Below are 50,566 nucleotides of genomic sequence, written 5' to 3'. Positions count from 1 at the left end.
GGGGGGGGGGGGGGGGGGCGGGTTTTTTACACCCCGTGTGTGGGGCGGGGGGGTGGGGGGGGGGGCCCCGCCCCCCCCCGCGGGGGGGTGTGGGGGGGGGGGGGGGGCCGTACCGGGCGCTGCGCTGCTTGGCTGCCCCTCACCCTGGCCCTCTCCCCGGAGGGGAGAGGGAACGGCACCCTCCTCGGGCCAGCCGAGCGTGGCGAAGGGCCAGAGCGCTGAGGAGAACCAGGTGTCGAGCACGTCTGAATCCTGCCAAATGATCGGACGCACAGGGCGGCCTTCACTCGGAGCCATCAAGACTTCATCGAACGCCTCTTCCGAAGATCGTCCGATTATCGCTTCGCAGCCATAATACTCTGATGCGGCCTTCAACGCTGCCGATTCTGACTCCTCAACGAAGATCGAGTACTCTGTTTGAAAATTGACGGCAGACTGACCGGGAATCTCGACGGAGATCTGCCCATTATCAGCCAATCTTGGCCCGAACCACGCCGGTATCCGATGCCCCCACCACAGCTGCCGGCTTACGCACCAGGGCTGGATGTTGTCCATCCAGTTGAAGAACGTCTTCTCCCAGGTCTTCGGAACGATATTGATCGCCCCCACACGCACGGCCTCGATCGCCGGCTGCGCGAGCGTCTTCGCGTCGACATACCATTGGTCGGTCAGCCACGGCTCGATCACCACGCCCGAACGATCGCCGTACGGCGTCTGGATCGTACGTGGCTCGGCGTCGTGCTCGACGCCGTCCTTGTCGACATGCGCGATCAGGAAGCCCTCGTCCTTGAGCCGCGCGACGACGGCCTTCCGCGCCTCCGCAGTCGTCAGCCCGAGCAGGTCGTCGGGGATCAGCCCGTCGGACACCTGCACCACGCGCGCCTTCGCATCGAGCATGTTAAGCATCGACCCGGCGGCCATCCCGGCCCGCTTGCCTACCTCGAAATCGTTGAAGTCGTGTCCCGGCGTGATTTTGACAGCGCCAGATCCCAACTCCGGGTCGGCATGGTCATCGGCGATGATCGGGATCAGTCGGCCGGTGATCGGCAGCTTTACCTGCTTACCGATCAACGCCGTGTAGCGCTCATCCGCGCCGTTCACCGCCACCGCCATGTCGGCGAGCATCGTCTCGGGCCGCGTGGTCGCGACCTCGATGAAGCCCGATCCGTCTTCGAGCGGATAGCGCAGGTGCCAGAAGCTGCCCTTGATCTCGCGCGTCTCGACCTCGAGGTCGCTGATCGCGGTGCCGAGGCCCGGGTCCCAGTTCACCAGCCGCTTGTCGCGGTACAGCAGACCCTGCTTGTGGAGGTCTACGAACACCTTCAGGACGGCCTTCGAAAAGCCCGGGTCCATCGTGAAGCGCTCGTTCGCCCAATCCATCGAGCAACCGAGGCGGCGGAGCTGCTGCGTGATCTCGCCGCCGCTCTCTTCCTTCCACGCCCAGACCTTCGCGACGAACTCCTCGCGCGTCAGGTCGGTGCGCTTCTGCGGCGGGGTCAGCGCCCCCATCTGCCGCTCGACCACCATCTGCGTGGCGATGCCGGCATGATCGGTGCCGACCACCCACAACGCATCCTTGCCCTTCAGGCGGGCGTGGCGGGTCAGGATGTCCTGCAGCGTGTTGTCGAGCGCGTGGCCGATGTGCAGTGAGCCCGTCACGTTGGGCGGCGGATTAACGATCGTCCATGGCTCGGCGTTCGGCCGGTCGGGGCGGAACTGGCCGCTTGCCTCCCAATGCGCGTACCAGCGCGATTCGATGGATGCCGGGTCGAAGGTTTTGGGAAGCTCGCTCATGGCCGATGCCTTAGCGGGCGTGTTCGGGCTAGGCCAGCGTCAGGTACGCGCGCGCGGCTTGTCGAGCACCTGGCGGATCCGTGCGTTCAACTCGTTGCGTCGATACGGTTTGCGGATCAGCTCGAACGACCGGCTGCCCTCGTCGATCGCCTGGTCGGCAAAGCCGGTGGTCAGCAGCACCGCGGTACGCGGATAATCCCGGCGCACCGACTGCGCCAGCGTGACGCCGTTCATGCCGCCGGGCATGAGGATGTCGGTGAACAGCAGTTGAAAATCGGAGTCCGACGACAGCGTATCGAGCGCCTTGCGGGCGCTGTTCACCCGCACGACCTCGTAGCCGAGATCTTCGAGGATCGTCTGGCCGAGCGCACCGACCTCTTGCTGATCCTCCACCATCAATATGCGTTCGGCGCCGCCCGAGCGCAGCGGCAGGGGTGCGGCGGGCTTGCGTTCGACGGCACCGCTCGCACGCGGGAAATACAGCGAGAACTCCGCGCCGCCATCGCCGCCGTTGTAGACGGTGGCGAGTCCGCCGGACTGGCGCATGAACCCGTAGACCATCGCCAGGCCCAGCCCTGCCCCCTTGCCCATTTCCTTGGTCGTGTAGAACGGTTCGAACAGCTTGTCCGCGGTCGCGGGATCGACGCCGGGACCGTCGTCGCAGATGCTGACGACGACATACTCGCCGGGTTCGAGCCGCGCGGCACTCGCATCCTCAGGCAATACCGCGTTGCGCGTGGCGATGGTGACCGTGCCCACGCCGCCGGTCGCATCGCGCGCATTGGCCACGATGTTCAGCAGCGCCATTTCCGCCTGGACCGGATCGACGCGACAATTCCACAGGTCGGCCGTCAGATTGCGTCGCAGCGTCATGCCGCTGCCGGCGGTCCGCTCCAGGATCGGGCGAAAATCGCCGATCAACTGGTTGAGGTTCATCAACCGGTCGCGCAATTCCTGTTTCCGCGCGAAGGCGAGCAATTGCTGCGTCAACGTCGCGGCGCGCGTCGCCGAGGTCGAGATCGCATCAACGGCGCGGCGAGCCGACCGATCGTTCGGATCGATCCGCGCATCCAGGATGTCGGCGTACCCCTGGATGACCTGCAGCAGATTGTTGAAATCATGCGCGATCCCGCCGGTCAGCTTGCCGACCGCTTCCATCCGCTGCGCCTCGTGAAGTGCATCTTCGGCCTCGCGGCGTCGCGAAATGTCGAGTTGGCTTGCGAAGAAATAGCGCACGGCACCGTCCTCGCCGAACACCGGCGACACGAACAGCGCGTTCCAGAAGGTCGAGCCGTTCTTGCGATAGTTGAGGAGCTCGACCGCGATCCCTTCGCGCTTTTGGATCGCCGTGCGGATCTCGGCCACCGCGGCACGATCGGTTTCCGGGCCCTGGAGGAACCGACAATTCTTGCCGAGAATCTCGTCTCGCGAATACCCGCTCATGAACGAGAACGCCTCGTTGCAGAAGATGATCGGATTGTCTTCGCGGTGCGGATCGGTGACGACCATCGGCATCCGCGTCGTCTTCACCGCCGCGAAGAATATGTCGCGGGTCGCGTCCGCCGGCACGATGTGGTTGCGTCCGGCATGCTCCGGCCCGACAGCGGCGATCGACGGGTTAGGGACGGACTGGTCGGACATCGAACTCCAACCCCGCCCGGGTCAGGTCAGTTCCGCCAGTAATTAACGGGTATTACCCGGTCGTGCCATAGCTACACAGTTTCTATCGGCCAGGGCTACCGGCAGTTCAGGGCTGCTGGTTCATGATCTTGGCGATCTCGCGCGCGACCATGTCTTCGACCAGGCCGGGGAGGTTCGCGTCCATCCACTCGCGCAGCATCGGCCGCAACATCTCGCGTACCAGCCCTTCGAGCGTGCCGTCGCTGTTTGCATCGGGTTTCACCATCATCCGCGTCAACGCATCGAGCGGCGCGCGCGTTGCAGCGGCGGTCTCACGTGACACGATCGGACGCTCGGTCGACGGTCCGGCCACCGAAGGACCGGTCGACGGCGCAGCGACGGGTTGCGCGACCGACTGCGCCTTGGATGCAGGCTGGCGCGGTTCGGCCGGCGAATCGACGGAGGACAGCACCGGGGATTTCGGCGTGCGGGGCGTACGGTCGACCATCGGCATGGGATCGCTCAGTTCGAGGATTTCGTCGTCGTCCGTTTCGCTGTCCAGATAGGCATCGCGATCGACGGTCGACGGAGTCGGACGCGACGAACGGCGATTGCGACCGGGCATCGTATCGCCCTCTTCGGCGATGATCCGTTTGATCGACGAGAGGATTTCCTCCATCGACGGCTCTGCGCTGATATCCCCCATCCGGACCATCCCAAACCCCGAAGCCGCGCGCACCCCTATCGGCGGCTCGGCGCTGCCATACCTGTCGTCAATGCCGGGTTCCTGTCAACCGGCGTTGCGAGCAACGGATCGCTTTGCGGCTGGACATGGGCATCCTGTGCAGGCGATTGCGCGGTGCTGGTCGCGACCGCAGCCGGTTCGCCGTCGCCGCCAAAGTCCCAAATCTTGTTGCGCACCCGGTTGTAGTTGGCGACCGGATCGTACAGCACGCCGCCGTCGAGACCCAGATCTCGCGCTTCCGCCTGGCCCATCGCCGCCAGCAGCGCGAAGCCTGCGACATACGCGTCACGCCGCGCCGTCACCAGCGTGACCTGGCTGTTGAGCAGTTCCTGTTCCGCGTTGAGGATATCGAGAATCGTGCGCGTTCCCACGCTGTTCTCGGCCCGGACGCCTTCCAGGCTCAGCTTGTTTGCGTTGACCGCGGTCTCCGACGACTGGATCACCTGTTCCGACGAGCGCCAGACCGCATATGCCGAGCGCGCCTGCGAGATGATGTTGCGTTCGGTCGCGGTCACGTTCTCGATCGCGCGCGATCGCAGCGCCTCGGCCTGACGCACCTGCGCCGCGGGGCGCCCACCCTGAAACAGCGGCAAGGTCAGCGACAATCCGCCCTGCACCGTCTTGTTCGCATTGGGAAACGCGGCGACGCCGTTGGTCTTACCGATAGACCCCAGATAATTGGTGTAGCCCGCGCCGCCGGTCGCGCTGATCTGCGGCAGTCGGCTCGCACGCGCGACACCGATGTCGTAGCGAGTCGCATCGCGCTCCTTGGCGGCGGCGATCAGGGTCGGATTATTCTCGATCGCGACCGTCACCGCCGACGCCGGACTGTCGGGCAGATGCGGCAACGTCGGTGGCGGATCGAGCGTGCCGGGGGGCGTACCCACCAACTGGATATAGCTTTCCCGGCTGGAGATCAGCGTCGCCTCTGCGGACTGAAGCTGCGCGCGGGCCAGTGCCAGACGTGCTTCGGACTGGGCGACATCGGTGCGGGTCAGGTCGCCGACCTGGAAGCGATCGCGGCTCGCCTGCAGGTTGACGTCGAGCACGCGGACGTTCTGCGTGTTCAGCCCGACGATCGATTCGTCGCGGATCACGTTCATGTACGCGCTGACGACGTTGGTGAAGAGATCCGCCTCGGTACCGCGCAGGGTCGCGCGACCGCCTTCGACCCGCGTCCTGGCCGCAGCGACCGAATTGCGGACCTGACCGCCAAGGTACAGCGGGATCGAGACGTTGGCCCGTGCCACCGCCTGGCGCGGCGGCGCGATGAAGCTGTTCTGCGCGGTGACGACGAACTCGGTATAGTCGCCGGTCGCGTTCACCGAAGGCAACCCGGAGGCGCGAGCGATCGGCACGTTCTCGTCATTGGCGCGCAGTTCGGCGCGCTGCGCGGTGATGGTCGGGTTGGTGTTGTACGCCTTGACCAGCGCGTCCCGCAGGGTTTCGGCGCCAGCCGGTGCAGCGCCGTAAACCAGCGCAACACTCAGAAACAAACGACGACATTGAGCGGTGCGCGGCATGGTCTGCCTCAGAACTTGAAGGGTTTGGGCGTATCGAAGCCGGGCAGTACGACGCATTCGACATCGACGAAGGCCGCCAACGCGAACCCGCCCTCGGTCTTTCGTCCCGCCGCCAACCGGGTGAGGCCACGCTCCGAGATCCCGGCGACGACACGACCGCCCGGACGGACCTGCGCGATCAGCGCGTCGGGCAGCGATTCGACCGCACCGTCGACGACCAGCACGTCGTAAAGCGGGCCGGCAGCGCTGCCGTCCTGCATCGCACCCTCGACCAGTTCGACGTTACCGACCCCGGCCAGCGCCGCGCGCGCGGTCGCGATCAACGCCGGATCGCTCTCGACCGCGACCACCGACGCGACGATTTCGGACAACACCGCCGCGGTATAGCCGGTCGCCGCACCGATCAGCAGCACGCGGTCGTTCGCGGTCAGATACGCTTCCGTCAGCAGACGGCCCGTCGCCATCGGCAGGTTCGCGTAGCGCCCGCCGCCGAGCGGGATCGCGGTATCGCGATAGGCGATCGAGCGCACCGCCTGCGGCATGAACGTCTCGCGCGGCACACGCGCCATCGCCGCGACGACGCGCTGATCGTTGACCGCGTTGGTGCGAAGCTGGCTGGCGACCATCGCGTGGCGCATGCCGTCAAAGACCGATGCGGTGGGACCGGTGTCCGTGCCGCCCATCGGGTGGGTTGCGGGCTGGCTTGCGAGGGGGGCGGTGTCGATGCTCATCGTCGTCATGGCTTATCCTGTCGCACAGCTGTTTTACTTGTGCAATACACTAGTTGTCCTGACGACCTGATATCGCGCGCCCCGCCCCGCGCCAAGCGCGCGTTTGGTCCAAATCAGTCGGACGCCCCCGCAGGACGCGACGAAGTGCCGAACCGGACCGATGGAGGAGTGTGCCTGAGCAGGGTGACGCCCCGCCCGCCCGTGTGACACCGAGATGCCGCGGGCGGGACGTCGAGGGCGCATGCGGAAGTCCACGGCAACACCTCTGCTTCCTTATTAACAGGCAAACCGTCCGTCGTCGCGCGAAAATCGCCCGACCTGCGATGGATGGCCTCGGGAGCCGTGCGGGGCGAGTTTCCGAGATCCACGACAAAGGCTTGCCGCGCGACCCGTCCACGGCGCCATCGCCACATCGATCGCGATAATTCGGCGCCATCCTCAAACTGCCGGTTGACCCGCCGCCCAAAACCAAGCATTTGCGCCGCCTTCACGCATCGGGGCCCGATGGCGGAGTGGTGACGTAGAGGACTGCAAATCCTCGCACCCGGGTTCGATTCCCGGTCGGGCCTCCAATTTCGATAATTTATCGACGTTTGCAAAGCGCTAGATAGAGAGCTGCGCAATCGGTCGTCGCTTATCCCTAGATTGATTGCGTTCGCGGTCTTTCCGGCAGTAAGATTTGCTGAATTGCGCGACGCGGTACTCCGGGGATTAGTGAGCAATCGTCATACATACTAAGCAGCGCAACTAATCTGCATAATGTCATGATAATTCGCGGCCTTCGTAGCTTACATTCGACGAATGAACTCAAGCCGCGATCACTTCCTCGTCGTTGTACGAAAGACGTCATCGGCCCACTCTTCCGAAATGGATGACAGTGCGTTAACCGCTGTTGTCGAACGGAGTGGAACAATCGTCATGAATGATATCCCGCGAGATATACCGGAACCGATCAAGCGCGTCGTAAGGCAGGAATGCGCTTTCGGGTGTGTCTTGTGCGGAACACCCGTATTTGATTATGACCACGTCATAGATTTCTCATTAGTAAATGAACATTCTGCGGATAATATCGCTCTTCTTTGTAAACCTCATCATGCCGACAAGACCGCCGGACGTATCAGTCGAGATGAAGTTGCCCGCGGTCGTAAATACCCATTCAACCTGAACTCGGATAAGACCGGATCTTATCAAATATATACTGGCAACGAAATCGACGTTTGGCTTGGATCAAATCGATTTTACGGCGCCAACCAAAACTTTGACATGCAGGCAATTTGGATCAACGGAACCTCATATCTGACTGTTCATCGTGAGGGGGCAAGATTCACTTTCTCAACCACCATCTGTGACGCTTCCGGCAATACAATTTTGGCGGTCAATCGAGGTGAACTCACGATTGCAACAGGCGTATGGGATTATAGATTTGAGGGCACGCTGCTTTCTATAAGAAGCGGTTCAGGAAACATAGAACTTGAGTTAGATATTACTAGCCAGTCAATTAAGGTATTAAGGGGTCATTTTCACGGCAATTACGAGACGTCCATCGTGATCAGGGCCGGCGGGGACTTAAATATGTTAGTAAGTGGTCTCGAAATCGCTAATATGCGTGACTGCAGCGGCGAAGGCCATTTCGTTGGCGTCGCTCTAGCACGAGGTAGTTGTATATCGGAATCTGCATTGCCTTCCAGCGGCGGATTTCTACAATTCTGGAATGCTGAATACGAATTGATGGCGGAAAAACTGCGCCTCGACAAACTTGCTGGGCGACCGATTCCGCCGAACGCTATAGGGATCGAAAATTTTCGACCCTACCCTCGTTAATAAATAAAACGGATATCAAGCAGCGATACCCGCCGGTGGTATTAGATCCCAATGTCTGTTTGATGGGCGAACTGGCCAACGCAAATACGCAGCGCAATGTGAGAAAGCTAGGACAGCGTTTTTAGAACATCCGCAAGGTCCGCTGCCACCATTTGATAGCCGGCCCAGTTCAGATGGACGCCGTCGGTGGTGTATTTCTGTTCGAGAACGCCGCTTGGCGCCAAGACCTTGTTCATGTCGTGGTACGTGCATGCACCCTTGGCGCAGACGGTCTTCTCGAATTCGATGATCTTTGCGAGCTTGGCGTTGGTCGAGGGTATTGCCGTGAGCAGCGTCGACATCAGGATCACGCGGCGCCCCTGCAAGGTTTTGACGATGCCTTGGATGTTGTCGATCGTCGCCTGCTGCGACAGCTCCATCTTCAGGTCGTTCACGCCGAGCATGACGATCGCGGTATTGCCGACGACTTCGTTCCGGCGAAGCCGCAACAACAGGCCCTGCGTCGTGTCGCCGGGTATGCCGTGATTGTCGACGCCGTCGTTCTTGAGCAGGACGTCCCACTTCCCGAACGCCACGATCGAATCCCCCAGGAACGTGACCTCGCGGGTATAGGGCTGCGTGATGTAGAGCTTCGACAGTGTTCGATAGACGAAGTCGTTGTCGGGATTGAACGACGACACCCGGTTGATCACCCTGACGGCGTAGAAATACGGCTTGAGCTTGAACTGGAAGGATATGGCGGCGATCCAGAACCCTGCGCTTGCCGCGAGGCCCGCCAATATAGCCAGCATCACCCATTTTTTTATCGATTGCGGTCGCGTATCGGAAGCTGTCATAATAGCGTTTTTTCCGTCTTAAACGTGGCGCTCTGACCAGCAGTTCGAACATTCGGTTTCACTTGCGGATGTTTCCTGGCCGCAAGAATGGCACATGCCCCCATTCGGGAAATACGCTTTCGCATGGACGACAAGCGGCGGTAGGCGCACCGCGTCGCGCAACGCCTCGATCGCTCTTCGCACGAGCCTGATTATTGTATTCATTCGCCACCCCCTGGCGAACAACCGTTTCGCGTCTACGCGATCACGGCCCCCGCCTTTATGCGGTCGCTGTAGATGAATTCAGCATGACAGATGTGTCACTTCGTTATGATTAACGCTATTTTAATCGAAAGTGGATCTGTTGTTGTTTTTCGGTTCGATCGCTCGGTCGAATGCTGGGCGTAGGTCGATGATTGCGTAGAACGGCAAGACTTCAGGCGTCAGGCTGCCGACATTCGTCCGGGTCGCGGTGGCGAGGCCGCGGCACGAGCGTGCGACGGGTCTTCAGATCAAGGCGTCGAGCAGGCCGATCAGCGGGCGGTCCGCGGGGGGCATCGCCAGCGCGTGCATCTCGACCGGCCTGACCCAGCGTAGCGCGGTCGCCTCCAACGCGCGCGGGACGCCGCTCCACTTGCGGGTCACGTACAGCAGCAGCAGCAGGTGACGATCGCCCAGCGGCGCGCTGGCGAACGTCGCAGGCGCCAGGCAGGCGTGCGGGACGGCGATCCCCAACTCCTCTTCGAGTTCGCGGATCAACGCCGCCTCGGGCGTCTCCCCCGGTTCGACCTTGCCGCCGGGAAACTCCCAGAGTCCGGCAAGCGACTTTCCTTCGGGGCGTTGCTGGAGGAGCACGCGCCCTTCGAGATCGACGAGTGCGGCGGCCACGACGGGCAGCAGCAGCGCAGGTGCATCGTCGGGGCGGTCGTTGGTCATTCTTTAATCTCCTGCGCCTAGATCGAGATCATGCGATTTATAGCGTTCAGACTGAACCGGGTGGTCAATATACTTGCCGGTATCGTGCGCGACTCGCGCGGCGCAACCGCAATCGAATATGGCCTCATCCTCGCGCTCATCGTGATCGGGATGGTCGTCGGACTGTCCGCGCTGGCGAATTCGACGATCGGCATGTGGAACAAGGTCGACACCAAGGTTTCCCAGGCGCGCTGAGCCGTGAGGCTCGGCCAAGCACCGGTATGCATCGGGGCCGCGAAAACTATCCGTATCGGCCTTAAACCTTTCTCAACCAACCACTTGTATCTGTTGCTGCGCTGATCCGGTCCATCCGGCCAGCCGGGTGACACTGAAGCAATCCAACAATGGAGACCGGAATGAAGACGATCCGCAAGTTTTTCAAGAATTCCAAGGGCGCAACGGCCATCGAATACGGCCTGATCGCCGCGCTGATCGCCGTCGCCGCTATCGCTGCGATGCAGGGCCTGGGCAACAGCCTGAACAAGACGTTCAACAACGTCTCGACCAAGCTGAACGGTTCGACCACGTAATATTGGTAGTCGTGCAGTACGAAAAAGGGCGGCGAAACTTCGGTTTCGTCGCCCTTTTTCTTGTGTTCGAGATCCGAGATCGACGGCGCAAGCGGACCGCGTCAGAGGCGGCCCATCTTCAGGAATTTCGCCTGGCGATCCTTGCGCAGTTCGGCGGGGGCGCGTGGTGCCAGGTCGTCGAGCGCGGACGATATCGCATCCGCAAGCGATTCGATCGCAAGCGACGCGTCGCGGTGGGCGCCTCCGAGCGGTTCTGACACGATATCGTCGATCACCCCGAACGCCTTCAGGTCCTGCGCGGTTATCCGCATCGCCTCCGCCGCCTCGGGCGCCTTGTCCGCGGTGCGCCACAGGATCGACGCGCAGCCTTCCGGGCTGATCACCGAATACACCGCGTGCTCGAACATCAGCACGCGGTTGCCCGCCGCCAGTGCGACCGCACCGCCAGAGCCGCCCTCGCCGACGATGACCGCGACGATCGGTACGCCTGCGTTGAGGCACGCCTCGGTCGAGCGTGCGATCGCTTCGGCCTGGCCGCGCTCTTCGGCCTGGATTCCGGGGAACGCGCCGGACGTGTCGACCAGCGTGACGATCGGCAGGCCGAATCGATCGGCGAGTTCGACGAGGCGGATCGCCTTGCGGTAGCCCTCGGGCTTGCCCATGCCGAAATTGTGACGGAGGCGGCTGGCGGTGTCGTCGCCCTTCTCATGGCCGAGCACCATGATCTTGCGGCCGCGAAACGTCGCGAAGCCGCCGATGATCGCCTGATCGTCGCCAAACGCGCGGTCGCCGGCGAGCGGTACAAACTCGTCGAACAGCGCCGCGACGTAATCCTTGAAGTGCGGACGTTCCGGATGACGCGCGACCTGCGTCTTCTGCCACGGCGTCAGACGGGCGAACGTATCCTTCAGCAGCTTGTCGGACTTGGCCTGAAGACGGGCGATATCGACCGACAGGTCGACGCTGCCTTCTGCGGCGGTATCGCGGAGTTCGTCGATCCGGCCCTGAAGCTCGGCGATCGGTTTCTCGAAGTCGAGGAAGCTTGGCATGTGCGGCGGTTACGGCTCGCGCGGGGCGACGTCAACGTGGACCGGCTCAGGCGGTCGTTCCGCCGGGAGGTCGGCCAGCGGGTGCCGCGTGTTGACGAGTTCGACCAGGCGGCTCGAATCGACGTGCGTATAGATCTCCGTCGTCGCGATATCGGCATGACCCAGCATCGATTGCAGCGCGCGCAGATCGGCACCACCGGCGAGCAGATGCGTCGCGAAGGCATGGCGCAATACGTGGGGACTGACGCGGTCGGGAGGAATACCCGCTTCGGCCGCGAGCGCCTTGACGATCTGATACAGGCGGATGCGCGACAGATGGCGCTTGCCCGAGGGGAACAGCCAAAGCCCATCGGCCGGCACATAGCTGCGCCACAATGCCACTGCGGCGCGCGCGCGGTCGGAGATCGGGACGAGCCGCTCGCGACCGCCCTTGCCGCGCAGGATCAAGAACGGGCGATCGGGATGGACCGCGTTGCGCGGCAGGCTGACCAGCTCGGTGGCGCGCAGTCCGGAGCCGTAGAGCAGCTCGAACAGCGCGGACAGGCGCAGGTCGGCGGGGTCGAGCGGATCGCGCGCGGTACGCTCGGCGATGGCGGCAAACAAGCGATCAACGTCGGCGTGGCTCAATATCCTGGGCAGGGCACGCGCGATGCCCGGACGCGGGAGGGCCTTGCCGGGATCGTCGGCACGGTGCCCCTCGTCGGCGAGAAACGCGAAGAACCGGCGGAGCGACGCCGATTTTCGACCGACCGTCGCGTTGGAGAGCGCCGACCATGCGCCAGCAAGCGTCGCCAGCGCGTCGGCATCGGCGTCGACTAGGCCGCCATCGAGCATCTGCGACGCCTGGGACAGGTCGCTGCGGTAGGCCGATACGGTGTTCGCCGCCGCCCCCGCCTCCGCCGTCATCATTTCCAGGAAGCGGTCGATCAGCGCACGGTCCCCACCGTGAGTTACAGCGGGAGTCACGCCCGCGCGATCGCCTCGGCCGCGATCATCCGCGCTTCACCGTCGAGCCCCACGGCTCGCAGCGCGCCGACGATCCGGTACAGAGCCTCGGGCGAGATGCTTTTCCAGTTCGGTGCCTGCATGCCGATCGCCGCGAGGACGACGACGGTCCCCGACTCACCGTCCCGCGCGGCCCGATCCAGCGCCCGCGTCCAGGCGTTGGCGGCGCCGATCCTGACACCCAGCGTCTGCGCCGCGCGCTCGATATCGCCCTGCGCGAGCCGCCCCATGCCGGCGAGGCCCGCAAACAGCATCCGCTGCTTCAACGCCGAATCGCCGTCGCCGCCCGAATAGGAGGCAAGGTCGGCATAGCTCAGCCGACGATAGGCATCGGGATCGCTCAACACGATCATCGCCCAGGCGTCGCCGCCGCTCGGCACGGTGCCGAGCCAGCGCGCCGCGGTCCGATCGAGCCCGGCGGTCAGCATCGATGCGACCAGACGATCCGCGTCGGCCTTGCCCGCGGTCGGGTTCATCCGCGCCGCCGCGCGTGCGGTCAGTACCAGTCGCGCATAAGAAGGCCGCGCGTCGGTCGATTGCGCCGCCGCACCGCCCCATAATTGGCGTAGCGCGGTCATCCGCGCGTCGGCGTTGCGATCGGTGTAGGCGGTCTGGAGATCGTTCGCGGTCGCGCTCGCCGTGCTCTGCGCCTCGTCGTCGTCCGCGGTCGCTGCATACAGGTCGACCAGCGCCGCGCTGGACAGCACGCCCTGCCCCGCCGCCGCTTCGGCAGGCGCGAGCCGGTCGCCCAGCGCTACCGACGGGGACAACGCCTGCCAGTATCGCACCTGCGGCCCGGCGCTGGCATAGAGCTCGTCCGGCACGGTGACGCCCGTCGCCATGGCCAGGCCGAAGCGCCATGCGGTCAACTGGTCGACGCCGTCCCATTCGATCGTGACCGCCTGACGACCCTGCGCACCGGCCCCGACGACCTTCTGCGCCAGCAGCATGTCGACACCGCTGGCGACGTTGCGGCGTTTCGCGGTCGCGATCAGCGGGGTCGCCTGGGCAGGATTGCCCGACAGACCGGCGCACATCGCCTGCGCCATCGTCCAGCCTCGCGCCGGGGCATAGCCCATCGCGCCGGGAACCAGCGGGCACAGACCGGCGGGATCGCCCGTCGCCAGCGCGGCGTTCATCGCGACCTGATAGAGCTTCGGCGTATAATTATAGGTGTCGACGGCCTGCGTGACCGCACGCGCGGCGGTCGATTCGCCCATCCGCAGCAACAGCCACGCCCGCTCGGCCGCGAAGTCCGCGCCGTTGGTATTGCGCGGCGTGTCAACGCGCGACACCAGCGCGCGCCGCAGCAGGATCGACATCCACCGCGACGGCAGCGGCGCGGTCAGGCGACGCATCAACGTCTCGACATATTGGCCGTCGGCATCGCCGAACGCATCCGTCTCGAGCCCACCCTCGCGCGCCGTCACCGGGCCGACCGTCCCAAGCGAGCGACGGGCGGACTCGGGCATCTCGTAGCGCGCGAGCACGGTCGGATCGACCGCCGTCGGGACTACCGGAGGCGGCACGACCGGCGCAGCACCGTTCGGCGTCGGCGCCGGCAACGGCTGGATCATCGCGGTCGAGGGTTGCGACGGCGTGGTCGGACGCGCCGGCTGCTCCCCTGCCGCGGGCGGGGTGGGCCGAGGCGCGGGCGCGGGCGTCGGGGTCGTATCGCCGAAGCCCGGCGGCAGGATCGATTCCGGGCGATCCTGGCCGATCGCCGGTGCGAGCGCCGAGAGAGCCCCGACCGCGACGGCCGCCGCGAGCGTCGCCTTAAGAGAGGTTCGCAAGCGTCACGGCCTTTTCGACGCGGCTCTGCGGGCGCTCGGTCGCGCGACCGGCGAGCAGGAACAGGCCGCCGATCACCACGACAAGAACGACGACGACCGAGACGATGAAGCGGGACATGGCGGCGTAACCTTGCAATTGAAAACAGCGGCAGTGACAGTACGAACCGTCGCCAAGAGCTTTTGCCCTCGCGCGGTGCCGCTGTATAGCGCCCCTCACGATGTTGCAAAGCCACAACCCTTCAGGCGGGCCTGCCGGCACCCCCCGCCCTGCCCCGATCGATCGCCCGATCGTGCTCGTCGGGCTGATGGGCGTCGGCAAGACGACGGTCGGCCGCAGGCTCGCGTTGCGCATGAACCTGCCGTTCGTCGACGCCGATCACGAGATCGAGGCAGCGTCGGGCATGACCGTGGCCGAGATCTTTGCCAAATACGGCGAGGACTATTTCCGGGACGGAGAACGTCGCGTGATCGCCCGCCTGATCGACGGCACGCCGAAGGTCATCGCGACCGGCGGCGGGGCGTTCATCAACGACGACACGCGGGCGCTGATCCTGCGCGATACGATCTCGGTATGGCTGAGCGCGCATCCCGACATTCTGGTCGAGCGCGTCGGGCGGCGCGACAGCCGACCGCTGTTGCGCAATCGCGACGCGGGCAAGGTGCTCACCGAACTCGCGCGCGTGCGCAACCCGATCTACGCGCAGGCGCACATCCATATTGTCAGCAACAAGACGCCGCACGAAGCGACCGTCGCCGCTATTTTGAGAGCGCTTGGCCGATGAAGACCGTTACCGTCGAACTGGGTGCGCGGACCTATCCGATCCATATCGAAGCCGGGATCCTGACGCGGGCAGGCGAATTCATCGCGCCGCTCGCCAAGGGGCGCCGCGTGGCGATCGTCACCGACGACAATCTGGCGGTGCACCTGGCGACGTTGCAGACATCGCTGACCACGGCGGGCGTTGCATCGGAGGCTATCGTCCTCGCACCGGGCGAAGGCAGCAAGAGCTGGGCGACGCTGGAGATGCTGTGCGACCGTCTGCTCGACCTCGGTGTCGAGCGCGGCGATCACGTCGTCGCGCTGGGCGGCGGCGTGATCGGCGATCTGGTCGGGTTCGCCTGCTCGATCCTGAAGCGCGGCTGCCAGTTCGTGCAGATCCCGACGAGTTTGCTCGCGCAGGTCGACAGCTCGGTCGGCGGCAAGACCGCGATCAACACGCGCGCCGGCAAGAACCTGATCGGCGCGTTCCACCAGCCGGTGATGGTATTGATCGATCCGCAGGTGCTCGACACGCTGCCGATCCGGGAGGTGCGCGCGGGCTATGCCGAAGTCGTAAAATACGGCCTGATCGACGATTTCGCATTCTTCGAATGGTGTGAGGCGAACGGCGCGGCGTTGCTGGCCGGCGACCTGGCCTTGCGCGAATATGCGATCGCGCACAGCGTTTCCGCCAAGGCGCGGATAGTCGCAGCGGACGAGCACGAGACCAACGGCACGCGCGCACTGCTCAACCTCGGGCATACGTTCGGGCATGCGCTTGAGGCGGAGACAGGGTTCTCGCAGGCGCTGATCCACGGTGAGGGCGTTGCGGCGGGCTGCGCGCTGGCGTTCGGGTTCTCCGCCGCGCAGGGGATCTGTCCGGAACAGGATGCGGCGCGGGTTGCGGCGCACTGGCGCGACGTCGGCTTGCCGGACGGGCTCGCGGCCGCGAAGATCAATGCGACGGGTGCGCGGCTCGTCGATCATATGCGGCACGACAAGAAGATGGCGGCGGGGACACTGCCGTTCCTGCTCGCGCGCGGGATCGGCCGGACGTATCTCGACAAGTCGGTCGATCTCGCGGACGTCGAGAGCTTCCTGGATGGGCAGCCCCGCTGATGCCCAACGGCGTCGCGAAACAGAATCTGCCGACCAAAATGTGTCCGGCGTGCGAGCGGCCGTTTACGTGGCGCAAGAAATGGGCACGCGATTGGGACAGCGTGATATACTGCTCCGACGCATGCCGGAAGAAGCGGTAAGACCTGAAGATCGGCAAGGAGATTGTTCACCCGCGAAGGCGGGTGCCCAGACTGGGCACCCGCCTTCGCGGGTGAACACGGAGGTCAGGTACGCGCCGCGCTCCAAGCCAGCCAAAGCCAGCCGCCAATCAACAATGCCCCACCGATCGGCGTGATCGCGCCGAACCAGCGCGGTGCGCCGAGTGCCATCGCGTACAGCGTCAGGGCGAACACGGCCGCGCCGATCACGAACAGCCACGCCGGACCCCGCGCATCCATCCGCAACGCGACCAACGCCGCGACGACGTGGACGAGCTGATACTGCGCGCCGGTCTTCAGCCATTCCGCCGCCGGGCCACTCGCGCCATGGGCACCGAACGCCCCCGCCGCGACTGCGATCGCACCCGACAGGGCTGCGAGAATGGCGATGATCATGTCGCGTCGTTCCCCCATGGAAAGCGTTCGGCGGTTTCGGCGCGGGCAGCACGCATATCGCCCGAATCGACCTGCAGTTGCAGCCGTTCCTTGTCGCGGGCGCGGTACATGTCTTCGGCACGGTCGATATCCGCGCTGGCGACGCCCAGCCCGTTCATCGCCAGCCGCGCCATCTTCACCGCGGATTCGAGCACTTCGCGAACGACATATTCGGCCGGCGTGTTCGTCAACTTGACCAAGGCACGGCGATCGAATGCGCGGACATAGATCGCCGCATTCGGGAACGCCTCGTGCACGCCCTCGATCGTGTCGGGCTCGAGTTGATCGCCGTCCATGCAGAAGCAGATCAGCTCGGCTTCGGACGCACCGGCCTGCCGGAGCAGGTCGAGCCGCGTGCCGTCTCCGTAATAGACCTTCGCGCCGAACTCGCCGGCGATGTCGATCATCTCGATATCGGTATCGATCAGCGTCACCGGGATGTCCTGCGTCAGGAGCATCTGACCGACCGTCTGCCCGAACCGGCCATAGCCGACGATGATCGCGTTCGATCCGTCTGTCTTCGGGCCATCACGCTCCTGATCCTTGGCGAGCGGCTCGGTCCGGAAGCGCTTGGTGATGCCCATCAGGAACGGCGTCGTCGCCATCGACAGCGTGATGATCGCGCCGAACAGGCTGGCCGCCTGTGGTTCGATCAGCAGCCCGGCCTGCGCCTGCGCGAACAGCACGAAGCCGAACTCGCCGCCCTGGCTCAACAGCAGGCCGAGCGCGAACGCCTGGCGCCACGTCATCTTGAACGCCAGACCGATCAGCATGATCACGCTGGTCTTGGTAAGGATCAGCGCGGCGGCCATCGCGATGACGAAGACCGGCCGCTCCGCGATCGCGTTGAGATCGAGCACCATGCCGACCGCGAGGAAGAACAGCCCGAGCAGGATCGAGCGGAACGGCTCGACATCGGCTTCGAGTTCATGCCGGTACGGGCTGTCCGCCAGCATGACGCCGGCGATGAACGCGCCCAGCGCGGTCGACAGCCCGAGCCATTCCATGATCGCGGCGCTGGCGATGACGGTGAAGAGCCCCGCGAACACGAACATCTCGCGCTCGCCGAGATTGCCGATCAGCCGGAAGAACGGCCGTAACAAGAAGCGTCCCGCAACGACCAGCCCGACGACCGCAAGCACCGTATAGATCGCGAGCAGCCAGCCCGGTGGCGCGTTGGCGTCGGCCGGGTTGCGGCTCATCGCCGCGACGATGGTGATGAGCGGGACGATAGATAGGTCCTGGAACAGCAGGATCGAGAAGGCCCGTTCACCGAACGGAGTCCGCATGCGTCCCGACGAGCGCAGCATCGGCAGCACCTGCGCGGTCGACGACAGGGCGAGCGGCAGGCCGAGCGCGAGTGCGGCGGGAAGCGAGAACTTGGCGCCGACCCAGACGATCGCCGTAATCGCGAGCCCGCAGATCACCACCTGCAGCAACCCTAGTCCGAAGATCTCGTGCTTCATCCGCCACAACCGCGTCGGATTGAGCTCGAGTCCGACGATGAACAGCAGCAGCGTGATGCCGAGCTCGGCGAAACCGAGCTTCGACTCCGCATCGCCAACGAGCCCCAGCACATGCGGCCCGACTACTGCGCCCGCGACAAGATACCCCAGCGTCGCACCGAGCCCGAGCCGCCGGAACAGCAGCACGAACATCAGACCGAACCCGAGCAATACGACGCCGTCGCGGAGCAGCGACGGTGCCGTGCCCTCCGCCATCAGACCTTCGCCTTTGCAGCGGTGTCGGCAGCCTCGGCGGCCGCTTCGAACGCCAGCCGGATCGAGGGGTGACGGGCGGTATAGTCGAGCGCGGGAGTGAAGATGTCCATGCCGGGCCAATCGGGTGCATCGCCCTCGCGCGCAAGCCATGCCGTCAGCGCATCGCGCGCCGCGGCGAGTTCGGCGGGGGTGCGGCCCAGGATGTTCGACGCCAGCAGCGACGACGATGCCTGGCCGAGCGCGCAGGCGCGGACCAGCAGGCCGACCTCGCTAACTTTGCCCTCGTCGTTGACCGCGACGTCGACCGTCACGCGGCTACCGCAGATCGGCGAGCGCCTTTCCGCGGTCGCCATCGGCTCGGGCAGGCGTTCGTGGTGCGGGATCGTTGCGGCGAGGCGCAGGATCTCGGCGTTGTAGAGGGGCGCGCTCATGGCTTAGGCTCGCTTGCACTGTCGGATTGGGAAGGGTCTGATTTCGAGAGCGGGGTGGTCGCGCCGAACACGGGCTTGCCGCGTCGACGGCGATCGACGAAATCGGCGATGCTGGCGCTGGTCGCGTTAAGTAGCGGGTAGGTGCGCGAGCTTGTCATCCAGCCGGGCCGGCGCGAGGGGCCGCCGCCCATCGTATCGATGACGAGCGTCGCGAGCAGAAACACGAGGCTCGCGAGGATCAGCCCCTTCAGCGCGCCGAAGCCGAAGCCGAGCGCGCGGTCGACGGGGCCGAGGATCGACGTCCTGGTCCGCGCGCCGATCGCGTTGGCGACCAGTCGCCCGCCGATATAGGTGACGCCGGTGATGATCGCGAAGGCGAGCACGGCCGCCCCACCGATGGTGCCGATCATCGGCGACAGCGCGGCGGCGAGCGGGATGTGGAACAGCTTCAGCATCGCCACCATCGCCACCCACGCAAACATCGACAGCACTTCGGTGACGAACCCGCGGATCAGCCCGAGCACCGCCGACCCGGCGACGGCAATCAAAACGACGATGTCTAACGCGGTAAGGCTCATGCCCTCTGGAATAGGGACGCGCGGGCCGAACCGCTAGTGCGCGCTTGGGATGACGGGACACTCTCACTCGTCCCGCCGGGTATGCCGCGCGGAAGGCGACAGCAGGGTGAGCGCTAATATGGTGCCAGCTTTAAAGACGTCAGGCGGCCAGACCGGGCCCAACCAGTTCGGTCAATCAGCTTGAAATTGGCTGGGGCGGCAGGGTTCGAACCTGCGCATGGCGGCATCAAAAGCCGCTGCCTTACCACTTGGCGACGCCCCAACAGAGGCGGCCTTATAGCGGTGCCGCGCCGCGTGAAAAGCCCTTGTGGACGTCAATCGGCGAGATGGTGCAGCCAGCCATTGGCGTCGGGAGCGGTGCCGCGCTGGATCGACACCAGCGCGTCGCGCATCCGCATCGTGAGTGCGCCGGGACCGCCGCTGCCGATCGTGAAGCGCCCCTCGGGGCTCGCTACCGTACCGATCGGCGTCACGACCGCCGCCGTGCCGCACGCGAACGCCTCGACCAGTCGGCCGCTCGCCGCGTCCGCGCGCCACTGATCGATGGTATAGCCCTCCTCGCGGACGTCGATGCCGTTCGCGCGCGCCAGCGTCAGGATCGAATCACGGGTGATGCCGGGCAGGATCGTGCCGGTCAGTGCCGGCGTCGCCATGCTGCCATCGTCGAACACGAAGAAGATGTTCATGCCGCCGAGTTCCTCGACCCAGCGACGTTCCGCCGCATCGAGGAAGACCACCTGGTCGCAGCCGTTGCGGATCGCCTCCGATTGCGCGAGCAGGCTGGCCGCATAGTTGCCGCCGCACTTGGCCGCGCCCGTCCCACCCTGAGCGGCACGCGTGTATTGCTGGCTCACCCAGATCGACACGGTCGGCGCACCGCCCTTGAAATACGCGCCGACCGACGATGCCAGCACCATGTAGAGATATTCGGCGGACGGCTTCACGCCGAGGAACACTTCCGACGCGAACATGAACGGGCGCAGGTACAGCGCGCCGCCATCGCTCTCCGGGATCCAGTTCGCATCCGTCTTGACGAGGCGCTCGACCGATTCGAGGAACAGTTCGGTCGGCAGTTCGGGCATCGCGAGGCGCCGCGCCGAATCCTGGAAACGGCGCGCATTCGCTTCCGGGCGGAACAGCGCGGTGCCGCCATCGGCGAGACGATACGCCTTCATCCCCTCGAAGATCTCTTGCGCGTAATGCAGCACCGACGACGCCGGATCGATCGTCAGCGGAGCCCGCGCGGTGATACGTGCGTCGTGCCAGCCTTCCGTATCGCTATAGCGGATCATCGCCATGTGATCGGTGAAGACGCGCCCGAAACCGGGATCGATCAGCCGCTTCGCCCGCTCGTTCGCTTCGACCGGCGTCGCGTTCGGTTCATGCCGAAAGGCGGAAGGCGAGGTAAAAGCTGGAGCGGACATCGAAAATTCTCTCTCGTGGCGGGTTGCCGACGACTACGGGCGATGTCTAAACCGGTCAACATGCCTGCCACAGCGTCTTCTGCTTCGCCCCTGTTCCTCCGAGAACCCGAACTCCGCCGCGGCATGGAGCTTCTGTACTTCGGCTATAGCCACCTTACACGGTCGATCGACGAGGGTCTGGCAGAACAGGGACTGGGACGCGCCCATCACCGCGCGCTGTATTTCATCGCGCGCAAACCCGATCTCACGGTCAGCGAATTGCTGTCGTTGCTGGCGATCACCAAGCAATCGCTCGGCCGGGTCCTGAACGAACTCGCCGAGCGCAAGCTGGTCGAGACGCGGCCCGGCGAGCGCGATCGCCGGCAGCGGTTGCTCAAGCTGACCCCGGAAGGTGCGGTGATGGAACGCGACCTGTTCGAATCGGCGCGGATACGCATGGCCGAAGCCTATGCCAGCGCCGGGCAGAGCGCGGTCTCGGGGTTCTGGGCGGTGCTGGAGGGCCTGGTCCCCGAAGCCGATCGCTCGCAGGTGTTCGGCCTTCGCGGCTGACCGATCGTCTCAGCGCGCGGCGGCGGCCATCTCGGCATTGCGCCGCGCCGACGCTGCCAGGGTCTCGATGAGCAAGGCCACCAGCGCATCGTCGTGGTCGAGCACATTCAGACCCTCCCGGGTCGACCCACCTGGACTCGCCACGCGATCGGCGAGCATGGCCGGTGATACGTCGCTATCCGCCGCCATGACCGCGGCCCCTTCGAGCGTGGCGATGGCGAGGCGTGCGGCCTGGTCCGCCGGCAGACCGAGCGCGGTACCGGCCCTGGCAAGCGCATCGGCGAATCGGAACACGAAGCCCGGGCCGCATCCTGCCAGCGCGGTCACCGCGTCGAACTGCGCTTCCTCGGCGATCCATTCGTAATGACCGAGTGGAGCGGCGAAGGCTTCGGCGGCTGCGATCGCCTCTTCCGGTGCGTCCGAAGTGTAGAGCGACGTCACGCCCTTGCCGATCGCCACGGGGAGGTTAGGCATCGCGCGGACGATCGCGTCCGCCGCGAACCGATCGATGAGCGTCGCGTGATCGACGCCAGCCAGGATCGATAGCAGCAGCTTCGGAGCCCCTCGCATCGGCGCCAGCAACGCCTGCGCCGCGTCGATCTGCTGCGGCTTGAGCGCCAGCATCAGCGTGGCGGGTGCCTCCTCGTCGGGTAGAGCGGTCAGCGCGCGGACGCCGTCAGGGGCACCCTTGCCGCTCCGCGTGATCACCGTCACGGTCTTGGGATCGAGCCCGGCGGCGATCCAGCGCCGCAACATCGCCCCGCCCATGTTGCCGCAGCCGATCAGCCACAGCGGACCGTCTGGAAACGTCGAACTCATGCCTCGCCGTGCGTCTCGATCAACGCCGCGGCGAGTGCGTCCTTTGGGCTCTTGCCGCCCCACAGCACGAACTGGAATACGGGGTAGAAGCGCTCGCATTCCTCGATCGCCGATTCGACCAGCAGTTCCGCCGCGTCGAGCGACATCGTCCCGTCATCGCCGCCATCGACCATCGCCGCATGCCGGAACAGCAATATGCCGCTCGACGACCAGAGTTCGAAATGGCCGATCCACAGCTGTTCGTTGACCAGCCCGATCGTCTCGTAGACCGCCTGGCGACGTTCGTCCGGCACCTTGATGTCGGGAAAGGCGAGGAATTGCAGGACGCTATCGTCCTCGCGCCACAGCGCGCGCAGTTCGTAGGTCGCCCAGCTTCCCTTGACGGTCGCGACGATCTCGTCGTCGTGACGTTCATGCTCCCACCCATGCGCGGCATAGTAGCTTTCGAGCATGTCGATCGGGGCGGCGTCTTCGTGGTCGTGGTCGGCGTGTTCAAGCATCATAGGGTCCTGGCGGTCCTTATCGCACGACTAAGGGTGCCGAGGCAAAAACGCCCCGACAACCCCATCGGCCCCAATTCTGCGGAAAACTGTGGAAAAGTCAGTCGACCGACACCCCGACCGGCACATTTGCCGTCGATTTTGCTTCGAGCGCGTCGAGCCGCGCCTTCAACACGTCGTTCTCGTCACGTGCGGCGGCGGCCATCGCCTTCACCGCATCGAACTCTTCGCGGCTGACGAAGTCGAGACCGCCGAGCCATTCGCGTGCACGCTCGCGCGCCCCGGAGCCTGCTTCGCGACCAACGCCCGCAAGCGTACCGGCCGCGCCGTTCAAGACCTTGACGATATCGTCGAACACGCGGTTTTCGGACTGCATTGCTTCAAAACCCCAGAGACTGTTGCAGAAACTCGTGCAGAGACTGCTGCGTCACAGCATTTGGGACGTATGGCCGGCAGGTGCAAGTGTTTCGGCGTCGGGGTTCAGTTGCCCGATGCTGAACGCGAGCACCCCGGCAAAGCTGATCCAGACCATGTACGGCACCATCAGCCACGCCGCGGCAGGCCGGATCCGCGCGAAAACGAAGGTCGCGGCGATCGACAGCGCCAGCATCGCGACGATCACCAATACCGATGCGCCGATCCGGTGCGCGCCGAAGAACATCGGCGTCCAGGCGAGGTTGAAGGCGAACTGGCCGACGAACAGCGCGACGGCGAGCCCGCGAAGCCGTGCACCGCGGGCGTTCAGGATCATCGCGAGCGCGAGGCCGATCAGGATATAGAGCGTCGTCCACACGACCGGGAATACCCAGCCCGGCGGGTTCAGCGCAGGCTTGGCGAGCGCCATGTACCACGCATTTTCGCTACCGACGCTGACCGAACGGCCGGAGACGAAACCCAGCAGCAGGATCAGGGGGACGGTCACGACCGCCCAGCGGAGGAACGACATCCTCAACTGGCCCTTCGAAGCGATACCGCCCACACACGTCCTTCCGTCTCTACGCGGGCTCGTCCTGGCGCGCATTTTGCGATCGGTAAACCGTGATCGGAGGCGAATCGTTCCGCTAGTGGTTCATTCCGGCACGCTACCCCCCCGTCTCCGTCATCCTGACGAAAGTCAGGACCCAGGATACCAAGCGCGCGCTGTGTGGCTCTGGGTCCTGACTTTCGTCAGGATGACGGAGGCGTTTGAGGATCAGAAGGCCCGCCCGATGCTGGCATATTTAAAGCCGGACGCTCGCCATGCAGAGCGGCAATCAAGAACTCCACATTGCCTTCGGGGCCGGTGATCGGGCTCTCGACCACCCCTGCGACGTGCCAGCCCTGCCCCGTCAGCCACGCCGCGACCGAGTCGCATACCCGCTGGTGGATGGCGGGATCGCGCACGACGCCGCCCTTCCCGACTTCCTCGCGCCCCGCCTCGAACTGCGGCTTCACCAGCGCCATCAGCCTGGCGTCGGGTTTGGCGAAGCTCATCGGTCGCTCCAGCACCTTGGCCAGTCCGATAAAGCTCGCATCGCAGACGATCAGGTCGACCGGTTCGGGAATGTGCGCTGCCGTGAGGATACGTGCGCTGGTCTGTTCGTGGACGATGACGCGATCGTCCTGGCGCAGCGACCAGGCGAGCTGATTGGTACCGCTGTCGACCGCGTACACCTTCGTCGCACCGTTCTTCAGCAGCACGTCGGTGAAACCGCCGGTCGAGGAGCCGACGTCGATCGCGACCGCGCCGCCCACGTCCCAGCCGAACTGCGTCAGGCCATGCGCGAGCTTGATTCCGCCCCGCGAGACCCAGGGGTGATCGCGCCCGCGTACGTCGAGCAGTACGTCGTCGGGGAGCGTCTGGCCCGGCTTGTCGACCTTCTTCGTGCCGGCGAACACGAGCCCGGCCATGATCAGCGCCTGCGCGCGCGTCCTCGACTCGACCAACCCTCTGTCGACCAGCATCTGGTCTGCCCTTAATTTCGCCATGAGTGCGCGTATCGCCGCCCCGCCCGACTACCGCAAGCTGCCTTCCTTTCGCCGCAATGTCATTGCCCACCCAACCGGTAGGATTACCTTTGTCGTCGGAGAGTGTGGCCGCACTGCGTCCCCTAGAGCGTCGTTCGGCCACGCTCCCCACCCCGAAGAACGGGGTCCGGAGAAGGAGAAGCGCTGTGGGTAGTTTCGCACCGTATGATTCCGTTCAGCCGACCATCCTGACCGTGCCGGGTCTCGGTGGTTCCGGCCCTTCGCATTGGCAGACTTTGTGGGAGGAGGCGCGGCCCGACACGGTCCGCGTCGAACTCGGCATGTGGCATACGCCGCATCGTAATGCCTGGGTGACGCGGCTCGACGAGGCGATCCGCCGGGCGAACGCGCCGGTGATCCTCGCCGCGCACAGCCTCGGTTGCCTGGCGGTGGCGTGGTGGGCCGAACTCAGCCCGCAACCTTACGGCTGGCCGGTCGCCGGCGCGTTGCTGGTCGCGCCTGCAGACGTCGATCGTGGCGGTGCGCAGGCCGAACTGAAGGGCTTCTCGCCGACGCCGCATACGCCACTGCCCTTCCCGTCGATCGTCGTGGCGAGCAGCGACGACCCCTGGGTCACGCCGGACCGGGCGCACAGCATGGCGGCGGACTGGGGCAGCCACTTCGTCGATGCCGGGCCGCAGGGTCACCTGAATGCGGCGAGCGGCATCGGCTGGTGGCGCGAGGGGCAGGATCTGCTCGAGCGCGTCATCGCGGCGAGTGGCAATGGCCGGGGGCAGGCCCTGCCGCCGAGCACGGCGCGCTCGATCCTCGCGGTGAGCGCGACGGATGCCGCGCAGACGCATTATCTGGGTGGGTGACCGCCTACCTAACGATACACCACCCCGGCGAAGGCCGGGGCCCAATTGGTAAGGTCGCAGTAACGAGGGACCGCGCTCCGTTACCAACGTTTCCCAATTGGGCCCCGGCCTTCGCCGGGGTGGCGCCTAAGAAATCCGCGAACCGCCCTCATCGAAGCGTTCGGGGTGAGCCGTCTGCTCGGCCTTGGCCGCCGCCAAGCCGCCCCGCATACGCCGCCACATCGCGATGTTGAGCGACACCATCACGATCACCGCGAGCGCGATGATCACGATGCCCTTGGTCGGCCCGGTCATGCGCGCGCTTCGGCGACCCCGCCCGAATTGTGCCGGAGCGCCTTCAGCACGGTGTCGACCAAGGCGGTCGCATCGAGGCCTGCCTCGGCATACTGGACTTCCGGCTTGTCCTGGTCCTGGTAGACGTCGGGCAGGCGCAGCGTACGGAGCTTGAGCCCGCCGTCGATCAGGCCTTCGTCCGACGCCATCGTCAGCACGTGCGCGCCGAAGCCGCCGACCGAATTCTCCTCGATCGTCACCGCGACCTCGTGCGTGGTCAGCAGCTTGCGGATCAGGTCGACGTCGAGCGGCTTGGCAAAGCGGAGATCGGCGACCGTAGTCGACAAGCCCTTAGCTTCGAGCACCTCGGCAGCCTTGAGCGCTTCCTCGAGGCGCGTGCCGAGCGACAGGATCGCGACCGTCTTGCCGTCGCGCACGATGCGGCCCTTGCCGATTTCGAGCAGCTGCGGGATCTCGGGCAACGCAACGCCGGTGCCGTTGCCGCGCGGATAGCGGACCGCGATCGGGCCGGTGTCGTACTGCGCCGCGGTGTGCGTCATGTGAACCAACTCGGCCTCGTCCGCCGCCGCCATCACGACGAAGTTCGGGAGCGTCGCCAGATACGTGACGTCGAACGATCCGGCATGCGTCGCACCATCCGCGCCGACCAGGCCCGCGCGGTCGATCGCGAAGCGGACCGGCAGGTTCTGGATCGCGACGTCGTGCACGACCTGATCGTACGCGCGCTGGAGGAACGTCGAGTAGATCGCGCAGAACGGGCGCATCCCCTGCGCGGCGAGGCCGGCGGCGAAGGTAACGCCGTGCTGTTCGGCGATACCGACGTCGAAGAACCGGTCGGGATACGCCTTGGCGAACGCGTCGAGCCCGGTGCCCGACGGCATCGCCGCAGTGATCGCGCAGATTCGCGGGTCCTTGGCGGCCTCGGCGACGAGCTGCGCGCCGAACACGTTCTGATATTGCGGCGGCCCGGGCGGCGCCTTGGTCTGCACGCCCGAGATCACGTCGAACTTCTGCACGCCGTGATATTTGTCCGCCGCGGCCTCGGCAGGCGCGTAGCCCTTGCCCTTCTTGGTGACGACATGGACGAGGATCGGGCCCTCTTCCGCGTCGCGGACATTCTCGAGCACCGGGATCAGGTGTTCGAGGTTATGGCCGTCAATCGGGCCGACATAATAGAAGCCGAGCTCCTCGAACAGCGTGCCGCCCATCGTCATGCCGCGGGCGAATTCATCGGTTTTCCGTGCGGCGTTGTGGAACGGACGCGGCAGGCGCCGCGCAAGCTTCTTGGCGAGCTCGCGCATGCCTAGGAACTCGCGACTCGATACCATCCGCGACAGATAGGCCGACAGTCCGCCGACCGGTGGCGCGATCGACATGTCGTTGTCGTTGAGGATCACGACCAGACGGTTGCCCGCCTGCTCGGCGTTGTTCATCGCCTCGTACGCCATGCCTGCCGACATCGCGCCGTCGCCGATGACCGCAATGCCCTTGCCGGGCGTCCCGGCGATCTTGTTGGCGACTGCGAAACCCAGTGCCGCGGAGATCGAGGTCGAGGAATGCGCCGCGCCGAACGGGTCGTATTCGCTCTCGCTGCGCTTGGTGAAGCCGCTGAGCCCGCCGCCCTGCCGCAGCGTCCGGATCCGATCGCGGCGACCGGTCAGGATCTTGTGCGGATAACATTGGTGGCCGACGTCCCACACCAGCCGGTCGCGCGGGGTGTCGAACACATAGTGGATCGCCGTCGTCAGTTCGACCACGCCTAGGCCGGAGCCGAGATGCCCGCCGGTGGTGCCGACCGCGGAAATCGTCTCGGTACGCAGTTCGTCGGCAAGTTGGCGGAGCTGATCCGGGCGCAGCTTGCGGAGGTCGTCGGGCGTCGAAACGGTGTCGAGCAGCGGTGTCGAGGGAAGGTCGGCCATCGCACCGGCTTAATGCAGCACGCGTATCGTGTCGATTGTTACCGTGTCTTGACGTAGCATTCGCGCTGAAATCACTCGGGAAGTGCACGATTATGGACTTTACGCACCGTATTGCCGTGGCAGCGGATATTCCGGCGATATCGACGCTGATGGCACGCGCGATCGGCGCATTGCAGGGGGACTTCCTTACCCCGGCACAGGTCGAGGCGAGCCGCGCGGTCATGGGGCTCGATACGCAGTTGATCGCGGACGGGACGTATCTGCTGGTCGAGGCCGAAGGTCGGCTGGCGGGGTGTGGCGGCTGGAGTCGGCGCGCCACGCTGTATGGCGGCGATCACAGCACGGCGTTGCGCGATGCGGCGCTACTGGATCCGGCGCGCGACGCGGCGCGGATACGCGCGATGTATACCCATCCGGATTTCACGCGGCGGGGTGTCGGGCGGCTAGTGTTGTCGGTTTGCGAAGCGGCGGCGCGGGAGGCGGGTTTCATGCGCGCGGAGATGATGGCGACGCTGGCGGGGGAACCGCTGTACCGGGCGAGCGGATATCTGCCGATCGAGCGGATCCAGACGCCGGGTGCGGTCCCGGTGCCGATGATCCGGATGGGGAAGGATCTGGGGTAAAACCGCGCCAGGAATACAACGGTCTCCCTTCCCTGGAAGAGAGGGGCTGGGGGTGGGTCGGTTTCCGTATCAGGCGGTGCTAGCCAAAACCAACCGACCCACCCCTACCCCTCCCTTCCAGGGAGGGACGGCTCATCGCGAAGTTGAGCGTGCGAGACTAAACCCTACTTCGCCTCGCACTCCGCGCAGCGACCGCGGACTTCGATGACCGGGCGGACCGGCAAAAAGCCCGCAGCCTCGGCCGCGTTGCGAACGCCCTTGGTGATCGTGTCGTTATCGAGATGCGTGGTCTGGCCGCACGAATCGCAGACCAGGAAGATACAGTCGTGGAGACAATCCGGATGCGCGTTCGCGACGTACGCATTGGCGCTCTCGACTCGCCGCGCGAGGTTCGCGCCGACGAACAGGTCGAGGATGCGGTACACGCTGTTCGCGGCGACCCGCCGGCCCTCGGATTTCGAGACGGCCTCGGCGATGTCATAGGCCGACGCGGGCTTGTCGAAGCTTGCGAGTGCGGCGAACACGCTGGCGCGCATCGCCGTCCATTGCTCTCCGGCCTTTTCGAGCGTCGTCTGCGCTGCGACGGTGAGATCGGCGCCTTGCGGTTCGGTGTGATTGTGAGCGTGCGCCATGCTGGATGAAGTAGGATGCCGGATGGGTTCCAGCAACCCGCTCAGCTGTCCGCCCGCCGGTTGAGATCGTGGCCGAATGCGAGCAGGCCGACGCCGACGATCGTCCACAAGGTCTCGCCACCACCACTGTCGTGTGGCAGCGTCATCGCGCCCGCCATGATGCCGAGCCCGAGCGCGCCCATCGCGGCGGGCATCATATAGCCGTGGTTGAGCACGCCGCGGCCGAGTGCGAGCGCACCGAGAGCGATCGCGATCGTCAGGCCGACTTCGTGGAAGATCGGATCGAGCAGGAACCCGCTCGCGGTCGACATCAACGCGACCAGCACCGACGTCGCCAGGCAATGCACCATGCACAGCCCCGATAGTCCGATCGCGTAGCGATCGAGACCGGCAAAACGGTGGGTATGCGTGGCCGAGGGCGTCATCGTCCGTCGGATATAAAAGGCATACTGACAAGATACAACATTACATCACTGATTTTCTTGCGGGAAACTTGGTAATTGCGCGGATCATCCCTGCCTCACTGCCGTCATCCTGACGAAAGTCAGACCCCAGAGCCTCGAGTTGCCGCATGCGTAGCTCTGGGTCCTGACTTTCGTCAGGATGACGGAGAGATAGTTTAACGCCATGCCCCCGCCTGCGGCATCCCCAGCAACATGAAGCAACGGCGCGTTACGAAGCGATGGCGTCCCGCCTCGCAAACCACTATCTCCTCACCATGCTTCAACCCAGCGCCGCCTTTCTCACCAAAGCCCGTCCCCGTGCGGTCGCCCTGTGGCTGTATACGGTGGCGGCGCTGATCGTCGCGATGGTCGTAATCGGCGGCATCACCCGGCTGACCGAGTCGGGGCTGTCGATCACGCAGTGGAAGCCGATCAGCGGGATCATCCCGCCGCTCAACGACGCGCAGTGGCAGGCCGAGTTCGCCGCCTACAAGCGCATCCCCGAATATGCCGCATTCAACGCCGACATGACGCTCGGCGGGTTCAAGGCGATCTTCTTCTGGGAATATCTCCACCGCCTCTGGGGTCGGCTGATCGGGCTCGCCTTCGCGGCGCCGCTGATCTGGTTTGCGGTACGCAAGCGGATCCCGGTCGGCTATGGCTGGCGCTTGTCGGCGTTGCTCGCGCTCGGTGCGTTCCAGGGGGCGATCGGCTGGTGGATGGTCGCCTCGGGCCTGTCGGTGCGGACCGACGTCAGCCACATCCGCCTGGCCGTTCACCTGTTGACGGCGCTGACGATCCTTGCCGGGATAGTCTGGACCGCGCTCGACCTGATGGCGCTGCACCGCAACCCGCTTTCAGCCCCTGCCCGGCTTGCTCCAGTCGCGATCCTCGCGCTGGCGCTGCTGTTCGTGCAGCTCGTCTATGGCGCGTTCACCGCAGGGCTCGACGCAGGCTATGCGTTTGCGAGCTGGCCGCTGATGGGCGACGGCCTGTTCCCCGCCGACGTCCCAATGGTAAACCCGGCCTGGAGCAACGCGGTCGACAACCCGATCGTCGTGCAGTTCATCCACCGCTGGTTCGCCTTCGCCGCCGCCGCCGGCCTCATCTGGCTAGCGGTCAAGGCGACCAAGACCGGCAGCAGCGCTGGGTTCTTCGTCGTCGGGCTCGTCACGCTCCAGATCATGCTCGGCATCGCGACGCTGATGACCGGCGTGCAGATCGACGTCGCGGTCGCGCACCAGGGCAACGCCGCACTGCTCCTGATCGCTGCTATGTTCGCCGCGCACGCGGTCGGCACGTCACCGCGCAGGGGACCCCGCCTAAAGCAGCGGGTATAATAATACCCGTCAGGAAACCGGCGGAAAGCTTGACTTGAAGGGCCCCTTTCAGCATTAGGCCGGCATTCGCGCTGCGGGATCCTTCCCTTGGTGCGCTTGCATTCAATCTGGAAGGTCTAACGCCCATGAAGGCGCTCATGAAGACCACCAAGTCGGTGAAGCCGGCAGAGGTGGACAAGCAGTGGCATATCGTCGACGCGGAAGGTCTCGTCGTCGGTCGTGCCGCATCGATCATCGCCAACGTCCTGCGCGGCAAGCACAAGGTGACGTTCACCCCGCATGTCGATTGCGGTGACAACGTCGTCGTGATCAACGCCGACAAGATCCGCTTCACCGGCAACAAGGCCGCGAAGAAGATCTATTACAAGCACACCGGTTACGCCGGCGGCATCAAGGGCATCACTGCCGCCAAGGTCCTCGACGGCCGCTTCCCGGAGCGCGTTCTCGAAAAGGCTGTCGAGCGCATGATCCCGCGCGGCCCGCTGGGTCGTGAGCAGATGCGCAACCTGCGTATCTTCAAGGGCACCGAGCATCCGCACGAGGCACAGAACCCTGCCGTGCTCGACATCGGCAGCATGAACCGCAAGAACAAGGTGGGCGCATAATGTCCGACAACCGCCAGTCGCTCGCCGATCTCGCGAGCCTGACCAACCAGCCCGCGCCGGCTGCCCCCGCCGAGCAGGCCCTGCCGACCAGCGAAGGCGATCTCGCCGCACCGGTTTCGAACGAGCCGGTCCGCGAGCCGATGCCGCTGCGCGAGCAGATCCTCGACAAGCAGGGCCGCGCCTACGCGACCGGCCGTCGTAAGGACGCCGTCGCACGCGTCTGGGTCAAGCCCGGCACCGGCAAGATCACGATCAACGGTCGTGACCAGGAAGTGTATTTCGCACGTCCGACGCTGCGTCTCGTCATCAACCAGGTGTTCGGCATCACCGAGCGCGAAGGTCAGTACGACGTCGTCTGCACCGTCAAGGGTGGTGGCCTTTCGGGCCAGGCCGGCGCAGTCAAGCACGGCATCAGCCAGGCACTGACCCGCTTCGAGCCGGTGCTGCGCGCTACGGTCAAGGCAGCAGGCTTCCTGACCCGCGACAGCCGCGTCGTCGAGCGCAAGAAGTACGGCAAGGCGAAGGCCCGTCGTAGCTTCCAGTTCTCGAAGCGCTAATCTCGCTTTCAGTATTGCGTATCGAAGGGGCGGTCCGGCAACGGGCCGCCCTTTTTGGTTTTGAGCGTTCAGCTATGACCACGCTAGGTCGAGCACTCTAGCGAAGCCCAAACTCCCGGCGGTCTCCCCTCCCTGAAAGGGAGGGGTCGGGGTGGGTCGGCCAGCTTGGGCCTCAGGCGGTCGAATATGCGGAAACCAACCCACCCCCTGCCCCTCCCTTCCAGGGAGGGGAGTACGTTGGAGATGCGGCGTGCAGAATCGACCGAAATCGCCTGCCCGCCTGCCAAGTCTAACAAGGTCCAGCCAGCGCCTAGCTAGCCCAGCGCCGTCAGGATCTCGTCGAGCGAGGCGTTGCGGATGCCGCGGCGGTCGAACTCGTCGAGCATCGTCGTCCACCACGCGTGGAACCGCTTCAGGCCGGCGGCATCCCGGACGTAGGGCGTATGGCCGGGCACGAGCGACGGCGAGTGAAACGACAGATTGAGCAATCGTACCCCCTCGCCCAAGGCGACCGCGACCGCTTCGAGCGCGGCATCGATCGGCATGTCCTCCGGCGTCAGCGCGATCCGCGACAACAGGCCGGTACGGGCGAACAGCCCCAGGCCCTTCGGAATGCCGCCCAGCGCACGATACAGGCGCGCGCCGCCTCGCCGTGCATGACCGGTAAAGACCGTCGTCAAAGGCAGTTCGACGATGCCCCCGGCGCGGTACGCATGCGCGTCCGCCATGCCGAAATCGGGGCCACCCTTGGGGCGATAATCATATCCCGGCCGCACCGAACTATCGATCCGGTACCCCAATGCCTCCAGCAGGTCGAAACTGCGCGGGCCGATGCCGTAGCGCCCTGCCCGATAGACGCGTGGCCGAACGCCGAACGCCGCAGCGATATCCCTGGTCAACGTTTCGAGTTTCGCCGCCTCGACCGCCGCTGGCAGATTGCCGGCAAAAGTCGATGTTTCGCCAGCACCGTCCTGGAATGGTGGATTGACCCAAGGGTGAAGCTGCGAACCGATCGCCGACCGACCGTCTTCCACGACACGCGTGAGGATCGCCACCGCCCGCGGATCGGTGACGATTGGGTGGTCCACCATGCAGGTCAGGCCGACGCCGCGCTCGGCAAACCGGCGATGCGCCTCGGGGAAGGCCGTCATCGCCGTGGTCGCACGATTGCGAGCATCGAACGGCGCGTCCCAATCGAACTCTTCCTCGACATCGACCATGACCGTGAAGCGTGTACCGAACGCGTCCGGCCAGGCTATGCGTTGCGCGTTCGTCGGCCGCGGCGGGCGAAACGCGCGATCCGAAATCACCGTTGCTCGTCGGCCATGCGGTCGCTTGCTTCGTCGCCGGTATGCGCCTCGAACGCCGGCAGTTGCAGCGTGAGGCTGTCCATCCCGATCGTCAGCGCTCCACCCAGCTCGACCGCCAGGTTCTGCGCCAGCCGCAGGGCAAAGCCCGTCCCGAGCAACGGCGCGCCCTCGCCGTCGCTTTCCTGCTCGGCATCGATGCTCAGCAGGACGTCGGTCGCATGTGCGGCCAGCGCGGCAGGCCGGTCGAACGCGATCGTCACCGTTTCGCCGACTGGTCGAACGACGATGCCGAGCCGCTCGTCGGGCCGCCCCGCCGACACCAATGCGGCCATCAGGCGCTCAATGAGCCGTTCGACCGCGCGATCGTCGCCCAGGATGATGCAGTCGCCGACGGGCGCGACGATCGCCACGCCGGTGCCGCGCAACGTGGCCAGCGGCTTCAGATCGGCGACGACGCGGTCGAGCAACGGCAGGACCGGTACCGCGCTTGGCCGCAGATCCAACGCACGACCTTCGATCCGTGCCGCAGTATCGAGATCGTCGATCGCCGCGAGCAGATCGCCCGCCTGCGTGCGGATTGCGGTCGCCCGGTCGCGATAGGTCGGCGAGACGGGGCCGAGCAACTGGGTCTCGATCAGTTCGGCGAACCCCGCGATCGCGTTGGTCGGCGTCCGCAGTTCGTGGACGAGCTGGCGCAACGAATCGGATACCGGCGACGACGTCCGTGTAGGTTCGGCGGTCTCGTCGCGTCGCGGCCTTCGCCCCGTCCCGCGGAACCCGATGAACCGACCGGAAGCATGCTCAAACGCAGGTACGCCCGACAGCCGCCACGATCCGAACGCATCGGACAATCCGCCGACCTCGAGCCGCGCGTCGCTGAATCGCGATCGCCGTCGGAACGCGCCTGCCGCGATCCCGTCGAGATGGACCTCGCCTTGTCGGGCCGCATAGCCGAGCGATACGCCGACCAATGCCGAGCGAGCGACGCCCTCGATCACGCGTATCACGCCATGCGCGTCGGTTTCGTAGCGGAACGTCTCGGTCTCGACAGCCACCGCCACCGGCTTTTCACCATCGACGGAGCGATCCTTGTTGAACGCCTCGATCCGCGCGACGAGGTCGGAAATCTCGAACCGCTCGACATCCGTGCCGGCGGAATCCGCGTCGTCAGCGGGCGGCGTGCTCTCGGAAAGCTTGGCGTGACGCATCGCCTCCGCCATGAACGGCAATCCACGGGCGACGTCGCCCAGCGCGATGAACGGTGTTTCGCTCAAAGGTGTCGTCGGCAGCGGCGATGCCGGCATTGGACGCTCGACCGAGACGGCCTTCACATCGGCCGGGGCGGCAACGACCGGCGCCACAACGTCGGTGGTAGCGTGCTCGGGCGGTGCTTCTGCCGGCTCCTCGTCCGCTACCGCGTCGAACACACCGTCAGGTCGCGGCAGGATGAAATCGATCGGGCCAAAGCTTTGCAAGCCACGCTGGACCGCGTCCGGCAGATCGCGCCGGTGCCGCAGGACCGAGCGTCCTGCGGGAGTCAGTCGAGGGAGGATCGCCAGCCATGCGTCCGGCGCCAGCGTCGCGGTCCGCAAAACCGGCGCGGCGATCGCCAGCGCGTCTTCGGCGAAAAACCCGACCAGCAACGCATCCGGCGCAGCGAAGGCGAGCGCGCGGGCGCTGGCCGCGCGCACCGTCACAGGCACTTCCGGCCGCAGCATCCGCAATCGGGCGATCGACGGTTCGTCGCAAGCGATGCGACCACGGCCCATCAGGTCGACGAGTTGCCGCCATGCCGACTGCGCTCCAAATCCGGAGGCCATGTCTGCAGAGAGGATCGTCTTCAGGCTGTCGTCGAACCGCACATCGTCTCCCGGAGCGAAAGGCCTAGCATGCCTACCGTTCCGATTCCTTAACGCGCGCGACTCTTCGAAGAAACTGCGCATTTACCGGGTCGCGCAGCTTCGTCGCAATGTGGGACAATTGCGTTTCGCCGCAACAATCTTATCGCTATGGGGAACGAACCAATTGGTTTGCGACGTTGTTCGGGAGTTGCGTGAAATGAGTTTTGACCGGATCGATCGGCAGATCCTGTCGCTGTTGCAGGCGGACGGACGGATGACCAACGTCGACCTGGCCGACCAGGTCGGGCTGACCGCCCCGCCGTGCCTGCGCCGCGTCCGTGCGCTCGAGGAAGCCGGTGCGATCCGCGGCTATCACGCCGATCTCGATGCGAGCCGCCTCGGCTTTCCGATCACGGTGTTTGCGATGGTGTCGCTGCGCAGCCAGGCGGAACACGATCTCGCCGCCTTCGAGAACCACATCGCCGACATTCCCGAAATCCGCGAATGCCACATGCTGAACGGCGAAATCGACTTCATCCTGAAGATCGTCGCTGCCGATCTGAAGAGCTTCCAGGAAATCCTGACCACCCACCTGACACCGGCGCCGAACGTCGCGAGCGTGAAAACATCGCTGACGATCCGTACCGCCAAGGCGCTATCGGGCATTCCGGTAGTCGTCGGCGACTAATCACCGTGCTCTGACCAGCGTCTTTTCAAACCGCTTTAAGCCAACCCAACTTCCCTCAAACGAAAACGGGGCGGCATCGCTGCCACCCCGTATCCTTAAGGCCTGATCAGATCGCCTCAGGCGACCGGAGCGGCCAGCCAAGTCGTCCACAAACCGGCGACATCGGCCTTCGGCGCAGCCTTGACGGCAGCGAACGCGGTGGCGGCACCGGCCTTGTCACCCGACTTCGCCAGCGCGATACCCAGATGCAGGTTGACGTCGTCCGCATCGACGCCGCCCTTGGTCAGCGCCAGACGATACAGCTCGACCGACTTGGCATAGTTGTTCTGCCCGAGATACGCATCGGCCGTGCCGGCAGCGAGCTTGCCGTTCGCAGCGGCGGCGGCACGCTTTTCGAGACCTGCGAGCGGACCGTCGGCAGCGATGTTCTTGGTCGCGTCGGCCAGCAGCGACTTCGCCATGGCATTACCCGCGGGGATCTTGCCCTGCGCCGTGCCTTCCTTGATCACCGCCTGTGCCTCACTCGGCAGGCCACGACGGTTCACGCTGTCGGCATATTGCAGATAGTCGGTCTGGTCGGCGAGCGAATTGGTCGCACGCATCAGGCGGAAGATGTCGACCTTCTGCGCTTCGTCCAGCGTGATCAGCGCGTTCTGCTGGATGCCCGCCAGGATCAGCGTATCGCGCCAGTTCTTGGCCGACGGATAGGCGGTGACCCACTTCTTCAGCCACGCCATCGTGTCCGCATTGCGCTTGGCTGCATAGGACTTGGCGATCGCGTACCGATAATAATCTTCCGGTGCCTTCTGGCCCGCGGCAGTCATCTGCGTGATCGAGGCATCGAGATCGGCGGTGGCACCGGTGACGTCGCCGCTTTCCATCTTCGCCTTGACGATCTGCAAGCCGAGGTCCGGATTATTGTATCCGAGTTCCTTGGCCTTCGCGAAGAACTGGAGCGCGATCGGGTACTGCTTGCCGTTGAACGCGAGCGCGCCGCGACGATACGCGTATTTGCCGCGATCCGCCGCCGGCGTGGCCGCATTGTTGATCAATGCATCGAGCGGCTTGGCGAGCGTCGTCTCGTTGACCGGCGCGTTCGGGTTGGCGGCCTGCGCCGCGACGATCTTGTCGTTCTCGAGCTGATAGCGCAGCGCAGCGCCGATATACTTCTCATAGTCGGTCTTGGCGGCTGCATCGATCTGGTCGATCGCGGTCTGCGCACCGGCGAAATCCTTGGCAGCCAGCGCGGTCTGCGCGGCGACGCCGGGCTTCTGGACCTCGGGGCTCAGCTTCATCGCTGGCGCCGCATCGGCCTTCTTGTCCTTGGCGAAAGCGGGCGCGGTAAGCGCCATGCTGCTGGCGCCAGTGGCGAATGCCGCAACCAGTGCAAGCTTGGAAATGGTCTTCATGCGGAAACTCTCCCTCTGCGTCGGCCGGCCTGACGAATTGGTGGCGCGCGCCGACGCTATATGGTCCGCCGTGCATACGTTCAAGCAAGCGGCTTGGATCCCTGACATGGAATTTCGCCCGTGAACCGCGATTGAACGAGACCCCCGATTGAACGACACCCCGATTGAACGACACCCCCGATTGAACGACACGGCGCGCGGCGGTAGATCGCAGCGATGATCGCTGTCCTATCGCCCGCCAAGACGCTCGATTACGAAAGTGCGTTGCCGAAGCTCGAGCCGACCGTGCCGCGGTTCGCCGACGAAGCGCAGACGCTGGCGCATGCCGCCGCGCACCTGACACAGAAGAAGCTGTCGGAGCTGATGCATATCTCGCCGGCGCTGGCGAAGCTGAACGCCGACCGGTTCCGCGATTTCGACACGCTTCCCGAGCGGCCGGCGATGTTCGCGTTTGCCGGCGACGTCTACACCGGACTCGAGGCAAAGACGCTCGACGAGGCGGCGGTCGATTACGCGCAGGATCATGTACGGATGCTGTCGGGCCTGTACGGCCTGCTGCGGCCGCTCGACCTCATGCGGCCGTACCGGCTGGAGATGGGCACGCGCTGGGCGCCCCGGAAGACGAAGCTGACCGACTGGTGGGGGGACAGGATCGCCAAGCTGCTCGCCGACGACGTCGAGGCGGAGGGGTCGGGGACGATTCTCAACCTTGCGAGCCAGGAATATTGGGCGGCGGCGGACGGCAAGCTGCCCTCCGCGATCCGCGTCGTCGCGATCGATTTCCGCGAGGGCGAGGCGCAGAAGTTCGTCAGCTTCCACGCCAAGAAGGCGCGTGGGATGGTGGCGCGCTGGCTGGTCGAGCACAGGGTCGACGATATCGAAGGCATCAAGGGGTTCGACAGCGACGGCTATGCCTATGACGCGACGGGCAGCAGCGACACGCAGTTCCGGTTCGTCCGCAAGTGAGCAGCGCGGTCGTCATCGGTGCCTCGGGCGGGATCGGCAAGGCGCTGGAAGAGGCGCTGATCGAGGAAGGTGCGTTCGACACCGTCCACGGGTTTGCAAGGTCGGATAGCGGCGACCGGCATCTGGACCTGGAGGACGAGGCCAGCATCGCGGCGGCAGCTGCGCGCGTCGGATCGCCGACGCTGGTGATCGTCGCAACCGGCTTGCTGCACGACGGCGACAAGGGCCCAGAGAAGGCGATGCGCGAGCTCGATCCGGTCTGGATGGCGCGCAACTTCGCGATCAACGCGATCGGGCCGGCGCTGGTGGCGAAGCACTTCCTGCCGACGATGCCCAAGGCGGGACGGATCGTGTTCGCGGTGCTCTCGGCGCGGGTCGGGAGTATCGGCGATAACAGGCTCGGCGGCTGGTACGGCTATCGCGCGTCGAAGGCCGCGATGAACCAGTTGGTGAAGACGATCTCGATCGAAGACAAGCGTCGCAATTCGAGCGGGATCGTCGTCGGCCTGCATCCCGGCACCGTCGACACCGGCCTGTCGAAGCCATTCCAGGGCAACGTCACCCCAGGCAACCTGTTCAAGCCGGACCGCGCGGCGGTGCAGTTGCTCGACGTCATCGACGGTCTGCGCGCACCCGACAGCGGCAAGCTGTTCGCCTGGGACGGCGTCGAGATTACGCCCTAACTGCTCCCCTCCCTAGAAGGGAGGGGTCGGGGGTGGGTCGGCCGGTTGTCGACCACCACCGCTCGCCCATGCGGAAGCCGACCCACCCCCTGCCCCTCCCTTCCAGGGAGGGGTAAGAAGTAAGGGACCTTCCTTCTTGAAAGGCAGGGGGTAGGAAGCAACGCCCCTCCATGACGCGGATTTCACCCGCCTGCCATCACGCGGTCAGGTCGCCCGGCGCACTTTCCTCCCATCGTCCACCAAGGTCGAAACGAGAGGATACCCGCATGATGAAGTCCCTCCCCCTCGCCATCCTCGCCGGCAGCGCTTTACTGTCCGGCGGCGCCGCGATCGCCGCGACGCAGGCACATGCCACCGTCCAGCCGAAGACCGTCGCGACCCACACCACCACGACCAAGACCACCACGCCGACGGGCCATACCAAGGTCGCCAAGCGCACCACCACGGTCAGGAAAGGCCGCATGGTCTCCGCCAAGCTCGCCAACGGCAAGACCGTCACGTATGATTGCTCACTCGCCGGCAACAAGACCAAGGCCGCCTGCAAGTAGCCCCGGTCAAGTACCCCCCGTCAAGTAACCACGAAACCGCCACACCCCCTCGTGCGTACGCGTGCGCGGGGGTGGTAAGGTGCCCCCCCCTCGGCTAGGGTGTGTCATCATACCGCAACAAGCCGAAAGCGTTCAGATTTGACCGACGAGACCATACTCGCCGAACCCCAGGGCGGCGAGCCCGCCGGCATCGCCACGATCTCGATCGTCGACGAGATGAAGTCGAGCTATCTCGATTACGCGATGAGCGTCATCGTCGCGCGCGCGCTGCCCGACGTCCGCGACGGCCTAAAGCCGGTGCATCGCCGCATCCTGTACGGCGCGCACGAAAGCGGCTTCGTCGCCGGCAAGCCCTACCGCAAGTCCGCACGCATCGTCGGTGACGTGATGGGTAAATACCATCCGCACGGCGACAGCTCGATCTACGATGCGTTGGCCCGCATGACCCAGGACTGGTCGATGCGTGTGCCGCTGATCGACGGCCAGGGCAACTTCGGCTCGATGGATCCCGATCCGCCCGCAGCCATGCGCTACACCGAGGCGCGTCTCGGCAAGGTGGCGAACGCGCTGCTCGGCGATCTCGACAAGGATACGGTCGACTTCACGCCCAACTATGACGGCTCGGAGCGCGAGCCTTCGGTGTTGCCGGCGCGCTTCCCGAACCTGCTGGTCAACGGTGCAGGCGGTATCGCGGTCGGCATGGCGACCAACATCCCGCCGCACAATCTCGGCGAAGTCATCGCCGCGTGCCTCGCCTACATGGACAATGGCGCGATCACGACCGAGGAACTGTTCGAGATCGTCCCCGGTCCCGACTTCCCGACCGGCGCGATCATCCTTGGCCGTGCGGGCGCCAAGTCGGCCTATGAGACGGGCCGCGGCTCGATCATCGTCCGCTCGCGGCATATCGTCGAGGAGGGCAAGGGCGACCGCCGCTCGATCGTCCTCACCGAAATCCCGTTCCAGACCGGCAAGAACGGCCTGGTCGAGAAGATCGCCGAAGCCGCCAAGGACAAGCGCATCGAGGGCGTCAGCGACATTCGCGACGAATCGAGCCGGATGGGCGTGCGCATCGTCATCGACCTGAAGCGCGACGCGACCCCCGATGTGGTGCTCAACCAGCTGTGGCGGCACACGCCGGCGCAGTCGAGCTTCCCCGCCAACATGCTGGCGATCCGCGGCGGCCGCCCCGAGCTGCTCAACCTGCGCGACATCATCGGCGCGTTCATCACCTTCCGCGAGCAGGTCATCACGCGGCGGTCTAAGTTCGAACTCGCCAAGGCACGCGAGCGCGCGCATCTGTTGCTCGGCCTCGTCATCGCGGTCACCAACCTCGACGAAGTCGTCAAGATCATCCGCGGCTCGTCGAGCCCGGCCGAAGCGCGCGGCAAGCTGCTCGCACGCGAATGGCCGGTCGAGGAGATCGCCCCGTACATCGCACTGGTCGAGGCGGTCGAGGACAAGCAGGCCGACGGCATCTACAAGCTGTCAGAGCCGCAGGTCCGCGCGATCCTCGATCTCCGCCTGCATCGTCTCACATTGCTCGGCCGCGACGAGATCGGCGACGAGCTGAAGGCGCTGGCCGCGACGATCGGCGAGCTGCTCCACATCCTCGGCGACCGTGCGAAGCTGTACGAAGTTATGCGCGGCGAGTTGATCGCGATCCGCGACGAATTCGCCACCCCGCGCCGCTCCGAGATCGCCGCTGCCGCCAACGGCATCGACGACGAGGACCTGATCGAGCGCGAGGACATGGTCGTCACCGTGACCATGCAGGGCTATATCAAGCGCACTAGCCTCGACACGTTCCGCGCACAGGCGCGTGGCGGCAAGGGTCGCGCCGGCATGTCGACGAAGGACGAGGACGTCGTCACCGAGCTGTTCGTCACCTCGACGCATACCCCGGTGCTGTTCTTCTCGAACCTCGGCAAGGTCTATCGCTACAAGGTCTGGCGCTTGCCCGAGGGTGGTCCTGCGACGCGCGGTCGGCCGATGATCAACCTGCTGCCGCTGGCGCCGGGCGAGACTATTTCGACCGTGCTCCCGCTACCGGAGGATCTGAGCGAGTGGAGCCGCCTGCACGTGATGTTCGCGACGCAGCGCGGGCTCGTGCGTCGCAACGCAATGGACGCGTTCACCAACGTACCGTCGAACGGCAAGATCGCGATGCGGTTCGAGGAGGGGTCTGAGGACAAGCTGATCGGCGTCGCGCTGCTCAGCGAGCATGACGATGTGCTGCTCGCGACCAAGTGCGGCAAGGCGATCCGCTTCGCCGGCGACGACGTCCGCGAGTTCCAGAGCCGCACCTCGACGGGCGTGCGCGGCATCACGCTGAAGAACGACGACGAGGTCATCTCGCTGTCGGTCCTGCACCGCGTCGGCGCGACCCCCGAAGAGCGCGAGACCTACCTGAAGTTCGCACCGTGGAAGGGCGAACGCGAGGGCGATCACGGCATGGGCGACGAGCGCTACAACGATCTCAAGGACCGCGAGCAGTTCATTCTGACGATCTGCGAGAACGGCTATGGCAAGCTGTCGAGCGCCTATGATTACCGCCGCACCGGCCGCGGTGGCCAGGGCATCACCAACATCGACAACATCGCGCGCAACGGCCCCGTCGTGGCAAGCTTCGCCGCGGCCAAGGGCCATCAGCTGATGCTGGTGACCAACCAGGCCAAACTGATCCGCACGACGCTCGCGTCGCTGCGCGTCATCAGCCGCAATTCGGCGGGCGTGAAGCTGTTCGACGTGGCGAAGGGCGAGCACGTCGTCTCCGCCGCACGGATCGAGGAAACCGAGGAAGACGCCGAGATCAACCTGGCCGACGCCGTGCCAGAGGTCGCTCCGGACACCGGCGCGACGATCGGCGAGGATACCGCCGCAGGCCCGGAGGACGGCGAATGAGCCGCGATCCGATCGCCTACAAGGTGCTGACGGGGGAGCAGCTGGCGACCCTGGGGAGCGGGAGCTTTGCAGGGGCACCGGTGGATCTGGCTGATGGCTATATCCACCTTTCGACCGCGGAGCAGTTGACTGAGACGGTCGACAAGCACTTCGCCGGTCAGTCGGATCTGCACGTCGCGGCAATCGATCTCGAAGCGCTCGGCGACGATGTGAAGTGGGAAGAGTCGCGTGGGGGACAGTTGTTCCCGCACATCTATGGCGGGCCGTTGTTGTTGGAAGTCGTGCTGTCCTACGGCCCGCTGGAACGCGACGAAGCCGGCAAGGTGAAGCTCCCCGTCGCGGGCTGACCGGCACTCAAACTCGAGCTTGTTCTCCCGCGAAGGCGGGAGCCCAGCCTGGACTCCCGCCTTCGCGGGAGAACAAGGAAGCGAGAGCTGCCGTTCGGTCGGTCATGTTTTGTGCTGACTAAGCTGCCACCACCCCGGCGAAGGCCGGGGCCCAATTGGGGACGGTAGCTAACGGAGCACGGCCTTCAGTTACGCTGGCCTTTCCAATTGGGCCCCGGCCTTCGCCGGGGTGGATAAGCTGCTTGGTCTAAGCAAGATAACTCACCCAGCCGCAAACGCCGCCCGCACGAACCGCGCACAAGCCTCAGGCGCAGTGATCGGGATCATGTGCCCCCCCTCGATCGTGTCGATCTTCGCCCCCGGAATCACCGCAGCCGTCCGGTGACCATTCCACGCCGGATCCAGAATCGCATCCTGCCGCCCGAACAATATCCGCACCGGCACGCCGATCTCCGCATACCGCCCGACCATAGCCGCCACGTCATCATTCGCCCCGGCAAGATCCGCCGCGGCCGCCGCGATCGCGATCGGCCGCGCCGACAGCGCGCCGCCGCCCCGCGTCACGAAATCCTCGGGCACAGCCTCGGGCGCGAACACGCCTTCAAGCGTCCTCTTCGCGGTCAGACGGCTCAGTGGCGTGCCGAGCACCTGCGCGAACGCCAGTCGCGCGCCTGCGGGTATCCGCGCGAGGCCACGGAAGCTCTCCGGCACCCGTTCCAGCGGCTGCGTCAGCGGCGCGATCAGGGCCAGCGCGCGGACAAGATGCGGATGGTCGAGCCCGACCGCCAGGCTGAGCGCACCGCCCAGCGAATGCCCCACCAGCAGCGGTCGATCGAGCCCGAGCTTCTGGATGAAGTCGGCGATGATCGCACCCTGCCCGATGATACCCGGCATCGCACCCGTCGCAGTCGAATAGCCCGACCCCGGCCGGTCGACGACGATCACGCGGTAGTCGTCCTTCAGCAGGTCGACGAGCGCATAGCTGAAGTTGCGCAACTGCCCGCCGAGCCCGTGGACCATGACGATCGCCGGGCCGGTCCCGACGTCGATATAATGCAGACGCGCACCCGCGACATCGAGGAAGCGGCCCTCCGCCGGCACCAGTTCCTCCGCATACCGCGCGACACGGCTCGAATAGAGCGCCAGCCCCAGCCCCGACACGGCCGCCAGCAACGCCCCCCCGATCAAACCCTTGCCCGCACGTTGCATCATGTTCTCCATAGTATCGTCCGACGTCCCAACGCTGCGACAGTGTCAAAGTCGCATTTCGGTCATCGGGACGGCTCATGCCATTGCCGTCGATGTCCGCAACGACGCGCACCGCCGATGTCGCGAACAACAGCGTCTTTCAACAAGCAAATAGAAACAGGAAAATGGTGCACCCAGAGCGATTCGAACGCCCGACCCTCAGATTCGTAGTCTGATGCTCTATCCAGCTGAGCTATGGGTGCATCGCCACACCGTGTCCGGTCCGGCAAGCCCGCCGTGAAGCGGAAAATCCTGGTGCACCCAGAGCGATTCGAACGCCCGACCCTCAGATTCGTAGTCTGATGCTCTATCCAGCTGAGCTATGGGTGCACTGGAGGGGCGCTGATAGCAGGCATTTTCGAGCGTGCAAGGGCGTAGCGCGATAAAGTTGTGTCGCGGCACGCAGCGGCATAGAGCGACGGGCATGAAACACGCTGCATCGCTCCGTCTGGTATCGCTGGGTCTGGTATCGCTGGCTGGCCTCCTGGCAACGGGCGCATGCAGCGGGGACACGACCAGCTATCCGTCGCTCGGCATCCGTCCGATCGAGAAGCTGGGCTTTGCCGAACCCGAGGTGAAGGCCGCGGTGGCGGCACTCGACCCAGCACTTGATGCAGAAATCGCGACGCTGTCCGGCAAGCTCGACGCGATCGCCACCGGCTTCGCGCGCGATGCGGCGAGGGCGGACGCATTGGCGCCGACCGCGCGCGGCGCGGCCGTGGGAAGCGAGCCGTGGATCGCTGCGCAGACGGCGCTTGCCGGACTGGACGACTGGCGCGCGCAGAGTTCCTCGCTCGTCACCGACATCGAAGCGCGCGCGACCGATCGCGCGGCCAAGCTGCAGCCCGACTATCCGGCGCTGGCGGCGATCCGCGACAAGGCACAGGCGGAAGCCGACCGGCAAGGCGCGACGATCGCGCGTATCCAGGCCAGCCTTCCCGCCGCCTGAGCCACACCGCACCGCGCCCTCAGTACCCCTTGAGCAGCGGCAGGATCGTCGAATAATCGTCGGTCCAGCCGGTGAACCCCTTGCGCGGCCTCAGCGGGGCCCAACCCGGATCGCCGGCCCGAATCGCGGCGATCGGCCGCGGATCGCGGGTCAGCGCGACCCAGTCCGAGGCGGACGCACGATCGACCAACAGGCTCGACGGGCGATAGCGCAGGATGACCGCGTTCCAGCCGCCTTCGCGCGCCGCCGCGGCGACCACCGGCTCGAGATCGATGAAGCGGTTCGAGATATGCACCAGCAGCAGGCCATCCCGCGCGAGCACCCGGCCATAGGTCGCAAACGCCTCGCGCGTCATGAGATGCATCGGCACCGAATCGGACGAGAACGCGTCGAGCGCCAACAGGTCGAGGCTGTCCGATGCGTCATGCGCCAGCGCGATCCGCGCGTCGCCCATCCGGATATCGGGGTTGGGCAGACATTTCGACAGATAGGTGAACTGGCCGGTGTCGCGCGCGATCCTGACGACGGACGGATCGATCTCGTAGAACCGCCAGCGCTCGCCGGGCTTGGCATAGCAGGACAGCGTCCCCGTCCCCAACCCGACGACGCCGATCCGCGCGTGCGGCCCGTACAATGCAGGCGCGGCGAGCATCGCCTGCCCCACCCCCGAACCAACGGAATAATAGGTCGTCGGCGTGCGTTCGCGGGCCGGCGAGCCGCGTAGCTGGATGCCGTGCACGGTCGTCCCGTGATCGAGTTCGCGCGTGCCGCCATTGGGCCCCGGCTCGTCACGCACGGTATAGACGCCGAAATAGCTGCGGACGCGCGCGCCCGGTTCGATCGACAGCGCAAGCGAACGATAGCCGCCGAACACGACGAGCGCGCCAACCAGCACGATCATGTACGGCAACCGCGCGCCGATCGTCGCGAAGCCGATCGCCGCGATGACCAGGAAATCGAGACCCTGCCGGTTCTCGCCGAATAGCCCGTCGGCATCGCTGATCCGCAGACCAGCCAGCACCAGCAACGCGAGCGTGATCGCCGCCAGCGCGAGCCATTTGGTCGACTGCCGTCCCATCCAGATATTACGGAACTGCGCGATCAGATAGGTCTGCGGCACGAGCACGCCGGCCGCGAGGATCAGCAACGGATATTCATAGGTCCAGTCGAACACCACCGGCGCGACCAGCGCGGCGAACACCCCGCCGAGCGCACCGCCCGCCGACATCGCCAGGTAGAAGCCGGTCAGCCGATCGGGCGCAGGCCGCTTGCGGTACAGCGCCGTATGCAACGCGACCGAGATCATGAACAACAGCACCAGCGCGATGCCGGCGCTGAAGAACGGCCGCTCGGTATAGCCACCGCTCATGATGATGCCGCCGAACAGCAAGATGGTGATCGGCGCGATCCGCGTCAGCAGGTCGGCGAGCCAGCGATCGTTCGCGAACGCCACGCTGAAGCTCAGCAGGTACAGCCCGAGCGGGATGACCCACAGCAGCGGCATCGCAACGATATCGGTCGAGATATAGGTCGAGGTCGCCAGCATCATGCCCGACGGCACCAGCGCCAGTGCGATCCAGTGCAGGATCTTGCGTGCGCCCGGCGGCGCGCTGGTCGCGACGACGTGATCGACCGCCGCGGTCTTCGGCAGGCGCGTGGCGCAGGCGAGCACCAGCACGATCAGCAGCAGATAGCCGCCGCTCCACAACAGGCTTTGGCCGTGCACCGCCATCAATGGCTCGACCAGCAACGGATAAGCGATCAGCCCGGCGAAACTGCCGAGGTTGGAGGCCGCGTACAGCGCATAGGGATCGCCGCCGCCGCTAGCCGCGCTGAACCAGCGCTGGATCAGCGGCGCCTGCGCGGAGACCGCGAAGAACAGCGGCCCGATCGACAGGCCGAGCAGCCACGGCACCCAAAGCGCCGGCTGCGCCTCCGCCGACGGCGCCATCGCGACCAGTCCGATCGGCAACCACAGTGCCGCGACGATCAGCACGCCGAGGTGGATCGCCGCCTGCGCACGCGGCCGCACCCGCCCGAGCCAATGCGCGTAGGCATAGCCCGCGAGCAGCAACGCCTGATACACCAGCATCGCCGAGTTCCACACCGCCGGCGCGCCACCCAATCGCGGCAACGCCATCCGCGCGACCATCGGCTGGACGAGGAACAGCAGGAACGATCCCGTCAGGATCGTCGCCACGAACATCGTCCGGCACCAGCGCGCCATCAATGGCCGGTCTTCGATCGCATCAGTGTCAGACATAGGCGGGGCGGTCGATCCGGTAGAGGATGTGGCGGCGGAGACGGTCGTCTTCGGCGAGCTTGGGGTGCTCGAAATCGCCGTCACCTGCTCCGTAAACCGCTGGCGCTGATCGAGCTTCGGATTGAGACGATGAAGCCAGCCTCTTTCCCCCGTCATGCCGGACTTGTTCCGGCATCCACGGTTCCGCAAAATTGAAAGTGCTGAGTATGCGGTGCCGTAGACCCCGGAACCAGTCCGGGGTGACGGGGCGGGTTTGGCACTGCCACGCGCCGAAACATCGAGTGTCGAGCCGGCTTGGAAACTTCCGTTTGCGCGCAACTCGCTCGGAGAAATCAGCCAGCGAAGGTGCCGGCCCGAGATACGCCATCACCGCCGGATCGGCACACATCGCATGATGTGCGGCGGCATCGTCGTCGCGCCAGGCGCGCAAGGTCAGCCGCGCCGTCTCGATCATCACCCGAGCAATTTGGCCGCATGCGCCGCGTGGTACGTCAGCACGCCCGAGCAGCCGGCGCGCTTGAACGACATCAGCGTCTCCAGCACCATGACGTCGCGCTCCGCCGCCCCCGCCGCTACCGCGTGCTCGATCATCGCATACTCGCCCGACACCTGATACGCGAACACCGGCACCTCGAATGCCTGGCGTACGCGGACGATGATGTCGAGATACGGCAGGCCGGGCTTGACCATCACCGTGTCGGCGCCCTCCGCCAAGTCCATCGCCACTTCACGCAAGGCTTCCTCGGCGTTGGCGTTGTCCATCTGGTACGTCTTCTTGTCGCCCTTCAACAGCCCGCGCGAACCGACTGCATCACGAAACGGGCCGTAGAACGCGCTCGCATATTTGGCCGCGTAGGACATGATCTGGACGTTGTGATGCGAGTCCGCCTCCAGCGCGTCGCGGATCATCCCGATTCGGCCGTCCATCATGTCCGACGGCGCGATGATGTCGGCGCCCGCCTTCGCCTGGTTCAGCGCCTGCGCGACGAGCATCTCAGCGGTCGTGTCGTTGACGACATAGCCGGCCGCATCGACCAGCCCGTCATGCCCGTGGCTCGTATACGGATCGAGCGCGACGTCGGTCAGCACGCCAACCTCGGGCACCGCGTCCTTCAGCGCGCGGATCGCCTGGCACATCAGATTGTCGGGGTTCAGCGCCTCGCGACCGTCGTCGGTGCGGCGCTCGGGCTGCGTATACGGGAACAGCGCGATGCATGGGATGCCCAGATCGCGCGCTTCGCGGCCGCGCGCGACGATGCCGTCGACCGACCAGCGCGAGACGCCGGGCAGGCTGGCGATCGGTTGCTCGACGCCGGCTCCCTCGACGACGAACAGCGGCCAGATCAGGTCGGCGGGAGTCAACACGGTCTCGGCATGGAGGCGGCGGCTCCAGGCGGAGGCGCGGGTGCGACGGAGGCGAAGCGCGGGATAGCTTGCGGTCATCTGCGGGCTTTGCGGGATGCACGCGGACGGATCAAGTTTTACGGACGAAGCGTTACGGGTGCGAAACCGCATACCGTGCGTTGGGGGCCTTATGTCGAACGATATGATCACGTCTGCCGCGCTCGTCGTCAACGCGAAGTCGCGTAAGGGTCAGAAGCTGTTCAAGCGCGCCTGTGCGGCAATGTCGGGGCTACCTTACGAGGTCGACGCGTACGCGGTCGACGATCCGAAGGAACTGGAAGCGACCGTGTTGCGGGCGCTGGCGAAGAAGCCGGACCTGCTGATCCTGGGCGGCGGCGACGGGACGGTCAGCGGGCTGGTCGACCTGATGGTCGGCCACGACGTGATCCTCGGCGTCCTCCCGCTCGGCACGGCCAACAGCTTCGCCCGCACGCTCGGCATCCCGCTGAACATCGAGGGCGCGGTCGAGGTGATCCGCACCGGCAAGCCGCGCCGGATCGATCTCGGCATGATCGACGGCGATTATTTCGCCAACTGCGCGGCGATGGGCATCAGCCCCAAGATCGCCGAAACCGTCCCGCACGGGTTGAAGAAGGTTTTCGGCAAGGTCGGCTATCTGGCGTGGGCGACGTACCAATACATGCGCTTCCGTCCGTTCACCTTGATCGTCGGCGAAGGCCCGACGGCGGTGAAGATCCGTGTCGTCGAGGTGCGGATCTCGAACGGGCCGTATCACGGCGGCACCGAACTGGTCGACGCGGCGGCGGTCGATTCGGGCGAGATCGTGGTGCAGGCGGTCATGGGTCATGTGAAACGGCGGCTGGTGCAGAACTGGTACGCCAGCGTGTTCCGGCTCGAGTCTCGTCACGAGAAGGTCCGCGATTTTCGGGGGAAGAGCCTCAAGATCAACACGATCCCGCCGCTGCCGATCTCGATCGACGGCGAAGTGCTGGCGAAGACGCCGGTGACGGCCAAGGTCGCGGCGGGGATCATCCGGGTGATGGCGCCGGCTTGAGTGGCGCCGGTTTGATTGGCGGCGGCTTGAGGGGTTCGGTCGACTATGACTAGCGACACCCCCCGCTACCTTGTTCTCCCGCGAAGGCGGGAGCCCAGTCTGGGTCCCCGCCTTCGCGGGGACACAACATTGAGTGACGATAGCCCGCCTCACGAGCCACCACCCCGGCGAAGGCCGGGGCCCAATTGGCAAGGTCGCAGTAGCGACGCGCAGCGCTCAGTTGGCGACGTCCCCCAATTGGGCCCCGGCCTTCGCCGGGGTGGAATGAGGTGCCGTTACTTAACCCGCCGCACCGTCAGAATCTTCACCGGCGCAGCAATCATCTGCCCCTTCATCACCCCGACCCCAGCCGTCGGTGACGTCGGAGCAGCAAGGATGCGTTTCACCACATCCATCCCCTCCACGACATGCCCGAACGCCGCAAACCCGGCCGGGTCGCCACCCCCCACCGGGTTCGCATCGAGCGACAGCACCGGCCCAACCGTAATGAAAAAGTCCGCCGTCGCAGTACCCGGCGCAAACCGCGCGAGCGAGATTGTGCCGTCGACATGCGACAACCCGGTCTGGCTCGTCGGTTCGTGCGGGACCGGTTTCAGGATACGCTTCACCTCGCCCTGCGGCCCGCCCTGGATCAGCCCCGCCTTCGCGCCCAGCTTCATCGCGCGGTAGAACGTCACCCCGTCGAGCCGCTTCTGATCGACATAGCGCAGGAAGTTCGCGGTCGTCAGCGGCGCGCGATCCTTCTCCAGCGCCAGCGTGATCGGCCCCTCGCTCGTCGTCATCACGATCGAGACGGTCGCCGGAGCAGCGGGCGGCGGCGCAAGCGGAGCCTCCTGTGCCGAAACGGAAACGGCGCCG

Annotated in this window: 53 protein-coding genes and 4 tRNA genes (1 of these 57 only partly in view); 21 read left to right on the top strand and 36 right to left on the bottom strand. The window is 65.5% G+C overall.

Annotated features, from left to right (window positions below; translation table 11 throughout):
- From U1707_RS09255 to U1707_RS09235, 5 genes are all read right to left on the bottom strand, one after another.
- A partial coding sequence (locus U1707_RS09255) for a valine--tRNA ligase (protein WP_332799768.1) occupies positions 1–1,794 on the bottom strand: 1,794 nt, incomplete at its 3' end.
- A gap of 39 nt (positions 1,795–1,833) precedes the next feature.
- Positions 1,834–3,435: a histidine kinase famiy protein gene (locus U1707_RS09250; protein ID WP_332799767.1), complete on the bottom strand. Its 1,602-nt coding sequence runs from the start codon at positions 3,433–3,435 to the stop codon at positions 1,834–1,836.
- Between the two features lie 106 nt (positions 3,436–3,541).
- Complete coding sequence (locus tag U1707_RS09245; RefSeq protein WP_332799766.1) at positions 3,542–4,120, bottom strand: DUF2497 domain-containing protein; 579 nt, start codon at positions 4,118–4,120, stop codon at positions 3,542–3,544.
- Positions 4,121–4,155: 35 nt separating this feature from the next.
- Positions 4,156–5,682, bottom strand: a complete 1,527-nt coding sequence (locus U1707_RS09240; RefSeq protein ID WP_332799765.1) for a TolC family outer membrane protein — start codon at positions 5,680–5,682, stop codon at positions 4,156–4,158.
- An 8-nt stretch (positions 5,683–5,690) separates the two neighbouring features.
- Positions 5,691–6,365, bottom strand: coding sequence for a protein-L-isoaspartate O-methyltransferase family protein (locus U1707_RS09235; RefSeq protein ID WP_332799807.1), 675 nt, complete (start codon positions 6,363–6,365; stop codon positions 5,691–5,693).
- A gap of 546 nt (positions 6,366–6,911) precedes the next feature.
- Here U1707_RS09235 and U1707_RS09230 point away from each other — a divergent pair.
- Both U1707_RS09230 and U1707_RS09225 read left to right on the top strand, forming a co-directional pair.
- Positions 6,912–6,985 (top strand) — tRNA-Cys (locus U1707_RS09230).
- A gap of 346 nt (positions 6,986–7,331) precedes the next feature.
- Positions 7,332–8,234, top strand: a complete 903-nt coding sequence (locus tag U1707_RS09225) for an HNH endonuclease (protein ID WP_332799764.1) — start codon at positions 7,332–7,334, stop codon at positions 8,232–8,234.
- Positions 8,235–8,341: 107 nt separating this feature from the next.
- On the opposite strand, the gene U1707_RS09220 is transcribed toward U1707_RS09225, so the two are convergent.
- Positions 8,342–9,025: a GDSL-type esterase/lipase family protein gene (locus U1707_RS09220; RefSeq protein WP_332799763.1), complete on the bottom strand. Its 684-nt coding sequence runs from the start codon at positions 9,023–9,025 to the stop codon at positions 8,342–8,344.
- A gap of 531 nt (positions 9,026–9,556) precedes the next feature.
- A complete protein-coding gene (locus U1707_RS09215; RefSeq protein WP_332799762.1) occupies positions 9,557–9,985 on the bottom strand; it encodes a (deoxy)nucleoside triphosphate pyrophosphohydrolase in 429 nt (142 codons plus the stop codon).
- 30 nt (positions 9,986–10,015) lie between these two features.
- On the opposite strand from U1707_RS09215, the gene U1707_RS09210 reads away from it, so the two are divergent.
- Together U1707_RS09210 and U1707_RS09205 are read left to right on the top strand one after the other, a co-directional pair.
- Positions 10,016–10,219 (top strand): Flp family type IVb pilin, encoded by a 204-nt coding sequence (locus U1707_RS09210; protein ID WP_332799761.1) that lies wholly within the window; start codon positions 10,016–10,018, stop codon positions 10,217–10,219.
- A gap of 161 nt (positions 10,220–10,380) precedes the next feature.
- The gene (locus tag U1707_RS09205; protein WP_332799760.1) at positions 10,381–10,554 is read left to right on the top strand and encodes a Flp family type IVb pilin; all 174 of its coding nucleotides are present in this window, start codon (positions 10,381–10,383) and stop codon (positions 10,552–10,554) included.
- A 101-nt stretch (positions 10,555–10,655) separates the two neighbouring features.
- Here U1707_RS09205 and U1707_RS09200 read toward each other — a convergent pair whose 3' ends face one another.
- From U1707_RS09200 to U1707_RS09185, 4 genes are read right to left on the bottom strand one after another with little or no spacing between them, the layout of a single operon-like run.
- Positions 10,656–11,603: an acetyl-CoA carboxylase carboxyltransferase subunit alpha gene (locus tag U1707_RS09200; RefSeq protein WP_332799759.1), complete on the bottom strand. Its 948-nt coding sequence runs from the start codon at positions 11,601–11,603 to the stop codon at positions 10,656–10,658.
- A gap of 9 nt (positions 11,604–11,612) precedes the next feature.
- Positions 11,613–12,569: a tyrosine-type recombinase/integrase gene (locus U1707_RS09195; protein WP_332799758.1), complete on the bottom strand. Its 957-nt coding sequence runs from the start codon at positions 12,567–12,569 to the stop codon at positions 11,613–11,615.
- Positions 12,566–14,401 (bottom strand): hypothetical protein, encoded by a 1,836-nt coding sequence (locus U1707_RS09190; protein WP_332799757.1) that lies wholly within the window; start codon positions 14,399–14,401, stop codon positions 12,566–12,568. Before U1707_RS09190 ends, U1707_RS09195 begins: the two co-directional genes overlap by 4 nt.
- Positions 14,385–14,519, bottom strand: coding sequence for a hypothetical protein (locus U1707_RS09185; protein ID WP_332799756.1), 135 nt, complete (start codon positions 14,517–14,519; stop codon positions 14,385–14,387). Before U1707_RS09185 ends, U1707_RS09190 begins: the two co-directional genes overlap by 17 nt.
- 100 nt (positions 14,520–14,619) lie before the next feature.
- On the opposite strand from U1707_RS09185, the gene U1707_RS09180 reads away from it, so the two are divergent.
- The 3 genes from U1707_RS09180 to U1707_RS09170 are packed head-to-tail and all read left to right on the top strand — an operon-like array spanning position 14,620 to position 16,420.
- Positions 14,620–15,183, top strand: a complete 564-nt coding sequence (locus U1707_RS09180; protein WP_332799755.1) for a shikimate kinase — start codon at positions 14,620–14,622, stop codon at positions 15,181–15,183.
- Positions 15,180–16,280, top strand: a complete 1,101-nt coding sequence (gene aroB, locus U1707_RS09175) for a 3-dehydroquinate synthase (protein ID WP_332799754.1) — start codon at positions 15,180–15,182, stop codon at positions 16,278–16,280. Before U1707_RS09180 ends, aroB begins: the two co-directional genes overlap by 4 nt.
- Entirely contained in the window at positions 16,280–16,420 is a 141-nt protein-coding gene (locus tag U1707_RS09170) for a DUF2256 domain-containing protein (protein WP_121904050.1), read from the top strand. The genes aroB and U1707_RS09170 overlap by 1 nt, the downstream gene beginning before the upstream one ends.
- Positions 16,421–16,504: 84 nt before the next feature.
- Here the strand turns inward: U1707_RS09170 and U1707_RS09165 are convergent, their stop codons facing one another.
- From U1707_RS09165 to U1707_RS09140, 6 genes are all read right to left on the bottom strand, one after another.
- On the bottom strand, positions 16,505–16,834 hold the full coding sequence (locus U1707_RS09165) for a DUF423 domain-containing protein (RefSeq protein ID WP_332799753.1): 330 nt from the start codon (positions 16,832–16,834) through the stop codon (positions 16,505–16,507).
- The gene (locus tag U1707_RS09160; protein ID WP_332799752.1) at positions 16,831–18,594 is read right to left on the bottom strand and encodes a cation:proton antiporter domain-containing protein; all 1,764 of its coding nucleotides are present in this window, start codon (positions 18,592–18,594) and stop codon (positions 16,831–16,833) included. Before U1707_RS09160 ends, U1707_RS09165 begins: the two co-directional genes overlap by 4 nt.
- The gene (locus tag U1707_RS09155) at positions 18,594–19,025 is read right to left on the bottom strand and encodes an iron-sulfur cluster assembly scaffold protein (RefSeq protein ID WP_332799751.1); all 432 of its coding nucleotides are present in this window, start codon (positions 19,023–19,025) and stop codon (positions 18,594–18,596) included. Before U1707_RS09155 ends, U1707_RS09160 begins: the two co-directional genes overlap by 1 nt.
- Positions 19,022–19,603, bottom strand: coding sequence for a CvpA family protein (locus U1707_RS09150; protein ID WP_332799750.1), 582 nt, complete (start codon positions 19,601–19,603; stop codon positions 19,022–19,024). The genes U1707_RS09155 and U1707_RS09150 overlap by 4 nt, the downstream gene beginning before the upstream one ends.
- 187 nt (positions 19,604–19,790) lie before the next feature.
- A tRNA-Gln gene (locus tag U1707_RS09145) sits at positions 19,791–19,865 on the bottom strand.
- A gap of 52 nt (positions 19,866–19,917) precedes the next feature.
- On the bottom strand, positions 19,918–21,027 hold the full coding sequence (locus tag U1707_RS09140; protein WP_332799749.1) for a branched-chain amino acid aminotransferase: 1,110 nt from the start codon (positions 21,025–21,027) through the stop codon (positions 19,918–19,920).
- 42 nt (positions 21,028–21,069) lie between these two features.
- On the opposite strand from U1707_RS09140, the gene U1707_RS09135 reads away from it, so the two are divergent.
- Entirely contained in the window at positions 21,070–21,576 is a 507-nt protein-coding gene (locus U1707_RS09135) for a MarR family winged helix-turn-helix transcriptional regulator (protein WP_332799748.1), read from the top strand.
- A gap of 9 nt (positions 21,577–21,585) precedes the next feature.
- On the opposite strand, the gene proC is transcribed toward U1707_RS09135, so the two are convergent.
- The 5 genes from proC to U1707_RS09110 all read right to left on the bottom strand — a co-directional run bounded on the left by proC (position 21,586) and on the right by U1707_RS09110 (position 24,863).
- On the bottom strand, positions 21,586–22,395 hold the full coding sequence (gene proC / locus U1707_RS09130) for a pyrroline-5-carboxylate reductase (RefSeq protein WP_332799747.1): 810 nt from the start codon (positions 22,393–22,395) through the stop codon (positions 21,586–21,588).
- Entirely contained in the window at positions 22,392–22,898 is a 507-nt protein-coding gene (locus tag U1707_RS09125) for a type III secretion system chaperone family protein (protein ID WP_443025675.1), read from the bottom strand. Before U1707_RS09125 ends, proC begins: the two co-directional genes overlap by 4 nt.
- Positions 22,899–22,995: 97 nt before the next feature.
- Positions 22,996–23,271 (bottom strand): accessory factor UbiK family protein, encoded by a 276-nt coding sequence (locus tag U1707_RS09120; RefSeq protein WP_332799746.1) that lies wholly within the window; start codon positions 23,269–23,271, stop codon positions 22,996–22,998.
- A 51-nt stretch (positions 23,272–23,322) separates the two neighbouring features.
- Positions 23,323–23,841, bottom strand: coding sequence for a TspO/MBR family protein (locus tag U1707_RS09115; RefSeq protein ID WP_332799806.1), 519 nt, complete (start codon positions 23,839–23,841; stop codon positions 23,323–23,325).
- Between the two features lie 221 nt (positions 23,842–24,062).
- Entirely contained in the window at positions 24,063–24,863 is an 801-nt protein-coding gene (locus tag U1707_RS09110; RefSeq protein ID WP_332799745.1) for a TlyA family RNA methyltransferase, read from the bottom strand.
- 185 nt (positions 24,864–25,048) lie between these two features.
- On the opposite strand from U1707_RS09110, the gene U1707_RS09105 reads away from it, so the two are divergent.
- The gene (locus tag U1707_RS09105) at positions 25,049–25,720 is read left to right on the top strand and encodes an RBBP9/YdeN family alpha/beta hydrolase (RefSeq protein ID WP_332799744.1); all 672 of its coding nucleotides are present in this window, start codon (positions 25,049–25,051) and stop codon (positions 25,718–25,720) included.
- A 126-nt stretch (positions 25,721–25,846) separates the two neighbouring features.
- On the opposite strand, the gene U1707_RS09100 is transcribed toward U1707_RS09105, so the two are convergent.
- Positions 25,847–26,014 carry a hypothetical protein gene (locus tag U1707_RS09100; protein ID WP_332799743.1) on the bottom strand — a complete coding sequence of 56 codons (168 nt, stop codon included), beginning with the start codon at positions 26,012–26,014 and terminating at the stop codon, positions 25,847–25,849.
- Positions 26,011–27,933 (bottom strand): 1-deoxy-D-xylulose-5-phosphate synthase, encoded by a 1,923-nt coding sequence (gene dxs / locus U1707_RS09095; protein ID WP_332799742.1) that lies wholly within the window; start codon positions 27,931–27,933, stop codon positions 26,011–26,013. Before dxs ends, U1707_RS09100 begins: the two co-directional genes overlap by 4 nt.
- An 89-nt stretch (positions 27,934–28,022) precedes the next feature.
- On the opposite strand from dxs, the gene U1707_RS09090 reads away from it, so the two are divergent.
- On the top strand, positions 28,023–28,556 hold the full coding sequence (locus U1707_RS09090; RefSeq protein WP_443025680.1) for a GNAT family N-acetyltransferase: 534 nt from the start codon (positions 28,023–28,025) through the stop codon (positions 28,554–28,556).
- 164 nt (positions 28,557–28,720) lie between these two features.
- Here U1707_RS09090 and U1707_RS09085 read toward each other — a convergent pair whose 3' ends face one another.
- Complete coding sequence (locus tag U1707_RS09085) at positions 28,721–29,188, bottom strand: Fur family transcriptional regulator (protein ID WP_332799740.1); 468 nt, start codon at positions 29,186–29,188, stop codon at positions 28,721–28,723.
- Between the two features lie 41 nt (positions 29,189–29,229).
- Entirely contained in the window at positions 29,230–29,613 is a 384-nt protein-coding gene (locus tag U1707_RS09080) for a MerC domain-containing protein (protein ID WP_332799739.1), read from the bottom strand.
- A gap of 293 nt (positions 29,614–29,906) precedes the next feature.
- On the opposite strand from U1707_RS09080, the gene U1707_RS09075 reads away from it, so the two are divergent.
- The 3 genes from U1707_RS09075 to rpsI all read left to right on the top strand — a co-directional run bounded on the left by U1707_RS09075 (position 29,907) and on the right by rpsI (position 32,133).
- Positions 29,907–30,971, top strand: coding sequence for a COX15/CtaA family protein (locus U1707_RS09075; protein ID WP_332799738.1), 1,065 nt, complete (start codon positions 29,907–29,909; stop codon positions 30,969–30,971).
- 125 nt (positions 30,972–31,096) lie between these two features.
- A complete protein-coding gene (gene rplM, locus U1707_RS09070) occupies positions 31,097–31,576 on the top strand; it encodes a 50S ribosomal protein L13 (protein WP_332799737.1) in 480 nt (159 codons plus the stop codon).
- On the top strand, positions 31,576–32,133 hold the full coding sequence (rpsI, locus tag U1707_RS09065; RefSeq protein ID WP_332799736.1) for a 30S ribosomal protein S9: 558 nt from the start codon (positions 31,576–31,578) through the stop codon (positions 32,131–32,133). The genes rplM and rpsI overlap by 1 nt, the downstream gene beginning before the upstream one ends.
- A 314-nt stretch (positions 32,134–32,447) precedes the next feature.
- On the opposite strand, the gene U1707_RS09060 is transcribed toward rpsI, so the two are convergent.
- Together U1707_RS09060 and U1707_RS09055 are read right to left on the bottom strand one after the other, a co-directional pair.
- Positions 32,448–33,443 (bottom strand): polysaccharide deacetylase family protein, encoded by a 996-nt coding sequence (locus U1707_RS09060; RefSeq protein WP_332799735.1) that lies wholly within the window; start codon positions 33,441–33,443, stop codon positions 32,448–32,450.
- Complete coding sequence (locus U1707_RS09055; RefSeq protein ID WP_332799734.1) at positions 33,440–35,305, bottom strand: sensor histidine kinase; 1,866 nt, start codon at positions 35,303–35,305, stop codon at positions 33,440–33,442. Before U1707_RS09055 ends, U1707_RS09060 begins: the two co-directional genes overlap by 4 nt.
- 196 nt (positions 35,306–35,501) lie before the next feature.
- Here U1707_RS09055 and U1707_RS09050 point away from each other — a divergent pair, with 196 nt between their 5' ends.
- Positions 35,502–35,972 (top strand): Lrp/AsnC family transcriptional regulator, encoded by a 471-nt coding sequence (locus tag U1707_RS09050; protein WP_056047776.1) that lies wholly within the window; start codon positions 35,502–35,504, stop codon positions 35,970–35,972.
- A gap of 116 nt (positions 35,973–36,088) precedes the next feature.
- On the opposite strand, the gene U1707_RS09045 is transcribed toward U1707_RS09050, so the two are convergent.
- Positions 36,089–37,381 (bottom strand): hypothetical protein, encoded by a 1,293-nt coding sequence (locus tag U1707_RS09045; protein WP_332799733.1) that lies wholly within the window; start codon positions 37,379–37,381, stop codon positions 36,089–36,091.
- A 216-nt stretch (positions 37,382–37,597) separates the two neighbouring features.
- Between U1707_RS09045 and yaaA the strand changes: the two genes are divergently transcribed.
- The 5 genes from yaaA to U1707_RS09020 all read left to right on the top strand — a co-directional run bounded on the left by yaaA (position 37,598) and on the right by U1707_RS09020 (position 42,829).
- Positions 37,598–38,347 (top strand): peroxide stress protein YaaA, encoded by a 750-nt coding sequence (gene yaaA, locus U1707_RS09040; protein ID WP_332799732.1) that lies wholly within the window; start codon positions 37,598–37,600, stop codon positions 38,345–38,347.
- Positions 38,344–39,030, top strand: coding sequence for an SDR family NAD(P)-dependent oxidoreductase (locus tag U1707_RS09035; RefSeq protein WP_332799731.1), 687 nt, complete (start codon positions 38,344–38,346; stop codon positions 39,028–39,030). Before yaaA ends, U1707_RS09035 begins: the two co-directional genes overlap by 4 nt.
- Positions 39,031–39,296: 266 nt before the next feature.
- Entirely contained in the window at positions 39,297–39,578 is a 282-nt protein-coding gene (locus U1707_RS09030; protein ID WP_332799730.1) for a hypothetical protein, read from the top strand.
- Positions 39,579–39,716: 138 nt separating this feature from the next.
- Complete coding sequence (gene gyrA, locus U1707_RS09025; RefSeq protein ID WP_332799729.1) at positions 39,717–42,482, top strand: DNA gyrase subunit A; 2,766 nt, start codon at positions 39,717–39,719, stop codon at positions 42,480–42,482.
- Positions 42,479–42,829 carry a DUF952 domain-containing protein gene (locus U1707_RS09020; protein ID WP_332799728.1) on the top strand — a complete coding sequence of 117 codons (351 nt, stop codon included), beginning with the start codon at positions 42,479–42,481 and terminating at the stop codon, positions 42,827–42,829. Before gyrA ends, U1707_RS09020 begins: the two co-directional genes overlap by 4 nt.
- Before the next feature lie 261 nt (positions 42,830–43,090).
- Here the strand turns inward: U1707_RS09020 and U1707_RS09015 are convergent, their stop codons facing one another.
- The 3 genes from U1707_RS09015 to U1707_RS09005 all read right to left on the bottom strand — a co-directional run bounded on the left by U1707_RS09015 (position 43,091) and on the right by U1707_RS09005 (position 44,407).
- Positions 43,091–44,041: an alpha/beta fold hydrolase gene (locus tag U1707_RS09015; protein WP_332799727.1), complete on the bottom strand. Its 951-nt coding sequence runs from the start codon at positions 44,039–44,041 to the stop codon at positions 43,091–43,093.
- Between the two features lie 162 nt (positions 44,042–44,203).
- Positions 44,204–44,280, bottom strand: a tRNA-Arg gene (locus U1707_RS09010).
- Positions 44,281–44,330: 50 nt separating this feature from the next.
- Positions 44,331–44,407 (bottom strand) — tRNA-Arg (locus tag U1707_RS09005).
- A gap of 94 nt (positions 44,408–44,501) precedes the next feature.
- Between U1707_RS09005 and U1707_RS09000 the strand changes: the two genes are divergently transcribed.
- Positions 44,502–45,026, top strand: a complete 525-nt coding sequence (locus tag U1707_RS09000) for a hypothetical protein (protein WP_332799726.1) — start codon at positions 44,502–44,504, stop codon at positions 45,024–45,026.
- 19 nt (positions 45,027–45,045) lie between these two features.
- Here U1707_RS09000 and U1707_RS08995 read toward each other — a convergent pair whose 3' ends face one another.
- The 3 genes from U1707_RS08995 to hemB are packed head-to-tail and all read right to left on the bottom strand — an operon-like array spanning position 45,046 to position 48,732.
- Positions 45,046–47,289: a fused MFS/spermidine synthase gene (locus U1707_RS08995; RefSeq protein ID WP_332799725.1), complete on the bottom strand. Its 2,244-nt coding sequence runs from the start codon at positions 47,287–47,289 to the stop codon at positions 45,046–45,048.
- Complete coding sequence (locus U1707_RS08990; protein ID WP_332799724.1) at positions 47,282–47,743, bottom strand: GNAT family N-acetyltransferase; 462 nt, start codon at positions 47,741–47,743, stop codon at positions 47,282–47,284. Before U1707_RS08990 ends, U1707_RS08995 begins: the two co-directional genes overlap by 8 nt.
- Positions 47,743–48,732, bottom strand: a complete 990-nt coding sequence (gene hemB / locus U1707_RS08985; protein WP_332799723.1) for a porphobilinogen synthase — start codon at positions 48,730–48,732, stop codon at positions 47,743–47,745. The genes U1707_RS08990 and hemB overlap by 1 nt, the downstream gene beginning before the upstream one ends.
- 91 nt (positions 48,733–48,823) lie before the next feature.
- Between hemB and U1707_RS08980 the strand changes: the two genes are divergently transcribed.
- Positions 48,824–49,708, top strand: a complete 885-nt coding sequence (locus tag U1707_RS08980; protein WP_332799722.1) for a diacylglycerol/lipid kinase family protein — start codon at positions 48,824–48,826, stop codon at positions 49,706–49,708.
- A gap of 275 nt (positions 49,709–49,983) precedes the next feature.
- Here U1707_RS08980 and U1707_RS08975 read toward each other — a convergent pair whose 3' ends face one another.
- Positions 49,984–50,566, bottom strand: the 3' portion of a protein-coding gene (locus tag U1707_RS08975) for a peptidylprolyl isomerase (RefSeq protein ID WP_332799721.1). The gene runs 38 nt beyond the window's last position; the window shows 583 of its 621 coding nt (coding positions 39–621); the start codon falls outside the window, past its right edge; it ends in the stop codon at positions 49,984–49,986.

The organism is Sphingomonas sandaracina (genome assembly GCF_036663695.1).
Classification (GTDB): domain Bacteria; phylum Pseudomonadota; class Alphaproteobacteria; order Sphingomonadales; family Sphingomonadaceae; genus Sphingomonas.
Note: the sequence above shows the minus strand (reverse complement) of the source record. Positions and strands in the feature narration are given on the sequence as shown.

What these genes read in the sequence shown, in the direction of transcription:
- U1707_RS09155 (WP_332799751.1), bottom strand. Translation starts at nt 19,025, where the DNA reads ATGAGCGCGCCCCTCTACAACGCCGAGATCCTGCGCCTCGCCGCAACG.
- U1707_RS09220 (WP_332799763.1), bottom strand. Translation starts at nt 9,025, where the DNA reads ATGCTGGCTATATTGGCGGGCCTCGCGGCAAGCGCAGGGTTCTGGATC.
- U1707_RS09180 (WP_332799755.1), top strand. Translation starts at nt 14,620, where the DNA reads ATGTTGCAAAGCCACAACCCTTCAGGCGGGCCTGCCGGCACCCCCCGC.
- dxs (WP_332799742.1), bottom strand. Translation starts at nt 27,933, where the DNA reads ATGGCCGACCTTCCCTCGACACCGCTGCTCGACACCGTTTCGACGCCC.
- U1707_RS09120 (WP_332799746.1), bottom strand. Translation starts at nt 23,271, where the DNA reads ATGCAGTCCGAAAACCGCGTGTTCGACGATATCGTCAAGGTCTTGAAC.
- yaaA (WP_332799732.1), top strand. Translation starts at nt 37,598, where the DNA reads ATGATCGCTGTCCTATCGCCCGCCAAGACGCTCGATTACGAAAGTGCG.
- U1707_RS09170 (WP_121904050.1), top strand. Translation starts at nt 16,280, where the DNA reads ATGCCCAACGGCGTCGCGAAACAGAATCTGCCGACCAAAATGTGTCCG.
- U1707_RS09075 (WP_332799738.1), top strand. Translation starts at nt 29,907, where the DNA reads ATGCTTCAACCCAGCGCCGCCTTTCTCACCAAAGCCCGTCCCCGTGCG.
- U1707_RS09085 (WP_332799740.1), bottom strand. Translation starts at nt 29,188, where the DNA reads ATGGCGCACGCTCACAATCACACCGAACCGCAAGGCGCCGATCTCACC.
- U1707_RS09015 (WP_332799727.1), bottom strand. Translation starts at nt 44,041, where the DNA reads ATGATGCAACGTGCGGGCAAGGGTTTGATCGGGGGGGCGTTGCTGGCG.
- U1707_RS09250 (WP_332799767.1), bottom strand. Translation starts at nt 3,435, where the DNA reads ATGTCCGACCAGTCCGTCCCTAACCCGTCGATCGCCGCTGTCGGGCCG.
- aroB (WP_332799754.1), top strand. Translation starts at nt 15,180, where the DNA reads ATGAAGACCGTTACCGTCGAACTGGGTGCGCGGACCTATCCGATCCAT.
- U1707_RS09125 (WP_443025675.1), bottom strand. Translation starts at nt 22,898, where the DNA reads ATGATGCTTGAACACGCCGACCACGACCACGAAGACGCCGCCCCGATC.
- U1707_RS09185 (WP_332799756.1), bottom strand. Translation starts at nt 14,519, where the DNA reads ATGTCCCGCTTCATCGTCTCGGTCGTCGTCGTTCTTGTCGTGGTGATC.
- U1707_RS09205 (WP_332799760.1), top strand. Translation starts at nt 10,381, where the DNA reads ATGAAGACGATCCGCAAGTTTTTCAAGAATTCCAAGGGCGCAACGGCC.
- proC (WP_332799747.1), bottom strand. Translation starts at nt 22,395, where the DNA reads ATGAGTTCGACGTTTCCAGACGGTCCGCTGTGGCTGATCGGCTGCGGC.
- U1707_RS09100 (WP_332799743.1), bottom strand. Translation starts at nt 26,014, where the DNA reads ATGACCGGGCCGACCAAGGGCATCGTGATCATCGCGCTCGCGGTGATC.
- U1707_RS08995 (WP_332799725.1), bottom strand. Translation starts at nt 47,289, where the DNA reads ATGTCTGACACTGATGCGATCGAAGACCGGCCATTGATGGCGCGCTGG.
- U1707_RS09050 (WP_056047776.1), top strand. Translation starts at nt 35,502, where the DNA reads ATGAGTTTTGACCGGATCGATCGGCAGATCCTGTCGCTGTTGCAGGCG.
- U1707_RS09150 (WP_332799750.1), bottom strand. Translation starts at nt 19,603, where the DNA reads ATGAGCCTTACCGCGTTAGACATCGTCGTTTTGATTGCCGTCGCCGGG.
- U1707_RS09240 (WP_332799765.1), bottom strand. Translation starts at nt 5,682, where the DNA reads ATGCCGCGCACCGCTCAATGTCGTCGTTTGTTTCTGAGTGTTGCGCTG.
- U1707_RS09110 (WP_332799745.1), bottom strand. Translation starts at nt 24,863, where the DNA reads ATGGCGAAATTAAGGGCAGACCAGATGCTGGTCGACAGAGGGTTGGTC.
- U1707_RS09235 (WP_332799807.1), bottom strand. Translation starts at nt 6,365, where the DNA reads ATGGGCGGCACGGACACCGGTCCCACCGCATCGGTCTTTGACGGCATG.
- U1707_RS09245 (WP_332799766.1), bottom strand. Translation starts at nt 4,120, where the DNA reads ATGGGGGATATCAGCGCAGAGCCGTCGATGGAGGAAATCCTCTCGTCG.
- U1707_RS09225 (WP_332799764.1), top strand. Translation starts at nt 7,332, where the DNA reads ATGAATGATATCCCGCGAGATATACCGGAACCGATCAAGCGCGTCGTA.
- U1707_RS09215 (WP_332799762.1), bottom strand. Translation starts at nt 9,985, where the DNA reads ATGACCAACGACCGCCCCGACGATGCACCTGCGCTGCTGCTGCCCGTC.
- rpsI (WP_332799736.1), top strand. Translation starts at nt 31,576, where the DNA reads ATGTCCGACAACCGCCAGTCGCTCGCCGATCTCGCGAGCCTGACCAAC.
- U1707_RS09140 (WP_332799749.1), bottom strand. Translation starts at nt 21,027, where the DNA reads ATGTCCGCTCCAGCTTTTACCTCGCCTTCCGCCTTTCGGCATGAACCG.
- U1707_RS09160 (WP_332799752.1), bottom strand. Translation starts at nt 18,594, where the DNA reads ATGGCGGAGGGCACGGCACCGTCGCTGCTCCGCGACGGCGTCGTATTG.
- U1707_RS09115 (WP_332799806.1), bottom strand. Translation starts at nt 23,841, where the DNA reads ATGTCGTTCCTCCGCTGGGCGGTCGTGACCGTCCCCCTGATCCTGCTG.
- hemB (WP_332799723.1), bottom strand. Translation starts at nt 48,732, where the DNA reads ATGACCGCAAGCTATCCCGCGCTTCGCCTCCGTCGCACCCGCGCCTCC.
- U1707_RS09135 (WP_332799748.1), top strand. Translation starts at nt 21,070, where the DNA reads ATGTCTAAACCGGTCAACATGCCTGCCACAGCGTCTTCTGCTTCGCCC.
- U1707_RS09210 (WP_332799761.1), top strand. Translation starts at nt 10,016, where the DNA reads ATGCGATTTATAGCGTTCAGACTGAACCGGGTGGTCAATATACTTGCC.
- U1707_RS09200 (WP_332799759.1), bottom strand. Translation starts at nt 11,603, where the DNA reads ATGCCAAGCTTCCTCGACTTCGAGAAACCGATCGCCGAGCTTCAGGGC.
- U1707_RS09045 (WP_332799733.1), bottom strand. Translation starts at nt 37,381, where the DNA reads ATGAAGACCATTTCCAAGCTTGCACTGGTTGCGGCATTCGCCACTGGC.
- U1707_RS08990 (WP_332799724.1), bottom strand. Translation starts at nt 47,743, where the DNA reads ATGATCGAGACGGCGCGGCTGACCTTGCGCGCCTGGCGCGACGACGAT.
- U1707_RS09020 (WP_332799728.1), top strand. Translation starts at nt 42,479, where the DNA reads ATGAGCCGCGATCCGATCGCCTACAAGGTGCTGACGGGGGAGCAGCTG.
- U1707_RS09165 (WP_332799753.1), bottom strand. Translation starts at nt 16,834, where the DNA reads ATGATCATCGCCATTCTCGCAGCCCTGTCGGGTGCGATCGCAGTCGCG.
- U1707_RS09030 (WP_332799730.1), top strand. Translation starts at nt 39,297, where the DNA reads ATGATGAAGTCCCTCCCCCTCGCCATCCTCGCCGGCAGCGCTTTACTG.
- U1707_RS09000 (WP_332799726.1), top strand. Translation starts at nt 44,502, where the DNA reads ATGAAACACGCTGCATCGCTCCGTCTGGTATCGCTGGGTCTGGTATCG.
- U1707_RS08980 (WP_332799722.1), top strand. Translation starts at nt 48,824, where the DNA reads ATGTCGAACGATATGATCACGTCTGCCGCGCTCGTCGTCAACGCGAAG.
- rplM (WP_332799737.1), top strand. Translation starts at nt 31,097, where the DNA reads ATGAAGGCGCTCATGAAGACCACCAAGTCGGTGAAGCCGGCAGAGGTG.
- U1707_RS09080 (WP_332799739.1), bottom strand. Translation starts at nt 29,613, where the DNA reads ATGACGCCCTCGGCCACGCATACCCACCGTTTTGCCGGTCTCGATCGC.